This window comes from Myxococcus dinghuensis (genome assembly GCF_024198235.1).
GTDB lineage: Bacteria > Myxococcota > Myxococcia > Myxococcales > Myxococcaceae > Myxococcus > Myxococcus dinghuensis.
Genome location: NZ_JAKCFB010000003.1, coordinates 57,274 through 114,944, shown reverse-complemented (window position 1 = coordinate 114,944; position 57,671 = coordinate 57,274). Strand labels below are relative to the sequence as shown.

Below are 57,671 nucleotides of genomic sequence, written 5' to 3'. Positions count from 1 at the left end.
GCCCGGGCGCCGGGCCTCCTGGGCGATGCCCTCGGCCTTCTTGCGCGCGGCCTCCACCTGCTCCGGCGTGGCCTTCGGGTCCACCTGCACCAGGATGTGGCGGGCGTGGACCTCCGAGTCCTCGCTCTCCACGCGCGCGTACTGGTTGTAGGCGGCCTTCAGGTCCTCCTCGGTGATCTTCACCTTGGGGCCCACCTTCATGCGCAGCAGGCGGTCCCGGAGGATGCGCTTGCGCAGCATGTCCCGGTACGACTTCATCGTCAGGCCCTCGCTGACCAGGACCTGCTCGAACTGCGCGTCGTCGGTGATGTTGTTCTGCCGGCGCACGTCGGCCACCAGCTCGTCCACCTCACCCTCGGTGGCGGTGATGCCCATCTCCGTGATTTCGGACTCCATCAGCTTCTCGCCGATGAGGGTGTCCAGGGCCGTCTTCAGCAGCAGGGTGCGCTGCTCGGCGCGCTTGCGCGGGTCCGGGTCGTTGATGCGCGACAGCTCCGGCGCGGCGCGCTGCTGCACCTCCGACATCGCGATGATGTCGCGGTTCACCACCGCGGCCACCTTGTCCACCAGCTCCGCGTGCGCCGTCGAGGCGCCCGCCAGGAGCGCCGCCGAAGCGACGAATGCCACCAGCTTCTTCATTCCGTGCATCCTTCCGCACCACACCGGGCCCGTCCAACCCGAAGCCGGGCCCTCGATTCCGTCACTGCTTCGCCGCCTGCGCGGGCGCCGCGGGCTGTCCGCGGATGGCCTGCAGGGTGGGCTCGTTCACCTGGACCTGCGCCTTGTCCCGCAGCTCCTTCTCGAAGGCCTCCTGGGCCTCCGTCCGCTTCTGCTCCAGGAGCTTGGCCTCCACCCACTGCCGGGCCTCGCCCAGGTCCCGCTTCCGCGCGGCCTTGCGCTCCAACACCTTGAAGAGGTGGTAGCCGTACTCCGTGGACACCACGTCCGAAACCTGCCCGACCCCGAGCTTGAATACCACCTCGTCGAAGGCCGGCGGCATCTGTCCTCGGGGGAAGAAGCCCAGGTCGCCCCCCACCTTGGCGTCCGCGCTCAGCGAGTACCTGCGCGCCAGGTCCGAGAACTTCTTCCCCGTCTTGAGCTGCGCCTGCAGCCGCCGCGCCTCGTCCAGGCCCTTCACCACGATTTGCGCCGCGTGCACCTGCTCGGGCTCGTTCAGCTCCGCCTCGTGGACGGTGTAGTAGGCGCGCAGCTCCTCCTCCGTCACCGCCACGCGCGAGTAGACGTGGTTGGCGAAGAGCTTCTCGATGATGAGCCGGTTGGTCTCCCGCGCGCGCAGCTCCGCCATGGACAACTGGCCCTGGGCGAGCACCTCGTTGAAGTTGCCGGCCGGGTAGTCGCCCGACAGCCGCAGCACCCCCCGGTCGACCTCCTCCGGGGTGACGGTGATGTTGTTCTTCCGCGCCGCCTGCAGGAGCAGCATCCGGTGGATGGACGTGTCCAGCAGCGTGCGCTTGAAGGGCTCGATCTCCTCCGGCGTGCGCTGCGAGGCCTCCGTGGAGGCCAGCTCGCGGCCCAGCTCCTGCTCGAACTCCGCGCGGGAGAGCGCCTCGCCGTTCACCGAGGCCACCACGTTGGCGTCCACCTGCGTCTTGGGCGGCGTGTTGCAGGCGGAGCCCAGCGCCGCCAGGGCGCAGAGCAGGGACAGGAAGGGGGCGCGGGTGGGAGGAAGGCGCATGCGCGAGGTCCTGGGGGAAGGGTGGGGGCGACTCCCGAAGCTGTGGACGGGGGCCCGGGCAGGCAAGCGGGCCCTCATGGCGCGGGCACCATGCCCGGGAGCGGGCCCGAGGGGGGACGCATGGGCGCCTGGACGTCCACCGGCACCCGGGCCAGCGCGTCCGCGTCCACGGCGAGGGACCCCTGCTTCTCCACGCGCGCCAGGTACTCCGCCCACGCGCGCGAGCGCTTCTCGCCCTCCAGCCGCACGCGCAGCTCCTCGCGCACGTCGGCCAGCGAGAGGTCCAGGGCGGGCCTCCGCGCGCGCAGCTTCAGCACGTGGAAGCCCGCGGCGGTGCGCACCACGCCGCTGAGCGCGCCCTCCCCGGTCAGCGCGCGCGCCGCCGCGGCCACCTCCGGGCCGTGGTCGCGGGCGAGCGCGTCGTCGGACAGGAAGCGCAGGTCGCCATCCAGGGGCGCGGTGCGAGGCTCCTGGCTGTGCTCGCGCGCCAGCTTCCCGAAGCCCTCGAAGTCCATGGGGGGGAGCGCGTGTGCCCGCGCCAGCAGCGTCTCCGCCTGGGAGCGGGCCTCGGCCTCGCGGGCGGCGTCGCCCCGGGGCGCGGCGAGGAAGACGTGCGACAGGCGCACCGTCTCCGGGCGGACGAAGTCGTCGCGGCGCGCGGTGTAGGCCCGGGCGAGCTCGTCCTCGGTGACGCGGACGGGGGCCTGCTCCAGCCGGGCGCGCATCACCCGGGCCACCAGCGCGCGGCGCGTGGCCTCGATGACGTCCGGGTCGTCCTGGTAGCCCTGGGCGAGCGCGTCGCGCACCAGCAGGTCGAAGCGGGCCAGCGACTCCACGTACTCGCGGCGCGGGGCGGCGGCGACGTAGCGCTCGCGCAGCGCGGGGCTCATCTCCAGGAAGCGCCCGCCCAGCTCCTGGGCCGTGAGCGAGTCACCGGCCCAGCGCGCCACCGCCTGCCCGCCCTCGCCGCGCGTGTGGCGCAGGTCCATCACCACCTGGCCGGGGGCGACGTCCGCCGGGGCGCGGCCGCACGCGGCGGGCGCCAGCAGGGCGAGGGTGACGAGGCGGGGACTCAGGCTCATGGGGACAGGGGGCCTCCGGGTAGCACGGCGGGGGAGGTCGGACAACCCGGGCCGCCCGTCCCCTGTACGCCGGCTCACGGCCGGGTCGCGTGCGCGGACAGGAACGCCTCCACCAGGGGGAAGATTTCGTCCGGTGCCCGGCGGCCCAGGACCAGGTCCGCGTGGCCGTAGTCGGCCCCGAAGCCATGCCCCCGCCCGGCGACGAGGAACTTCACCGGGCCGCCCAGGTGCTCCTTCGCCCGCGCCACCGCCATGGGAGGGGCCAGCAGGTCCTTGCTGCCCGCGAGCAGGAGCATGGGCGTCTTCACGCCCGCCAGGGCCTCGCGGTAGTCGATGCCCCCGTCATACGAGGTGAAGCGGTTGGTGGAGATCCACCGCGCGAACTGCCGCGCCACGCCGCCGGAGATGTTGGCGGGGACGTTGGCCAGCGCGCGCCGCACCACGTCCGTCTCCATGTTCTCCGCCAGCATCATGTACCGGCTCAGCGGGCCCGGCGGCGCGCCCAACAGGGCGATGCTGGTGACGCGGCCGGTGGGGATGACCTTGAGCCGCAGGAGCGGCTCCATCTTCTGGATGAACGTGCGCAGCCCCGGCTGCACGGCGAAGGTGAAGGGGCTGCCCAGGATGGCGGCCGCCCGCACGGGGGCCTGGGGGTTCTTCGCCAGGTGGGCGTACAGCATGAGCCCGCCCTTGGAGTGTCCCACCCAGAACACCTCCTTGGCCCCGGTGGACGTCACGGTGCGCAACGCGGTGCGCACGTCGTGCTCCGCCTGTTCGTCGAAGGTGAAGTCCGAGCACTCGCCCGACAGGCCGCGGCCCCGCAGCTCCATCACCCACGTCTCGAAGCCCGCACGGGCCAGGTAGCGGGCCAGGCTGTAGTGCTCGTCGAAGTCCAGGTGGAAGCGGTTGGCCCCCAGGCCGTGGCACAGGATGACCGGCTCGGCGTGCCGCCGCTCGCCCCGGGCGTGGTAGCGGCCCAGGGCGATGGCCGCGCCGTCGTCCGTCGGGACCCGATACAGCTCGTCGGGGCGGAATGTCAGCGTCAGCAGGCCCTCCCGGCCCCGCGCCATCGTCCGCGAGAAGAGGTCCGCCATCCGCCCCAGCCGCGCCACCGGTCTGCGTGTCACCTCCCCATCCTAAGCCGGTCCCATCGGGGTTGCCTCGTTCAATGCTCGCCATGCACCCCTGGCGGCAGGGCGGTTGCAGGGATGTGTGGGCCTATCGGTCAGGAGGACACTGAATGCGGCAGGACAGGGCACTCGAGGAGGCTTGGTCATCCTTCATTGCCACCGTTTTTCCCACAGATACCCTCTTGCGGGCCTTGAGGGTCATGGAGCGACACCAGGTGGGGTTGGTGGGGGTGGTGGGTGAGCAGGGCGGGTTGCTGGGGTTGATCAGCGAGCAGCACATCCTGGCGGCGTGGGGGGTGGATCCGCTGGCGCCGGTGTCGGCGGTGATGGCGCGGGTGGGGCCGGCGGGCGCGAGGCGGCGGCTGGGCTCGCGGCTGTCGCCCCTGTGCCTGCGGGGGCGGGGGCGGCACTCCGCGAGGTGAGGCGCGGCCCGGGGGCGGGCGGTACAGTGCGCGGGCCGTGTCGGATGCCCCTGCCCGTTGGACCGTCTACATGCTGCGCTGTCGTGATGGCTCGCTGTACACCGGAGCCACCAACGACCTGGAGCGCCGGGTCGCCACCCATGGTCGGGGTCGCGGCGCCGCCTACACCCGGGCGCGACTGCCCGTCACCCTCGTCTGGAGCGAGGCGGCGGAGGACCGGAGCGCCGCGCTGCGCCGGGAGGCCGCCATCAAGCGGCTGACCCGCGCCGACAAGCTGCTGCTCGTCGCCGCCCTGGAACCCGGCACCCGACGCCGCGGTCGACGTTGACGTTCCCACGTCATACCGGCGCGCGGGGATGACCGTTGGTGGAAAACCCTTCGCGTCGCGAACTGACTTCCATCGTGGAATCGGACCGTGAATGCAGGGGGCGCCCGATACCTGGACCGAGGACGAGACGTTAGCGTGGAACCATCCTTCGCAGGGGGCAGTCCATGCTTCGGTCGCGTCCGGGAGTCTTCGCCGCACTGGTCATCTCCATCCTGGGTCCGGCGTGCGGCGCGGTGGTCAATCATCCTCCCGAGGTCAAGGCGGGACCTCGGACCAGCTCGCAGACGGTGCAGCCGGGGGACGTCGTCCAGCTCGTGCTGGAGGTCCAGGACCCGGACGGCGACGAGCTGGAGTTCCATTGGAGCCAGCTCCCCGCGGAGCCGGCGGGCCACTTCAGCGATTCGCGCACACGCGCGCCCACCTGGACGGCGCCCCAGGTCGACCGGCCGACGACGTTCCTGCTCCAGGTGAACGTGATGGACAACGAGGGCGGCGGGGTGCTCGGCAGCGCGCCCTCGGTCTACGTCCACGTGCCCTGAGCCGGGCGCGCTCAGGCCGGCGTCTGCGTGGCGCCGGACGGCGGGGCGGGCGGCCGGGCCTGGGCCTTCTTCTTCATGCGCAGGGTGAACACGACGCCCAGCGCCAGGAAGGCGGCGGCCCCGATGCCCGCGCCAATCACCTGCCAGGTGAGCAGCTGCGAGGTGACGTTGCGCACGACCTGCGGCAGGTTGCACATGGTCTGCGTGGCCAGCGGCGTCTCGTTGTACCAGCCGATGGCGTGAGGCCCCACCAGCGAGGCGACGACCGCCCCCAGCAGGGTCCCCACGAGCACGAAGTTCAGCAGCGTCTTGGCGGTGTTCATGCGGGTCTCCTCGGCTGGGGGACGTCGGGCCGTGCTTAATATGCGCACGGGGCCCTGGCCAAGCGTGGATCGTGCTAAGGGGGGGGCGTGCCGCTGCTCCCGCTCGCCATCCTGTCTGGCCTCGTCGCGCTGGTGTGCGCCGCCCTCCTCGTGCTCCATGCCTTCCGCCGGAGCGTGGGCACGGGGGTGATGGTGCTGCTCATCCCCTGCTACGTCTTCTTCTACGCCTTCAGCCAGTTCGAGCACCGTCGCAAGGGCCTCATCGTCGCCGGCTTCATGGCGTGCACCGTGTTGACCGCGGTATTCCTCGGCCTGGGCGCGCATGGGCTGGCGGTGTTGACGGCCCGGCCGCCGCCGGTCTTCTGACGCGAGCCGCGGGGGCTGCCCCGCACGAGCGCGCCACGCGCGCGGGGGGCTTGGGTGACGCGAGCGCTGGAGAGCATGGCGGCCCGTTGCTCCGGACACCCGGACGTCGTCGCGGTGGCGACCTGCGCGCGGTGCGGGGGCTTCCTGTGCGGGGATTGCGTGGAGCTGCTGGAGGAGGCGCCCTACTGCGGCGCGTGCGTGGCCGTCCTGACGCGGGACGAGCCGCCGTCCTGGGGCATCGCGGTGGCGCGCAAGCTGGGGATGCTGGGGATGATGGCCATCCCCTGCTCCCTCCTGGTGCCCGTCGTCCCGCTGGTGCTGGGCGGGACGTGCCTGCTGCTGGCCCGGCGGGAGCTGCGGCGCATCCGGGAGGGGGAGCGCTCGCGCGCGGGGCTCGACCTGGCGAAGGAGGCGTTGTCCATGGGCTGGCTCAACCTGGGCGTCCTGGCCTGCTCGGTCATCCTCTGGGGGGTGTTCGTGGGCCTCGCCCTGGTCTGAGCGGCGGCGCTCACACGCCCCGGGCGTTGGGGTCCCAGAGGTACTTGTGCATCTGGAGCTGGAAGCGCACGGGCAGCCGGTCCTCGACGGTCCACTCCGCCAGCTCGCGGGGGTGGAGCTTGTCGAAGATGGTGGAGAACAGCAGCGCGAAGGGCTTCTCCGCCAGCCGGTGCTCGGTGATGAGCGCGCGCGCCCAGTCGTAGTCCTCGCGCGAGCCGATGACGAACTTCATCTCGTCGCGCGCGTTCATGGACTCGAAGTTGCGGAAGTCGTTGCGGTCGCACTCGCCCGACGAGGGCGTCTTCATGTCCACGATTTTGTGGACGGCCGGCGGCACCAGGCGCACGTCGATGGCGCCGCTGGTCTCCAGCAGCACGGTGAGCCCCTGCGCGAGCAGCGCCTCCATGAGCGGATAGACGCCGGGCTGGAGCAGCGGCTCGCCGCCGGTGATTTCGACGCGGGGCGTGCGCTGGGCCAGCACCTGGGCCACGACGTCCGCGTTCTTCATGCGCGTGCCGCCGTGGAAGGCGAACTCGCTGTCGCAGTACGTGCAGCGCAGGTGGCAGCCGGTGAGGCGCACGAAGCCACACAGCAGGCCCGCGTGCGAGGACTCGCCCTGGAGGGAGAGGTAGATTTCCTTCACCACCACGGAGTCGGCGGCGGGGATTCGGCGGGGCTCGATGTGGGGACGCGCTGCGGGCATGGCTTCTTCGTGCGACAGGGGGACCGCCGCTTCAACCCCAGTCGGACCGGCGAGGTCAAGCAGGGAGCGCGCCTGGGGCACCGGGCGACCCAGTCCCTGGTCGCCCGGCTGGCCTCCGGCTCACGTCCCGGTGGGGGGCGGCGGCGCGGGTCGGGGGGCGTCCTCGGACGTGGACGCGCGGTGATGGTGGACGGGGCAGGTCTTGGGGAAGGTGCCCAGCTTCTCCACGTCGTAGCCCTGGGGGTAGGAGCGGACGTTGGGCAGGTTGCGGCCGTAGAGCGGCGCGTCGCGCGGGGACAGGAAGTAGCGCACGAACTGGCCGCGCAGCTTGAGCGCGGAGCGGAACACGGTCCGGCTGAGGGAGGAGGGGCGCTCGTAGCGGAACGCGTCGAGGAGCGGGTCCTCCATCAGCGTGCGCGCGAACAACCTCACCAGCCGCTTGGGCGCGCGGTTCGTGGGGGTGAAGGTGGTGAGCAGCTCCAGCGTGGCGTCCGCCACCGCCCGCGCGCGTTCGTCATAGGCGAAGTGGCGCGCCTCGTAGTCGTCCATGAACGTGGTGAACGCCTCGTACGTCTCCAGGATGTCGCGGATGCCCATGTGGCGGCCCACGTCCCGGTAGTAGTTCGTCCAGGCCTCCACCTCGTGCGGCGTGAGGGCGCGCCAGCCGTACTGCGCGAGCCACCGCACGGGCGTCACCACGAAGGTGGCGAGCACGTAGCGCATGTCGTCGTTGGAGATGTCGTAGGCGCCGTGCATCTGGTTCATGCGCCGGAAGGCGGCCCGCCCGGGTTGGCTGGTGATGCCGTGCTCGAGGATGGTGTCGAGGATGAGCACGGTGTCGTCGTAGCGCTTCTGGGTGCGCGCGGCGAACTCACCTGTCTCGTGCAGGAGCACGCCGATGCTCGGCACCGCGTAGGTGCGGAACAGGGCGAAGCTGAGCGCTTGATTGATGTCCCAGGGGAACTCCTGGGTGGCGAGGATGCGGACAATCTCCTCGTGCTGCGTCTGTGCGTCGAGGCGGTCGGTACGGTCGCGGAGCGAGAAGCGGTTCATCCGGCACCCTCCTGCTGAACGAGTTCGACGCCCCGCACCATAGCGCAGGTCGCGCCGCGGTGCGGCGAGGGGCTTCGTTCAGCCCCTGTGCGGGCTGCCCTTCACCCGCTCGACGAACGCGTCGATGAGGTGCCGGGCGATGCTCAGCCGGGGTGGGATGGGCGGCAGGGTGTCCGGGTGGAACCAGTTGGCCTCGACGATCTCCTTCCCGTCCACGCGGATGTCGCCGCCCGCGTACTCGGCGGTGAAGCCCACCATGAGCGACCGCCCGAAGGGCCAGGGCTGCGAGCCGAAGTAGCGGATGTTCTTCACGTCGACGGCGACCTCCTCCTTCACCTCGCGGGTGACGCACTCCTCCAGGGACTCCCCGGCGTCGACGAAGCCGGCGAGGGTGCTGAACATGGGCATGGGGAGGGTGGCGTTGCGCGCCAGCAGCATCGTGTCGCCGCGCGTGACGAGGACGATCATCGCCGGGGAGATGCGCGGGTAGAACGGCGTGTGGTCCACGGGGCAGCGGCGGGCGCGCTCGCCGGGGACCCGCTGCGTGGGCTGGCCGCAGCGGCCGCAGAAGCGGTGGGTGACGTCCCACTCGGCGATGGCGAGCGCGCGTCCGGCGATGGCGAAGCGCGTCTCGTCCAGCCGGTTGTAGAGGGTGCGCGCGGCCACCAGCTTCCCGCCCTCGGGTGGGACGAAGCCCTCGGGCGGAAGGGGGGCGACGTAGCAGTCCGTTCCCTCCAGCGCGCCCAGGTAGTGGGCCTGGGCGGCGAGCTCCGGGAAGGCCGCGCCGGTGGGCAGCGTGATGGCGCCGTCACGCTCCAGCACGAGCAGCTCCAGGCCGCGCGCGAGGAAGAGGAGGGCGCCGTCGCGGGGACGGTCGGGGGGCTCGTGGCTGGGGGCGAAGTGGGGGGCGGGGCTCACGCGGCCACCTTAACGGCCCTCGCGTGTGGGCGCAGTCCTCCTTTGGTCAGGGAGGTGGTGACGGGGGGGAGGGGGCCCTCCAGCGCCCAACGGGCGAGCGCGTCCTTTCGCGCGAACCACACGCCCGGCTGCTTCTTCGCGTAGGTGATGAACTCCTCCAGCACCCGCGCGCGGCCGGGGCGTCCGGCGATGCGGTCGTGCACGCTGATGGACATCATGCGCCGTCGCGTGGCGGCCTCCGCGTCGAGGGCGTCGAACTCCAGGCGCAGCTCCCGGGCGAACGGGTCCGCGCCGTCGTGGCGCTCCTCGTACTCGTAGAAGACGATGTCGTCGAGCCCCGGCGTGTAGGGCACCACGACGAAGGACGGGGCTCCTCGGGTGGGGACGGGGACTTCAGCGGGCGCGGCGGCCGGCGAGCAGGCCGTCGACGGTGAACCGCGCGTCGGACGCGCGAGCGAGCAGGGCGGAGTAGGCGAGCGCGTAGATGAGCTGGAGGCCCACGGTGTTCCACTGCTGCCGCAGCGACTCGCCGAAGGTGAGCATCGCGATGAGGACCCCGCCCGCCACCAGCGCCAGCCGCAGCTTCAGGCCGAGCAGGATGAGCAGCCCCACGGCCAGCTCGGCGAAGGGGAGCACGAGGGCGAAGGGGCGCACGCTCCACTCGGGCAGGGGCGTGCTCGCGAAGCCCTGGACGATGCCGTCCGCGAAGGCGCCGGGCGCGCCCACGCGCACCAGGCCGTGCACCAGGATGTTGAGGCCCACCACGAGGCGCAGCACGCCGTGCGCGAGCTGCCGGTCCTCGAGCGGGGCCACGCGGGCGGTCGAGCCCTCCTCGACGGGCTTGGATGGGGTCTGCATGTCTTCCTCCCTGCTCGCCACGGCGAGCGCAGGTCCGGCGCGGGGAGCGCGCCTTCACGGATTCCTGAATGCGCCGGGGAGGGCGCCTTGAACAGGCGCGCTGGATGCACGACATTCGTGCTGGAGGAGCACGAATCATGGCGGGACGGGACCGCTTCGAGTCGCTGAGGACCTTCGTGGAGGTGGCGCGCGCGGGCAGCCTCGCGGCCGCGGCGCGGGTGTTGCGTCGCGCGCCGTCCGTGGTGAGCCGGGAGCTGGGCGCGCTGGAGGCGCGGTTGGGCACGGAGCTGATGCAGCGCACGACGCGGCGGCTCCAGCTCACCGCGGCCGGGGAGCGCTACCTGACGCACGCGCGCGGCATCCTGGAGGCGCTCGACGAGGCGGAGCGGGACCTCGCGGAGCAGGGCGTCCCCCGGGGCGTGCTGCGCGTGTCCGCGCCGCTGCTCTTCGGCCAGCACGTCATGGTGCCCCTGGTGGACGACTTCCTGGGGGCCTACCCGTCGGTGGGCGTGGAGCTGGTGCTGGAGGACGCGCTGGTGGACCTGGTGCAGGGCGGCGTGGACGTGGCGCTGCGCATCGCGCCCCGGCTGGAGTCGAGCGCGCTGGTGATGCGCAGGCTCGGGGTGCAGTCCTATGTGCTGTGCGCCAGCCCCGCATACCTGCGCGAACAGGGCGTGCCCCGCCGCGCCCGGGACCTGGGCGCGCACGAGGTGCTGGTGCCCATGCGAGGGCCGGCGGCGCGGCCCCTGGAGCTGCACCACGCGGGGCGGACGCAGGAGGTGCGGCTGTCGAAGAGCCGCTTCCGCACCAACAGCGTGCCCGCGATTCATGGGGCGGCGCTGCGGGGGCTCGGCGTGGCGGAGCTGCCGGAGTACCTCGTCGCCCCCGACCTGGCGTCCGGCGCGCTGGTGCGGGTGCTGGCGCCCCTGCGGCCGGTGCCGCGCCACGTCTCCGCGGTGTACCTGCGCCGCACCGCCATGCCGGCGCACGTGCGCGCCTTCCTCGACTTCCTGGCGCCCCGGGTCGCGGAGCGCTTCACCGCCGAGGAAGGCGGGTGACGGCGCCGCTCAGAGGGTCGACTGCTCGATGAGCTCGACGCGGTAGCCGTCCGGGTCCTCGACGAAGGCGATGACGGTGGTGCCGTGCTTCATCGGCCCCGGCTCGCGCACGACCTTGCCGCCCGCCTGGCGGATGGCGTCGCACGTCGCGCGGATGTCCTTCACGCCCAGGGCCACGTGGCCGTACGCGGTGCCCAGCTCGTACTTCTCGACCCCCCAGTTGTGGGTCAGCTCCAGCGCGGGGTGCGTGTCCTCGGGGCCGAAGCCCACGAAGGCCAGGGTGAACTTGCCGTCCGGATAGTCGTGGCGGCGCAGGAGCTTCATGCCGATGACCCGGGTGTAGAAGTCGAGCGACTTCTCCAGGTCGCCCACGCGCAGCATGGTGTGAAGGATTCGCATGTCGCGCTTCATAACCTCCACGGCGCCATCCGTCGCGCGTGGCGCGCGTCCGTGGCGCTAGGGTTGCGCGGAGGACTCGTCCACCCGGTCCCTGGGTGGAATGCTGAACGCGCCCACCGGCACGCGACTGTCCGGAATCTCCTGCCCCTCCAGGGTGCGGGCCGTCACGCGGGACTGGTCCCCGCCCTCGTGCCACAGGCCCACCAGCACCTTCCACTCGCCCCGGGTCGCCTGGGGCAGCGCGATGGAGAAGGCGTCCCGCAGCAGCACGCCCCGAGGCGCGTCACCGAAGAACCAAGTCCCGCCCACCACCGAGTGGTCCCCCCCCACGCGGCCCCCGTCGGGCGTCATGACGTGCACGAAGACGCCCACCGAGCGGGGCACGGGGCCCGTCACCCTCCAGTAGAGCACCAGGTGCGCCAGCCCCTCCGCGTCCGGGCCCGGGGGGAGCTGGGTCGCCACCAGCTCCACCGGCACGTCGAAGCGCGCGCTCACGGGGAGGGCGCCCGCGGGGAGCTCGGGCACGGTGAGCGGGGAGCCGTCGGGGTTGCCGAAGCGGGGCGTCGCCACGGGCTCGTGCCACACCTGCGCGACGAGGACTCCGGCGACGAGCGGCACGGCGGCGACCCCCAGCGCGCCGGGGCCCGTCAGGAGCCGCTTGCCGCTCCGCCAGGTGCTCCACGCCACGAAGGCCAGCCCCGCCCACGTCAGCGCCGTCACCAGCGCGCCGCCCAGGCCCGAGCGCGGCACGAAGCGCAGCACCACCTGACGCCTGCCCTCGGGGAGGTGCACGGCGAGCAGCCCGTCGCGCGAGAAGACGTCGCCCTCCGACACCTTCCAGCCGGGGTGCCAGTTCTGGTTGACGAGCAGCACCGCGGGGCGCGTGGTGTCCACGTCCACCGTCACGCGGTTGGGCGTCCACTCCGCGCGGCGCGCGCTGCCCGCGGAGGCGTCCTCCAGGTACTCCTCCTGGGGCAGGTCGCCGCGCAGCTTGTCGGACATGGGCACGGGCCACGCCTCGCCGCAGGCGATGGAGCCGCGGTTGAGGGCGAGGAAGTGGCCCTGCTCCCAGCGGTTGCCGCGCGCCTGGGCGAAGGGCTGGTCGTGCTCGGCGGGCATGGGCACCATCTGCGACCAGCGCGTGAGGTTGTCGAAGGCGCGCCACTCGACGCCCCAGCCCGCGAGCGCCAGGCCACACGCGAGCGCCGCGGCCCACGCCTCCCACGGCCTGCGCCCCGAGCGCGCCAGCAGCACCGCGAGCCCCACCGCCGCCAGCTCCGCGAGGAACAGGCCCGCGGGGACGAGGAAGCGCTCGGGGTAGCGGAACGTCTCGAAGATGGGCAGCGCGCGCAGCCCGGCGAACAGCGACGGGGACGCGGCGTAGCCCGCCGCCATCCACACGCTCAGCCCCGCGACGACGGCGGGGAACAGCGCGCGGCGCTTGCCGAGCACCAGCCCCACGACCACCAACGCGAGCGCGACGGGCGCGAAGAAGAAGTTGCCCCGGTCGCTGTAGCCGCCGCGCGCGGGCAACTGGAGCAGCATCTCCATCAGCGCGGGGAAGGCGTTGCCCGGCGTGCCCGCCATGACGCGCGGAGAGGAGCGCATCGTCTCCACCAGCGGCCACAGCCGGTACGCGCAGGCGCCCAGGGTGAAGAGGGCCGTGGCGCCCAGCGACCACAGCGCCTCCACGCGTCGACGGGTGCCGCGCAGCCCATACAGCGTGCGCCCCGTCTCCAGCGCGACGAACAGCGCGCCCATGGGCACCGGGTAGGTGCCGCCGAAGCCCAGCAGCAGCGCGAACACGGCCGCCACCACCGCCGCGCCGGACACCTTCCCCTCGGCGGAGCGCCGCGCGCCCCACAGGAGCCACGGCATCAGCAGGAAGCCGGCGAAGTTGAGCCAGCCGATGGACCACGCCAGCGCGGTGAAGCTCGTCAGGCCGAACAGCGGCGCGGCGAGGAGGGCGCCCAGGGTGGAGCCCACGCGTCGGCGGGCGTAGCGGAAGAAGCCCTCCATGCCGAGCACGAGGAAGGCCCATAGCACGAGCGGCTCCGCGCGGCGCGCGCCCACCAGGGCGGAGAGCACCATCGTCGGCGCGGAGACGCGCGTCTGGGGGCTGCCCAGCGCGTACTGCCCGCCGCAGGACCAGGGGTTCCACAGCGGGAGCTGGCCGTAGCGCTGGACGGTGCGCGTGCCGGCGTCCTCGTAGGAGTGCAGCAGGTGCGCGTCGCGGAAGTCGTTCATCCCGCCGGCCTGCTCCAGGGGGCGCCAGCACGCGGCGAGCGCGATGAGGCCGAAGAGGGCCAGACGCACGCTGGTGAGGGAGGCGGCGTGGTGGGCGGCGCGGAGCAACCGGGAGGCGGAGGCGGTCATGGAGGGGCGCCGGAGGTCAGTCGTAGAAGGGGCGGGGCTTGCACGGGCTCGCGGTGGCCTTGCGCGGCGGCGACACGGGCGCCGAGTGCAGCTCCGCGTCGACGGCGCCGAACACGTCCGTCACGGGCACGCCCCGCCGGTACGCCTCGCCCAGGACCCACTGCCGCTCGTAGGCGCCGAAGTCGTCGTCCTGGGACCAGTGGTCGCCCGGGAACGAGCGGCGGTTGCGCTCGCGCCAGGCGGGCTCGACGTGCGCGGCGACGCGGCCCAGCTCCACGCGCTCCGCGTCCGACAGGCGCCGCGAGGGCTGGGGGAAGTGCGCGGTGGTGGCGCGGACGACCGCCACCGTGACGCACGCCGCGAACGCGAGCCACCCCGCGAGTGCCACGCGCCGCCAGCGCGCCCGAGTCGTCGTCATCGTCATGGATGGGCCCACCCGCCGCCAGTCGGCGGACTCCTGGGGTGGGCTCTACTCCAACTCCCGGGTGCCGTTCACCCGGATTCCAGGGGCGCTCCGGGTGGGGAGGGGGCCGGCGGAGCGCCCGAGCGGATGTAGGCCTCTCAGGAGCGCTCGCTGTCCTCGGGGTCCGTCTCCAGCTCGTAGGGGTTGGCGAGGAGGCGGTGCGCGCCCTCCATCATCTCCACCACGAGCTGGCCGGCCGGCAGGATGCTCTCGATGCGCGCCATGCTCGCGCCGCTGGCGGGCAGGTCCATCTCGTCCAGGTCGCCCGTGGTGTCGGGTGTGGGGACGAAGGCGCTGAAGCGCGGCATCGCGTACGGCGTGTCGCCGCCTTCGACGCCGGGCACCAGGCGCGTGGCGCCGATGGGCTCCGACGGGGTGGTGGGCGCCCGGTCCTCGCGACCCGCCCACTCGCGCACCACGCGGTTGCGCAGCACGCGTTGGCGCTGACCGGGCCACTCGGGGCCGAAGAGGGTGGTGACGTCGGAGTCGCGCGCGTCGCCCTCCACGAGCCGTTGCTTGTATCCGGGGTGCGCGTACGCCTCCACCGAGGCCACCATGCGCGTGCCCACCCAGACGCCGTCCGCGCCATGGAAGAGGGCGCGCGCGGCGCTGAGTCCGTCCGCGATGCCACCGGCGGCCAGGAGCGGCAGCTCGCCCACGACCTCGCGCAGCTCGCGCACCAGCTTCAGCGTGGGCGTGGTGCTCCGGTTGTGCCCTCCGCCCTGGCGGCCCTGGGCGATGACGCCGTCGATGCCGAGCGCCAGCGCCGCGCGCGCGACCTCCACCGAGGGTACCTGCACCCAGACCTTGGTGCCCGCGGCGCGCAGGTCACGCACCCAGTCCGCGGGCGGGAGGTTCCAGTGGAAAGCCACCACGGGGACGTGGGCCTCGATGCACGCGTCGATGTGCTCTCGCGTGGTGAAGTCGCCCTGGCCCGCGTGGTCGAGGATGAAGTCCACGCCGTAGGGGCGCCGCGTGCCCATTTGGATGTCGCGCAGCCGGGCGCGCAGCGCGGGCGCGGGCTCCGGCGTGGCGCCGAGCATGCCGACGCCACCGGCCTCCGAGACGGCGATGACCAGCGGCGGGAGCGCGACGAACGCCATGCCCGCGCTGACGAACGGGTAGTGCACACCCAGCGCGCGCGTCAGGCGGGTGTGCAGCGTGTTGCCCTCCAGCACGTGGATGGGCGGCCGGCGGGGCGCGTTCGCATCCTCGTCCTCGTGCTCCCCCTCGTTGACGCCGGCCTGGGGGCCGGGAGGCGGAGAGCGTCCGTCGTTCGTTCCGTTCATCGTGGCTCCTCGATGTCGCTGGCTCTCTGGCTTTGCAGAGGTTACCAGCATCCCCGTGAGGATGAGGTCAGGTGCCGTGCGCGTGAGGGTGGGGCAGGGCGCCTGGGAGCCGCTTCCGATGTCGGGTGGTGAGCACCCGGGCAGTCCCTACGTGCCGAGTGACTTCCGCATGTTCCGGTGGGGAATGCCCACTTCGCTGTAGGGCTCGCCGTACACCGCGTATCCCAGCCGCTCGTAGAATGGGATTGCGGGCGCGCGCGCGTGCAGATGCACCTGGCTGAAGCCGCGTCGCCTCAATTCGTCCTCGAGTGCACGCACCAGCCGCGCCCCCAATCCCTGTCCTTGGAGGTGGGTCGCCACCGCCATCTGGAAGAGCCGGCCGCCGTGTGCGTCCTCCGGGTTGAAGAGGACGCAACCCAGCACGGTGTCCGCCTCGTGGGCGACCAGGTGGAGGCTCTGGGCCTCGAAGGGGAAGGCCACCTGCTCGCGGGTGTAGCCCAGCGGCTCGCGCAGGACGCGGAAGCGCAGCTCCAGCTCGCCCGCGTACAGCGGGTGGCCGGGCTGGATGAAGGTGAGCGTCGAGTCCGTCGTCATGGCACGGTGGCTAGAACGAGCCCGTCAACTGGAGCGTGAAGGTGCGGCCGTACTGGGGCACGGGCGCGATGGAGTTCTCCTCGGACACGGGGATGGCGTACTTCGAGTCGAGCAGGTTCTGCACGCCGGCGAAGTAGCGCAGCGGGCCGTAGTCGCCGGAGAGGCCGAAGCCGATGATGAGCGCCTCGCCGCTGTCCGAGCCGCCATCACCGGTGGGGCGCGCGCTCTGGTAGACGGCCTGCGTGGCCAGGCGCATGTCACCGGTGCCGAGCGGCATCAGCAGGCGACCGGAGACCAGGTGCGCGGGAGACGCGGCGGACACGTCCTCCGAGGCGTTGCGCAGCGACACGTACGAGTAGCTCATGTCCACCAGGAGGTAGCGCCCCGGCTGCCAGTGCACACCGGCCTCCGCGCCCCAGGCCAGCGTGGTGCCCGAGTCGTTGACGAAGCGCAGACACTGCGTGTCCTGGCAGTCACTGGAGGGCTCGGCGTCGGCCTGGAGCTGTACCAGCTTGGAGATGCGGTTGTGGTAGCCGGCGATGGTCAGACGCAGCTCGTCCGTCAGGTCGTGTGAGTGCTCCAACTCGAAGGTGGTGATGGTCTCCGGGTCCAAGCTCGTGGGGGGCGCCTGGGTGGTGAAGTCCTCGTAGTAGAGTTCGTAGATATTGGGCGCGCGGAACGCGTTGCCGACCACCAGCTTGGTGAGGCCCGCCTCGTAGGGTCGGGCGATGACGGCGACGCGCGGAGTGAGCGACGTCGTGTCGAGATCGGTGTACCGGTCGAAGCGCAGGCCGACGGACAGGCTCAGCCGGGGATGCAGTCGCCACTCGTCGAGTAGGTAGGCGGACAGCAACGTGCGCGACTGTGTTGTCAGGTCCCAGTCCTTCGCTCTTTGTCGCACGCTGATCTGTCGCTGCAGCTCCATGCCCAGGGTGAGGCGATTGCCCTCGAAGAGGCCGATGCGTGCGCGGAGTTCTCCGCTGGCCCAGTCCGCGTCGCCGACCTCGGAGTTCGAGCCGCCCAGCTCTTCGTTGTAGATGTAGATGCCCTCGTAGCGGCTGATGTCGAAAGAGCCACGCGCGGACAGGCTGAAGCGCTCGTTGAACTCGTGCTCGTAGCGTGCTTCGACGAAGGCGCGCAGGTCCTCCACGCTGTTGCCGTCCGCGCCGATGATGGTGTTGTAGGGCGCGGTGGGCAGCTCCTTGGAGCGCACGTTGAGCTGGGCCTGGAGGGACAGGTCTCCCATGCGCGCGCGCAGCGAGGCGTTGGCGGAGCGCTCCGCGTCGAGTCCGGAGATGAGATAGGTCTCGGTGGGGTTGCGAACCAACCGCGTGGTGTCCGCGCCGGAGGCGGTCAGCGCGGAGGCGCTCACCAGGATGGACCGGTTGCCGTTCTCCCACGCGGCGGTGGCATGGCCCCGGGTGGTGCCCAGCGCGCCGACGGCGGCGGTCACCTCCAGGTGCTTGTCCTCGCCGAGCGACTCGCGCGGCACCACGTTGATGACGGCGAAGAAGGCGCCGGTGCCGTACAGGGCGCTGCCCGGGCCGCGCACCACCTCGATGCGCTCGACCTCCTCCAGGTCCACGCTGAGGTCGTGGGCGGCGTAGCCCTGGCCGGCCCACACGTCGTTGATGGCGTGACCGTCCCAGAGGATGAGGACGCGGGTGTTGAGGTCGCCCGGCGGCGAGAAGCCGCGCACGCCGAGATAGGTATAGGTCCGGTCGTCGGTGACGTAGAAGCCGCGCACGCCGGAGAGGGCCTCGGCGAGCGTGCGCCAGCCGAAGGCGCGCAGCTCCTCTTGCGTGAGGACGGTGGTGGAGGCGGGCGCGTCGTCGACGGCGACCAGGCTCTTGGACGCGGCGCGCACGGGCGGCGGGGCGTAGCGCAGCTCCGCGTGGAGCTTCGCCTCCTGGTCCGCGACGATGGTGACCTTCTGGCGCAGCGGGCGCACCTCGCGGCTCTCCACCTCCAGCGTGTGCTCACCCTCCGGCAGGGTGACGACGGTGGGCGTGAAGCCCGCGGGCTGGCCGTCCACGCGCACGGTGGCGCCGTCGCGGTTGGCGGTCACGATGAGCCGCCCGGTGGGCTTGTCCTGCACGCGCAGGGACACGGCGAGCGGGACGGTGCCGTCGGCGGGCACGTCGACGACGTACTGGCCGGGGGCGTAGCCGGGGGCGCGCACGTAGAGGATGCGCTGGCCGGGAGGCAGGCGGATGCGGCCGGGCAGGCGGGAGATGACGGAGCCGTTGGGCGAGTCACGCACCTCGGCGCCCTCGGGGCTGCCGGTCAGGTCCACGCCGCCGGTGATGAGGAACAGGTCGAAGTTCTGCTCCGTCTCCTTGCCGCGCGCCACGGTGACGGTGGCCTCGGTGGGGCGGAAGCCGTCCTTCTTCACCATGATCTTGTGCCGGCCGGGCGACAGCGCGAGCGTCTGCGGCGAGCGGCCCCGGCTGCCCAGGTCCATGCGGTCCACGTAGACGTCCGCGCCCTTGGGCACGGTGGTGACGCGCACCAGGGCCACCTTGGGGCGCAGCCGGTCCAGCGACCGCGACACCTCCGCCGCGTCGTCGACGGGCAGGTCCTCGGTGAGCAGGTCGTTGTAGTACCGGTACGCCTCGTTGAACTTCCCCAGCGCCTCGAAGCAGCGGGCGATGTTGAAGAGCACGTTGCGGTTGGGCACCAGGCGGTAGCTGGTGAAGTACGAGCGCAGGGCCTCGGTGTACTGACCCTTGGCGTAGGCGTCGTTCCCCAACTCGAAGGCGATGTCCGCCTCGTCGGCGTTGTTGTCCGCGAACGCGGGCGCGGACAGGAGCAGGAGCGATAGGACGAGCAGGCCAGAGCGGTTGGGAAGCATGGGGCGGTGACATTCTTCCCTCTCTGGAATGGCAGGTCCATGGGGGCCTTTGGGTGGGCCGTCAAGTGTCAGACCCCCTGAGTAGGAAGAAGTGGACACGCGGTGTGGGGTGGGGTTCCACTTCGGGAGGCGGCGGACGTGACGGATGGGTGGCAAGACGGAGTCGGAAGGAGTGAGGGAATGGGTGAGGGACCGAAGCGCCCCGCGACGTACGAGGACCTGGTCGCACTGCCGGAGAACATGGTCGGGCAGATTGTCGACGGGGAGCTCATCGCGCTGCCCAGGCCGGCGAGTGCGCACGGCAGGGCCAGTTCCCGCCTGGGCGGCGAGCTGTACGGCGCCTTCGAGCGGGGGCGAGCGGGGCCTGGAGGCTGGGTTTTCATCGACGAGCCGGAGCTGCACTTCGGACGGGATGTCCTGGTGCCGGACCTCGCGGGCTGGCGGTGGGAGCGGATGCCGGAGACGCCGAACGCGCCGTTCTTCACGTTGGCGCCGGACTGGGTCTGCGAGGTGCTCTCGCCGTCCACGACGACGTTGGACCGGGTGCGCAAGAAGCGCATCTATGCCCGGGAAGGCGTGAAGTACGTCTGGTTGATCGACCCAGAAGCGCGGACCCTGGAGGCGTACCTGGGGGACGGGCGCCAGTGGGTGGAGCTGGGGACGTACTCGGGCAACGAGCGCGTGCGGGTGGCGCCCTTCGAGGCGCTGGAGTTGGAGCTGGGGGTGCTGTGGCTGTCGGAGCGGAAGGCGCCCTGAAGCGCGCCTCCCGCTCGACGTGAGCCGTCAGTGCACCACGCGCTGCCCGGAGGACGCGGTGGCGGCTTGCTGCGTGGACGGCTCGCGCATCAGCAGGTCACCCGAGGCCTGGAGCACGCGTGTCGTCGCGCCCTCCGGGTCTCGGAAGAAGTGCGGTGTCCACAGGCGCACGAGCTTCCAGCCCTGGCCCTCGAGGACCGCGGTGCGGAACAGGTCCCACTCCACGCGGTCGGCGGCCTTGGTGTAGCGGGTGCCGTCGCACAGGAGGCCCACGGTGACGTCACCGGGGCGCGTGGGGTGGTGCAGCGCGATGTCCACGCAGAAGCCGTCGTTGCCCCAGTGCACGTCGGAGGACACGTGGTGCTGCCGGGCGAGCCGCGTGGCGAGGGCCTGCGCGAAGGAGGAGCCCATGGTCGTCTCGCGTGCGCGGACCACGGCCTCCCGACGCGGCTGGGTGTCCGAGGTGCTGGCGGTGTTCGAGGCCTCGAGCGCGTCCTGGGCATAGCTCTGGCCGAGCCCCTCCGCGAACTGGAGATAGGCGAAGAGCAGCCAACCGCCGTTGGGCTGGCGGCCGGGCTCGACGGGGGGCAGGGAGGTATAGGCCTCGCGGGGGATGGACGTGACGAGGTGGACCTGCTGGCGGGCGCGGGTGACGAGCACGTTGAGGCGGCGGCCTCCGCCCGCGCTGCCGAGCGGCCCGAAGCGCCGGTAGAAGCGACCCTGCGCGTCGGGTCCGTAGGTGGTGCTGATGATGAGGTGGTCGCGCTCGTCGCCCTGGACGTTCTCCAGGTTCTTGACGAACAGGCCCTCGAAGGAGCCCGAGCCGCGGCGGGTGCGCGCGGTGGCGAGCCGCTGGGCGAAGGTGGCGTCCTCGGCGGCGAGGGTGTCGAGCACGTCGAGGATGGCGTCGCGCTGCGAGAGGTTGAAGCACGCGATGCCGATGGAGGGCGGCTCGGGTTGGGCGAGCAGCTCCTTGACGAGCTGGCCCACGGCGCGCGCCTCGATGAGGTTCACGCGCTTCTCGTAGGTGCCGCCCACGGGGAGCAGGCGCAGCGGCGTGTGGGGCGCCAGGTGCGACGGGTGGGCGGGGATGGCCTGGAGGCGCTTGTCGTAGAAGTGGTCGTTGCTGAAGGCGATGAGGTCCGCGTTCTGCGAGCGGTAGTGCACGTCCAGGTAGCACTGGTCGATGTCGAGGTTGAGCGCGGCGGACAGGAGGTCCTCGACCTCGGCCTGCTGCTCCTCGAAGAGGCCCTGCTCCGTCTCCGCTTCCACCTCCTGGCTCTGCACCACGGCGGACTCGAAGAAGCGCGTGGGTGGCAGCTGCTTCGGGTCACCGGCGATGACCACGCGCTTCGCGCGCGTGAGCACGGGGAGGGCCTCTTCCAGTCGGCACTGGGAGGACTCGTCGAAGATGACGACGTCGAAGATGGGGCGGCGGGGGAAGATCTGCGCCACCGTCTGGGGGCTGGCCATCCAGACGGGCCGCGCGTCGAAGAGCGGGTCTCCGCCCTCGGTGTCCAGGCCGGTGGCGATGACCTGTCGCACGCGCATGGCGCGCTCGCCGCGGAGCATCAGCCGACGGCGCAGCTCGGCGCCCTGGCTGTTGAGCCGGCCACCGGTGCCCGCGAGCAGCCGCTCGCGTTGGCGCTGCGTCCACCGGTGGAGGATGGCGTCGCGCACGAGGCCGCGCTTCTTGTCCTCCAGCACGCGGTAGCGCGCGTGCGCGGCCTGGGCGCGGTCCGCGTCGACGTGCTGGAGCGCGGGGTCTTCGCGCAGGCGCGAGGTCACCTCCGCCGCCAGCGTCGCCTTGAGCGTGGCGACCCAGCCGGTCTCCACGTCCACGCCCTGTCGGGCCAGGGCCTCCACCGCGGTCTCCAACGCGGGCGGCATGCCGGACAGGAGCGAGCGCAGGCGCAGCAGGCCCTCCACGGTGGACAGGCGGGACTGGAGGCCCGTGGCCACGGCGTGGAGTGTCGCGCCCGCGCGCAGCTCGCGGGAGCGGGACGCGAGCCATGCGCTGGAGAACAGGCGCGTCTCGGCGAGGCGCTGCTCCAGCCGGACCACCGCGGCGCCGCGCGGGGCGGACTGGCGCAGGCCCGTGAGCAGCGTCGAGAGGGACTCCTGCGGCCTGGCGAGGGCGGCGCGCACGGCCTCTCGGCACGAGGCGAGCAGGGGCGTCGAGTCCAGCTCGCCGAGCAGCGCGAAGAGGTCGGCGTGCGTGCGCAGCTCCCGTGCGAGGCCCTCATCGGAGAGGGGCGGGGTGTTCGCGGCGCCTGGGGCGAGGGTGGCGCGGTGGTACTCGCCGAGCAGCAGGCGGGCGCGTGCGCCAGTGAGGAATCGGCTGACGCGCTCGGCGGCGAGCGCGCCGAGGGTGAGGCCGAACTGCTGGAGCACCTTGCGAGCGCCAGCCCTGCGGGCGAAGCAGAAGAAGGCGTACCACTTGCTCGCGATGCCGAGGTAGGCGCCCAGCGTGGCGAGCGCGGTGGACAGCGCGCCCAGGGCCTGGGGCTGCTCGCGGTGGATGAGGGCGAGCTCCGTGTCGAGCGGGCCCTCGGAGAGGACCTTCACCTGGGGCGCGAGGCCGTCGAGCTGCGTCCTGGCGGTCTTGACCGACTCGGCGGACGCGGTGGCCCAGCGGGTGAGGACCTCGGGGCTGGCGGCCGCGGTGACGGTGGCGAGCTTCTGGGCGAACGCGGCGCGAGCGGTGCCCTCGGCCTCGGGGTCGGCGCCGAAGGTCGGGATGTCGGAGGCGGCGACGGCGTCCGCGTCGCGGGCGGCCTCGACGGTGGCGCCCACGCGCTCGCGCCAGGTGGCGAGCGGCGTGGCGAGGTAGGTGGCCAGGTCCACGCCCAGCGCGTCGCGCCAGGGGTTGTCGGGGTAGCCCTCCTTGATGCCGCGCTCCAGGACCTCGCGCACCTCGCGCTCGCGCGGCGTGACGTCGGAGAGGCGCGCGGAGGCGAGGGACGCGGTGGTGGGCGTGAGCGCGGCGGGCGTGTCGAGGACGAGCCACTGGCCGACGAGTTCGTGGAAGGACGGCGCGGTGCCGCCCTCGGGGCGCTCGGCGAGGGCGCGCTCGGAGGTGGTCAGCTCGTCGTGGAGGGATTGGAGCTCGGTGTCCACGCGGGCCAGCTCGGAGGTCACCGCCGCGTCGGTGCGGGACTCGGGCAGCGCGTCGAGCTGCTCGCGGATGCCCATGTACAGGTCGCGCTGGTCGCGCTGGGCGTCGTGGACGACGGCGCACAGGTCGCCGAGGCCCAGGTGGTCCAGGCGGTGCTTCACCACGTCGAGCGCGGTGCGCTTGTCGCAGACGAAGAGCACGCGCTCTCCGCGCGCGAGGTGGTCGCCGATGGCGTTGGCGATGGTCTGCGACTTGCCGGTGCCCGGGGGGCCGTGGACGACGAGGCCCCGGCTCTGGCGGGCCAGCCGCACCGCGCGGGCCTGGCACGGGTCGGCGATGGTGACGAGGCGCTCCTCGGCGGCGTGCTTGAGGCCCTCGAGGTTCCGCTCGCCACCGGTGTGCGTGGACTGGCCGAGCGAGACGTCCACTCGGAGGAAGCTCTCCAGCGGGCCGGAGATGGCTTCACCGTCCACGAGGGCGCGCATGTCGTCCACGAGGCTCTGGTTGGACAGGGGGTACAGGCCGAGCACGGCGCACGGGAGGATGGCGGGCTTCGCGGCGTCGTCATCGTTGCGCGGCACGGCGACGAGCGGGGTCTCCGGGGTGAAGGGGGCGGGGGCGGTGAGGTCGAGCGCCCTGGCGACGGCGGCGACCAGCTCGTTCAGCTCGCGCCACGGCTCGGCGCCCGTCTCGTCCGCGAACAGCTCGCCGAAGCGCTGGCCGGTCTGTTGTTCGAGCCACGCGAGCAGGGCGGTGTTGGGGGCGACGCGGTCGACGCCGTCCTCGGAGCCCTCCAGCTCGATGCTCGGGGCGCGGCCCTTCTTGACGGTGATGCGGACGGGGACGAAGGCGATGGGGGCGAGGACGCGGCGCGTGTTGAAGCCGCGCTTGTCCTTGGCGCCGGGCGGCAGGTGCAGCAGCGGGAAGCCGACGTGGAGCACGTGGGCGCCGGTGTCCTGCTCGAAGGTGCGCGCGTCGTCGACGATGGTGGCGAGCTTGCGGAGCAGCGCCTGCTGCTCCTCCTCGGCGCGACTCTTGGGCGAGCGCGGCGCGTCCTCGTCGTCCTCTTCGTCCGTGACGGTGGGGGCCTGGGTGTCGACCGAGGGCGGCTTCACGGCGAGGCGGACCTCGGCCTTCTCGCCGAGCAGGCCGGCCAGCACTGTATGGGGAGGGGTGCCGTCCAGACGGCTCAGCGTGGCCAGGTCCAGGCGCTGACGGCTGTGATGGGGGCGGCAGTTGAGGCTCGGCCCGGAGGCGAGCGCGGCATAGAGCCGCTCGAGCATCTTCTCGAGGACGCGGTTGCGGGGCTCGGACGACACGGCGTGACCTCACGACGGGAGGGAGGCCGTTCCTCTATCACGGGCCCGGGGGGGTGGGGCTCAGGTGGACAAGGCCTGGGCGAGGGCGCGCGCGGCGGTTTCCAGCTCCTCGGCCGGCCGGTGGTCGGCGGGGGGCGCGTCGAACGCGGCGCGACCCCACAGGCGGGTCGGCGTGTCACGGAAGCGCGGCATGAGGTGCAGGTGGAAGTGGCGGAGCACGTCGCCAATGGCAAACGCGTACGCATGCTCCGCGCCCAGCGCGTCGCGTTGAGCGCGCATGACCCGGGCGGCGAACGGGCCCAGCTCGCGCGCGGCGGCTTCGTCCATGTCGTACCAGCCGCGCACATGGCGCTCACTGGAGATGACCACCCAGCCGGGGACCGGGCTCGGCCCCGCCACGCCGTGCAGGACGAGGCCCGGGGCCCGCGCCAGGACGCCGCCGACCGGGCGATGCGCGCCGCTCACGATGGCGCAGCCGAGACATGGGTCATTCACATCCATCATCCGGTCACCGTATCAGCCACGAGAGTGGAGGGATGTGTCTCATGACACCCTTCCGTGAAGATCTGGGTCGGAGTCGACCCGCTGCTGCCCTGGAATGAGAGAGTGGGAGTGCGGGGTGTGATCGACAGAGGGGGAGCTGAGTCTCCGGGTGGATCAAGTGTCCACGGCTTGACGTCGGGGCGCGGGGTCGGAGAGTGTCGTCGGCGCGCTCGTTCATGGGTTGGGGGCGTGCGAGTTCAAGCAATCCTTACAAGGTGGGGAAGATGAAGAAGCATCTGGTCATGGCTCTGGTGCCGTTCCTGGCGCTGGGTTGCGGGGATGATCTCAAGGACGAGAACGGCGACGGCATCGCGGACGGCGTGAGGGAGCCGGACACGGTGACGGCTGTGACGCCGTCGACACCGAAGGGCACGGTGTCGGGCCAGGTGCTGAGCACGGATTTGAAGGCGCTCTCCGAGGCCTCCGTGGAGCTGACCATCGGCAGTTCGAAGGAGTCGCTGGCGACGACGACGGACGCCAAGGGCAACTTCACCTTCCCGAACGTCCCCGCGGGCTCCCAAGTGCTGCTGACGTTCACCAAGGCGGGCTTCGCCACGCTGCGCGCCACCGCGACGATTCCTTCGTCGGCGGGCAACGTCCCCATCAACAACGCGAACGTGAGCTTCGGTCCGGTCACGCTGACGCGGCTGGATGGCACGCTGCGCTTCGTGCTGGTCTCGCCCACGGGCCGTCCGGCGGCCGGCGTGAAGGCGACGCTCGAGGCATCTCCCGCGGGCACGGTCGTCCTGACGAACAGCGACCAGACCACGCGCGTGGTGAGCACGGTGGTGGTCGAGGGGACCTCGGATGAGCAGGGCGTCGTGACGTTCCAGGGCGTACCGACGGCCATGGAGCTTGCGCGCTTCACTGGCGCCCAGTACCGGCTGTGGGTGAGCGCGGTGGACGCGAACAACGACGGCATCCCGGAGAGCTTCGGGGCGTCGCCGACCTACGCGGCTACGACCATCCTCAGCCAGGGGACGACGCAAATCATCAAGTTGCCGTTCTCGCAGGGGAACTCGGACCCGCTGGCGATCGAGTCGTCCAACGTCAGCAGCATCCGGCTGGTGCCAAGCACGGATCCTCAGCGGAACCTCGTGAAGCCTGGCGAGCCCATTTATGTGTACTTCAACAAGCCGGTGCAGCCTGGGTCGTTGCTGGCACGCCTGACGGATGAGTACGGTAAGGAATCCCTGGCGGTCACGGCTACCCTCTCCAATGGCGGCTACAGTGCTACCATTGCACCAGCTGCTGGGGTGGTGCAGGAAGGCAAAGAATACAATCTGCAGATCAGCGCCGTTGCCGCCGAGAACGGGGCGGTCCTGACGAAGAGGGGGTTCTTCTTTGGTGGAGAGCAAAGTGCTCCCAAGCAGGTTTCCATCTCTGATGTTCGATTCCAGGATACTCAGCGCTCGGGGGTGGGCGTCAACGCACTCAATGCCAACGAGAAGGTGTATGTATCGTTCAGCAGCCCGCTGAAGGCTCCGTTGACGAATGCTTACGTTTTCTTGAACATCGACCTCAATAGTTCTGGAGGGAATCCGGGCGATTTCCCTGGGGAGGAAGGCAACGCGGTCGGCCTTCCATTGTTCGCAGAGGAGCCGACTGCTCCAATCCAGACGCGAACCCCAGCGGAGGTGGCGGTATTCCCAATTGACAGGTCGGGATACACCACGCGTTACTACTTCATCTACCCAGGCCCTGAGTTTGGCAATTTGTTTAACTTCCAGATGCGCGTTTCCTTCTCATCGCTTACTCCGCGCACCGATGAGCACTATCTGGGGATCTGGGGGCAGCCTGTTACGACTGATATGTCGTCGACGACCCTCGGTGTGATTCCGATGCCGGCGCTGTAGGTTGACTCAATTGGTCGGCTGAGCCGAAGTTGAAGTCGCGCCCCCGTGGAGTTTGTTCTCCATGGGGGCGTTTTCGTTGACATGTCATCCAGTGGATGATGGGCCGCCATGGCAACGACGAGGTTTTCCTGGTTCCACCCTGGTACTGTCGGTCAGCGAACAGTGGAGATAGGGGGAGGGGGGCTAGGTGGGGTGGGCGAGCAGGCGGGAACGTGCATAGATTCCTTGCCGCCGTTTCCCTACAGATGAGGCATCTGTTCCATGAAGCGCACGGCCACTTCGATTGTGGATGATTCAGAGCCGATGTCCGCGCCGATGGAGGCCGGTGGTGGGCGGAAGCGCGTCCTCGTCGTCGACGACTTCGATGATGCTCGGGAGATGTACGCGGAGTACTTGGAATTCGTTGGGTTCGAAGTGGACACTGCCCGAGATGGTGCAGAGGCTGTTGCCAAGGCCCAAGAAGGAGACCCGGATATCATCCTGATGGATTTGTCACTACCCATCATGGATGGATGGGAAGCGACTCGCCGCCTCAAGGAAGATACTCGCACGAGGAATATTCCGGTGATGGCTCTGACAGGACATGTGCTCGCTGGTAATGCGGAACATGCCAGAGAAGCGGGGGCAGATGATTTTGTTGCGAAGCCCTGCTTGCCCCAGGACTTGGAGAACCGGATCCGCAACATGCTCAAGCCAAGCAAGGGTTCCTCGAAGAAGTAGACCACCTCGCGGGATTCAATGGTTCTGCCGCAAGATGTAGAGCCAGGAGTCACGGTGGTTGGGGTCGAAGTCCAAGCAAGCGAGGACTGGGGACCCTTGGGAATCCAACACGAAGTTGTATTCACCGGTTTGGGAAACCCCAGTCTCGTGGGTATCACCCATGGCAGTCCAGTGGATACCATCCCACCGTCGAACATACGTGAATGTGGATTGAGGCATCATGCCTTGCTCACTCCATCCGACGACGGGTCTGCCTGTTGGGTCAATATGAATGATTGGATTATAAGGAAAGGCGGGTGACAGTTCGTCCTCATTCACTTTCAGAGGAGTGCCAAGGAGCTTCCAGTCAACGCCGTCCCACTCCTGGATGTACACCGCAGCGGTCCTCGTACTGCTCTCCCCGCCAAGCCAAGCAATGACGGGACTTCCGTCAGATCGAAGGACGATAGACGGCTGCTTGGCGATAACTGGAGTTGAAATGCGGGTGTTGGGGCTATCCCCCAATGTCTCCCAGCTCTCGTTGTTCCAGCGACGAACGTGTATTGAGTTGTCTTGCGTCCATGCGACGACGTGTTTTCCGGAGTCGTCGAGTCGCAGAACAGGAGTGAGAGCGTTGGTGCCAGGATGTGTGGTCAGTGGGGAGCCAAGGGCGACCCAATCGCTGGTTCCTCGTATGCGCACCTCGACAACGGCAGGAAAGCCTGCAGCCCATGCAATGCCAAGCTTTTTCTGCGAGGTCAGGCTGAGCGACAAATGAAAGTCGTGGGTTGCTGGACCCAAGGCGGGTTCAAGTGTGAGCCATCCAGAGGCGCTCCAGCGCTGGACGAGGATGTGTTGGGGGTATTGTCGTGTCCGCCCTGCGGCGAAAATGCTGCCATCCCCATGGCGCTGAATCGCCAACTTTTCAAGGGGCAGCCTTTCGCCGACGGGAGACCAACCTGTTCCCGTCCAGTGATTTACGGCACTCGTAATTCCATCGTCTTGAGCTGAAACGAGTGGATTGTCGGATTCATCGAGAGCCAGTCCGATTTGAAAGGGGGGACTGACCGACGAGGGGAATTGGTACTGTGAGACGAACAGCATTGACGGGTGTTTCCAGTTCCATGCTGCACTTGGAATCACCAAAGGGTTGCCGGCGAGGTCGGTGATGCTCGAGGCCAGTTCGACTGAAGGACTGCTAGGCACTTCCAGTCGTGGGGTCGGCACGATTGTCAGGATGCTCCCATCGGACGAGAGGGTCCGGCTGGTCTCTCTGGGCTGAGAGTCCACGAGCAGTCGAACGGATTCAGAGGTCAGTGTCTCCGCGGCGATGGGCTCGGAGAACGTCATCTCGATGCGCTGCGAGATGGCAACGTTCTTCGCCCCGGGTTCGGGGCTCCTCGTGACGACGACTGGCGGAGTCCTGTCCACGTTGACCACCCGTGATTCGGAGAGCACGACCTCGTCGCCACGGGTAGCCCGGGCCTGGACTGTATGAGGCCCTTCCGGAAGCTGGGTCGTATCCCATGTGTACTCATAGGGAGTGGGGAGTCCTTCTTCCTGCGCGACGCCATCGAGGACCAAGGTGACGTGGTCCACGGGGCCTTGGACGCGCGCGACGATCAACACCGGGCCTCGTGCATGGGCTGAGTCGAGTGGAGACTCGAGCCGGACCTTCAAGGGCTCTACGGGCCCTCCTGAATCGGGAACTCCTGCATCCGAGTTCGATTCTCCGTTGGGAGAGCCCGAATCACTACCGCCGGCAATGGGTCCACTCGCGTCTGGGGCGCCAGGGTCGACCTGCTCGATGTCCGGAATCGAAAGGCACCCCGATACGAGCGCGACCAGGATCAGGGGAGAGAGACGAAGGTTCATGGTTGGTGCGGGCGATTGCAGAGAGTGTTCCTGGGCCGTGCCAGCGCCCGCCTGAGGGCATTGGCCGGGGCAGGGGGCACTGTGATGCATCAACGGCGGGAACGGAAATGCTTGAAATCGCAGGGTGAATCCGCACTGGCATCGTGATGCACTGATGCTTCTCTGGAGGAGCACTTCGTCCTGATTGGAATCCAGCCTCCAGGACACCCATCCAGTTCGTGGGCAGGGCAGAGTAGGTCCACCCCCACCATCTGCCCGGCACCCGACACTTCCGCCACTGTCTCGCGGCATGACGGTCGATTCCGTCGCGGGGGTGGGTTGCCGACCCTGGGCACCGTGCATACGCCCTGGGAGTGGGAACCCCAGCCACCTCCCGGCCGTCGGGCGCGTGGACTCCGCCACCGGAGTTCGACGAGTACCGCATCGTGCGGCCCATCGGTCGTGGGCGGACGGGGCACGTCTATCTGGCGCACGACACGCTGCTGGAGCGGCCCGTCGCGGTGAAGTTCATCCCCGCGCTGGGGCCCAACGCCCTGGCGCGCTTCCTCGTGGAGGCCCGCGCCGCGGCGCGCATCCAGCACCCCAACGTCGTCACCCTCTACCGGGTGGGACAGCTCGAGGAGCAGCCCTACCTCATCTCCGAGTTCATCCGGGGCGTGAGCCTGGACAGGCTCCCTCGCCCGCAGCCGTGGGAGCGGGTGCACACGCTCGGGCGGGACCTGGCGCGAGGACTGAGCGCCGCCCATCGCCGGGGCGTCCTCCACCGCGACATCAAACCCGGCAACGCCGTGCTCACCGAGTCCGGCGCCGTGAAGCTGCTCGACTTCGGCCTCGCCAAGCTGCTCGACCACGCCGTCAGCGCCGACGACGCACCCGCCGTCCACCCTGCCACTCCGCCTCCACTCCTCGCGGACGTGGACGCGGAGTCCAACCCGCACTTCTCCGCGCGCTCGCTGGACGGCGTCTTCCTTCCCTCCCTCCCGCACGGCGCCCTCGTGGGCACGCCCTATTACATGTCGCCGGAGGCCTGGGCCGGCGAGGAGCTGACGGCGCGCAGCGACATCTACTCGCTCGGCGTCGTGCTCTATGAACTGTGCGTGGGGCGCGGGCCCTTCCGCGACGTCGTCTGGCGCGAGCTGCCGCAGGTCGTGCGCACGCAGGACGCGCTGCCGGTGTCCCACCTGTCGCCCCACGTGGACGCGGCCTTCGCCGGCATCATCGACCGGTGCCTGCGTCGCGACCCCGCCGAGCGCTTCGCCTCCGCCGCGCAGTTGCTCGACGCCCTCGACGCCCTCGCGTCGCGCGACGACTCCCCGGCGCACGTGCCGGAGGGCAATCCCTACCGCGGCCTGCGCGCCTTCGAGGCCGAGCACCGGGCCCTCTTCTTCGGCCGAGGGCGGGAGCGGCGCGCGGTGCTGGAGCGGCTGCGCGCCGAGTCCTTCCTGCTCATCACCGGGGACTCGGGCGTGGGCAAGTCCTCGCTGTGCCTCGCCGGCATCCTGCCCGCGGTCTCCGAGGGCGCGCTCGAGGACGCGCGGCGCTGGCACACCGTGCGCTGGGTGCCCGGACGCAGGCCCGTCACCGCGCTCGCCGCCGCGTTGGCCTCGCACCTGTCCACCGAGGAGGAGGCCCTCGCCGCCGACTTGCGCGCGGAGCCCGGCGCGCTCTCTCGCCGCCTGCGCTCCCGTCTGGGCGCACGCGAGGGCCTGCTCGTCTACGTCGACCAGCTCGAGGAGCTCGCGACCCTCTCCGAGCCCGCCGAGGCGGCCGTGGTGGGCCACGCGCTGGGAGGGCTCGCGGAGGGCGTCAGCGGAGTCCGCCTGCTCGCCTCCAGCCGCAGCGACTTCCTGACACGCCTCACCACCCTCCAGGGGCTGGGGGCGGAGGTCCCTCGCGCGCTGTACCTGCTGCGCGCGCTCTCCGCGGACGAGACGCGCGAGGCCATCGTCGGTCCGGCCCGGGTGAAGGGCGTGGGCTTCGAGTCGGACGCGCTCGTGGACGCGCTCGTCGAGTCCACCGCCACGGCGGAGGGGGGCCTCCCGCTGCTCCAGTTCGCGCTCGCGGAGCTGTGGGACGCGCGGGACGGCGACGCGCGGGTCATCACCCAGGCGTCGCTCGACTCACTGGGCGGCGTGGCGGGCGCGCTGGCGAAGCACGCGGACGCGGCGGTGGCGCGTCTCCTGCCCGACCAGCGCGTGGCGGCGCGCGGCGTGTTGCTGCGCCTGGTCACCGCCGATGGCACGCGCGCGCGCAAGACGGACCGCGAGCTGGCGGGGGATGACCCGAGGTACCGCGCGGCGCTGGAGGCGCTCGTCCGGGCGCGGCTGCTGGTGGCGCGCGAGGCGCGCGAGGGCACGTCCTACGAACTGGCGCACGAAGCGCTCCTCACCGGCTGGGGTTCGCTCGCGCGCTGGTTGACGGAGGCCGCGGAGCGCCGCGAGGTCCAGGCCCTGTTGGAGTCCGCCGCCGCGCACTGGGAGAAGCTCGGCCACTCGCGGGAGCTCCTGTGGGGGCCCCGGCAGCTCGCCGAGGCGGCGGTGCTGGACACGGGAGAGCTGACGCGCCGTGAGCAGGACTTCCTGAGGGCCTCGCGTCGAACGCTGGTCCGCAGTCGGGGCATGCGCCACGCGCTGTGGGGTGGCTTCGTGCTCTCCCTCGCGTTGGTGTACGGGCTCCTCGAGCTGCGCGAGCGCTGGAGCCTGGAGCGACAGGTGCGGGCCGAACTGGACGAGGCGCGCGACGAGCTGGGCGGAGTGCTGGAGACGCGGGACCTGCTGCGCTCCGAGCGCGCGGAGGCCTTCCGTCTCTACGGCAGCGGCCAGAAGCCCGACGCCGACAAGCTGTGGCTCAAGAGCACCGCCCGGGCCGCGCACGTGCGCCACCGCTTCGACGGGGTCTCGGGGCGGCTGGAGCGGGTGCTCGCCCTCGCGCCGGAGCGCCAGGACGTGCGTGACGCGCTGGCGGACTTCCTCTACGAGCGCGCGCTCTGGGCCGAGCAGGACGGAGAGAGCGCGGCGCTCCCCGCGCTGCTCCAACGCCTGCGCCTGTACGACACGGCCGGCGTGCGCTGGCAGCGCTGGAGCGCGCCCACGCGCCTGACGCTCGATGTCCCTGGCCAGGACGTCGAGGTGGAGCTGCGTCCGGTGACGCGCGACGCACAAGGCGACGAGCAGCTGGGCGAGCCGCTGCCCCTGGGCCCCGAGCCGTGGGCGGACGTCCCCGTGCCGCCGGGCCCCTACCGCCTCACCCTCCGCGCGCCGCGACACGAGGTCGTCACGCAGCCGCTCCTGCTGCGGCGGGGAGAGTCGCGGAGGATTGGCGTGCGCCTGCCCCAGGAGGGCGCGGTGCCCACGGGGTACGTGTTCGTGCCGCCGGGAGAGGTGCGCTTCGGCAGCGCGGCGGACGCCAGCGTGCGCGAGTTCTTCAACGCGGTGCCGCAGCACGCGGTGCAGGTGTCGGCCTTCCTCATCGCCCGCCACGAGGTGACGTACGCGGACTGGCTGGCCTTCCTGGAGGACCTGCCGCCCGAGCGTCGTGCTCGCCGCCAGCCGCGCGTGGGCACGGGGGGCTATGCGGGGGTGCTCGCGCTGGAGCAGGTGGACGGCGCCTGGCGGCTGCGCTTCCAACCCGGCAACGTGCTGTACGAGGCGCGCGCGGGGCAACCGCTGCGCTATGCGGGCCGCGCGCGCCGGGCGACGCAGGACTGGCTGCGCTTCCCCGTCAGCGGCATCTCCTTCACGGACGCGGAGGCGTACGTGGCGTGGCTGTCCGCGACGGAGCGCGTGCCGGGAGCGAGGCTGTGCTCGGAGCTGGAGTGGGAGCGCGCCGCGCGTGGCGTCGACGGCCGTGAGTTCCCACACGGGGACCGCCTGGCGCCGGATGACGCGAACATCGACGCCACGTATGGGAAGCAGCCCGCGGGCTTCGGCCCGGACGAGGTGGGCAGCCACCCCGCGTCGCGCAGTCCCTTCGGCGTGGACGACATGGCGGGCAACGTCTGGGAATGGACGCGCTCCTGGTTGGAGCCGGGTCGGGCCGTGGCGCGAGGGGGGAGCTTCGCGTTCGCGGCGACCTCGGCGCGGGCCACCAACCGCGAGTTGCCGGAGTCCTCGCTGCGGGACGTGACGATGGGTCTGCGTGTGTGCGCGGACCCGCCGTCGGCGGGGCACTGACGCCGCGCACGCACCCGCGAGCGGAGTGTGCTCCACGCGATATCGGACGATGGAAGCCCCCGTCTCATGGACCTCGCCTGCCTGCCACCCCCTCACGGGCGATGCGGGTGTCGGGTGTCGGTCACTTCGTCTTGCGGGTGCGCGCTTCGCTGCCAACCCTCCAGTCACGGGATGGGCGTGGGACGGGAGGACGGAGGCAATGGTGGCGAGGCGGATGGTGGGCGCGTGGGTGCTGGTCCTCGGGTTGACGGGGTGCTCGGTGTCGGCGGTGGACACGGAGGCGTCCGAGCTGGGGCAGCGGCTGTCGGAGCTGTCGGCGCCGAACGGGCGCAACCTGAATGGCCGCAACCTCAACGGGCGCAACCTCAACGGCGGCGAGCTGGGGCAGATGCTCGTCTCGGTGCGCTTCGCGGGGGCACGCCGGTCCGCGGCGGAGTCCAGCGCGCTGACGCGCACGTGGCTGGAGGGCAGCGTCCTCCAGGGTGAGACCCCCGACGGGCGGGTGTCGGGGACGGACTTCGTCGGCGCACGCTTCACCGGGAACCTGGGCAGCGGTGACACCGTCGAGCTGCGCGTGGACGACGTCCAGCCGGGCACCGACGCGAGCGCGGGGGTCTGGGTCTACCGCGTCTCGTACTTCTCCCCGGAGGACGATCAATGGAAGCCCGCGTGCCCGGCGGAGGATGGCTCCGGGCTGGGGGCCATCCCCGTTGCGGGGGCCTGGGATTACCGACAGGGTGTGCCGGGCGGTGGGGGCAGGATTCGGGACGCGAGCGTCTTCACGTTCGCATGCGAGGGCGCGGCCATCGCCAAGTGCATCCGCTTCGGGTACCAGCCCTGGGCTCGGACTCCGCTGGGACTCCCGATGGAGGACCTGCACCAGGCCTGCACGCGCATGGTGCGCGCGGACTTCTGCGGGGACGGCACCTCGTACACGCAGGACGGCAACTGGGTGAACCTCTACGACGTGGCCGGCGTGCAGGAGGACACGGAGACGTGGAGTGTCGAAGCCGAGTGGGACGCCGACGGTGCCCGCTGCTTCGCTCCCGAGACGCGCGCGGGGAGTACGCCGGTGGCGTGTGGCTCGCGCCTGCCGCTGCTGGGCTGTGGCCTGCGCACGAACTTCCTGCTCGGCACGCTGCTGATGAGCGAGGTTCCGCCCGAACCGCCCGGCGCGCCGTGAGCATCCGGACGGGCGGGCGGACCCGTGCCCGCCCGGGTCGGACGGCCTGGAGCCGAGCGTGCGGACGGTCGCCGTCCTCCGGCGGACCGAGCGCGACCGGATGGCTTCCGGAGGCAAGAGACCGACACCACGTTTGGCCCGCCCGCCAGGGCCAGGGGAGGGACTGGCGGAGGACGGAGGGCGCGGTGAGTCGAGCCCAGGGAACGAGGAGGCCGGTCGTCAGCGCGGCGTGGGGGATGTTGCTGGCCGCGGCGTGTGTCGCCGGGGTGGGCTGCAAGAAGGACGCGCCGCCAGCGCCCACCGAGGAGCCCGTCACGACGCTGGGCGCGGAGAACGTGGCCCGGGTGCGACCGCATGAGCTGCGCTCGGGGCCGGGCATCTCCGGAACGCTTCAGGCGCGCACGGCGGGCGCGGTGCGGGCGCAGGTGGGGGGCACCGTGCTCGCCATCCAGGCCCAACAGGGACAGGTGGTGCGGCAGGGCGAGGAGCTGGCGCGCATCGACGACGCCACGCTCGAGGACCAGCTCATCGCTGCGCGCACGGCCGTGGGGACGGCGCGCAATGCCTTGCAGGTGGCCGTGGCCGAGGAGGAGCGCAGCGCGAAGTTGTCGCGCGCGGGGGTCATCACGCCTCGCGACCACGAGCGCGCGCAGCTCGGGGTGACGCAGGCGAAGGGGCAGTTGGCGGAGGCCCGCTCGCGGCTGGCGCTGGCGCAGGAGCAGCTCGGACGCACGCGGGTCGTCGCGCCCTTCGCGGGCGTGGTGAGCGAGCGCCAGGCGAGCGCGGGCGACGTGGTGCAGCCCGGCTCGCCCATGTTCACGGTGGTGGACCCGCGCACGCTGCGCCTGGAGGCCTCGGTGCCGGCCGCGCGGCTGGAGCAGGTGAAGGTGGACACGCCGGTGGAGTTCCAGGTCACCGGCTACGGGGCCCGCTCCTTCGTCGGCAAGGTCGAGCGCATCAACCCCGTGGTGGACCCGAACACCGGGCAGGTGCGCATCTACGTCGCCATCCCGAACACGGACCTCCAGTTGCTCGCGGGCCTCTTCGCGGAGGGGCGCGTGGCCTCGCGGACGCAACGCGCGCTCGCGGTGCCCCAGGACGCCGTCGACGACACGGGCGAGAACCCCTCCGTGCTGCGCGTGAAGGACGAGAAGGTCCAGCGCGTCCCCGTCACGCTCGGCATGCGCGACGAGGTGGAGCGCCTCGTGGAGGTCCGCTCGGGACTGGGGGCGGGGGACCTCGTGTTGCTCGGCGCCGCGCGGGACGAGGTGAGCGAGGGCACGCGCGTGCGGATCGACACCTCGCGCCGGGGGGAGCCCGCGCGCGAGGACGAAGGTCCCGGCGTCGGAGGCTCCGAGGCCCCCACGCGTCCACGAGACGCCCCGTCGCCGTCGCGAGCGCCGACCCGGTCCGAGGTGCCCGTGGGCTCGGAGGGGGCGTCCGGTCGGCAGGGGGCGCGACCCGTGGAGTCCGCTCCCACGCAGTCCCCGCAAGGCACGACGCGGGAGGGCTCCGCGCCCGCGCCCTGAGTCGGTCCTGGTTCCCTCGCCTTCCTCGTCGGGAGTCGCCCCGTGTTCATCTCCGACTTCGCCATCAAGCGTCCCATCGTCACCATCACCGCGATGGTGGCGCTGGTCACCTTCGGCATCGTCGCGTTGTGGCAGTTGGAGACGGACGAGTTCCCGGACGTCCAGCCGCCGGTCATCAACGTGACCATCGCGTATCCCGGGGCCTCGCCCGACACGGTGGAGCGCGAGCTGCTGGAGCCCATCGAGGACGCCATCTTCGCCATCAGCGGCGTGGACCCGAAGGAGACGACCTCCACCGCGACGGATGGCCTGGCCACCTTCACGGTGTTCTTCGACTTCGAGAAGGACATCCAGGAGGCGTCGCAGGACATCCGGGACGCCATCTCCAGCAAGCGCGCGGACCTGCCGCAGGAGATGGAGGAGCCGGTCCTCACCCGCTTCGACCCGGCGGACGAGCCCATCGTCTCGTTGACGCTGACCTCGGACCAGCTCGACGTGGCGGGGCTGTCACGCGTGGCGGACCCGATGGTGGTGGGCGAGCTGCGCTCGGTGCCCGGCGTGGCGCAGGCGGAGGTCGTGGGCGACGTGGCGCGCGAGATGACGGTCCGCATCAAGCCGGAGGCGCTCCAGGCCGCGCGCATCTCCCTGGCGGAGGTGGTGGCGGCGCTCCAGGCGCAGAACCTGGCCGCGCCGGTGGGACGCATCAACGCCCCGCTGGAGGAGGAGTCCATCCGTCTGCGCGGGCGCCTGGAGTCGCCCGAGCAGTTCCGGGACATGGCCGTCACCACGCGGGATGGGCAGGTGGTGCGGTTGGGGCAGCTCGCGGACGTGTTCGTGGGTTCGGAGGAGCCGCGCACGTTGGCGCTCTATGACGGCGCGCAGGCGGTGGGCATCGACGTGCTCAAGTCCAAGGGCTACAGCACCACCGAGGTGGCGGGCGCGGTGCGCGAGCGGGTGGAGGCGCTCCAGCAGAAGCTCCCGGCGGGGGTGAAGCTGGCCATCGTCCGCGACGCGGGCGTCCGCGTGGAGAGCGCGGTGGAGAACGTGCAGTCGGCGCTGGTGGAGGGCGCGCTGCTCACGGTGCTGGTGGTGTTCATCTTCCTCAACTCGTGGCGCTCGACGGTCATCACGGGCCTGGCGCTGCCGGTGAGCGTGCTGGCGGCGTTCATCAGCGTCTGGGCGTTCGGCTTCACGCTCAACACCATGTCGCTGCTGGGCCTGACGCTGGCCATCGGCATCCTCATCGACGACGCCATCGTGGTGCGCGAGAACATCGTCCGCCACGTCGAGATGGGGAAGGACCACTACACCGCGTCCAAGGAGGGCACGTCGGAGATTGGCCTCGCGGTGTCGGCGACGACGTTCTCCATCGTCGCGGTGTTCGTGCCCGTGGCCTTCATGTACGGCGTGGCGGGACAGTGGTTCAAGCCCTTCGCCCTGACGATTGCGTGCGCGGTGCTGGTGTCGCTGTTCGTCTCCTTCTCGCTGGACCCGATGCTGAGCGCCTACTGGGCGGACCCGCAGGTGGAGCAGGGGGCGCGCAAGGGCTTCATCTCGCGGGTGCTGTCGCGCTTCAACGCGTGGTTCGACCGGCAGGCGGACCGCTACAAGCGCGTCATCGCCTGGGCGCTGGACCACCGGTTGGCGATGGTGCTCGTCGCGGCGGGCTCGCTCGTGGGGGCCCTCGTGCTCCAGGGCACGGTGGGGGGCGCGGGCTTCGTGCCGGTGAGCGACCGCTCGGAGGTGGAGCTGCTGGTGGAGACGCCGCCGGGCTCGAACCTGGAGTACACGCGGCGCAAGGTGGACGAGGTGACGCGCATCACCCAGGCGCACCCGGAGGTGGCGTACACCTATGCCACCATCGGCGTGCCGTTGCCGCTCAGCGCGCCGGGCGTGGACCAGGCCCTGGTGTACGTGCGCCTGAAGCCGAAGTCGGAGCGCGAGGTGAGCCAGGACGCGCTGGGCAGCGTCCTGCGGGGGGAGCTGTCGAAGGTCGGCGGCGTGAAGGTGTCCGTCTTCACGTCGGGCTTCGGTGGCGCGGTCAAGCAGATCCAACTCGAGCTGCGGGGGCCGGACCAGAAGAAGCTCACCCAGCTCGCGGAGCAGGTGCGCAAGGAGGTGGCGCAGGTGCCCGGGGCGGTGGACGTGGGGCTCTCCACGCGGGGGCAGCGGCCGGAGCTGGAGGTGGACCTGAACCGCGGGCTCGCGGGACAGCTCGGGGTGACGGTGGGGAAGGTGGCGCAGGTGCTGCGCCCGGCGTTCGCGGGGCTCGACGTGGGTGACTGGGTGGACCCGATTGGGGAGACGCGGGACGTCATGGTGCGGCTGGCGCCCGAGGCGCGGGACAACCCGGACGACCTGGCGCGCATCCCCATCGGCGTGGGGGTGACGCCGTCGGGCGCGCCGTCGCTCATCCCGCTGGGGCAGGTGGCGGACATCCGTCAGACGCTCGGGCCGGCGCAAATCACCCACCTCGACCGCGAGCGTGTCATCAACGTGCAGGCGAACGTGCAGGGGCGCTCGCTGACGGAGGTGATGCGGGACATCCAGAAGCAGGTGGAGGGCGTGCGGTTGCCGGCGGGCTACACGCTGACGACGGGCGGCGAGTCCGCGGACCAGCAGGAGGTGTTCTCCCGCGTGTTCATCGCGCTGGGGGTGGCGGTGATGTTGATGTACCTCATCCTCGTCATCCAGTTCGGTTCGTTCATCGACCCGCTGGCCATCCTCATCTCGCTGCCGCTGTCGCTCATCGGCGTGGTGCTCGCGCTGCTCCTCACCGGCGACACGCTCAACATCATGAGCCTCATCGGCGTCATCCTGCTGATGGGCATCGTCGCGAAGAACGCCATCCTGCTCATCGACTTCGCGAAGTGGTCCCACGAGAAGGGCCTGCCCTTGCGAGAGGCGCTCATCGAGGCGGGGCGCATCCGTCTGCGGCCCATCATCATGACGACGTTCGCGCTGGTGGCGGGCATGGTGCCGGTGGCGATTGGCGCGGGGGAGGGCGGAGACTTCCGGGCGCCGCTCGGTCGCGCGGTGATTGGCGGCACGGTGACGTCCACGCTGCTGACGCTGCTGGTGATTCCGACGGTGTACGAAATCCTGGTGGACTTCCGGACGTGGATGGGACGCAAGTTGCGCAAGGTGTTCCCCGCCAGGGGACCGGACTCGCATCCGCGGCCTCCCCACGGTGGCGGCGAGCCGCGCCCGGTGCCCCAGGCGCCGCGCGAGTGACGCGCGCGCCCCGACGCGTGCAGGTCCACCCGCTCGGTTCGTGAACGCTCGCCCGGGCGACGGGTGCGACCTGGGAACCGATGGTGAACGTCCGCCCGAGAGGAGGGTTGGCGTGTCGCGCGGACGCACCTAGGGTCGTGCACACCCATCATGTCCAGCGCCGCGTTGCCCGAAAACCACCGTCGACTCGTCACCCAGGCCCTGGCCGCGCTCGATGTCCGAAACCTGGTGTTGAGCATCCACGACCCGTCCTTCCCCAACCTCCCCCGCGAGGACCTGGGCCGCGGCTCGCCGTACTCGGAGGGCGCGGCGTGCTTCCTGGAGGTCGCCCACGCCCTGGGGTTCACGGGCATCCAACTGGGACCCCAGGGGCAGACGACCGAGGCGAACGCGTCGCCATATGACGGCACGCTCTTCTCCCGGAACATCCTCAACGTGGCGCTCGCGCCGCTGGAGACGGACCCGGCCTGGGGTGGGCTGCTGCCCCCCGGTCGCGTGGCCGTGCTCGCAAAGACGCGCTCGCGCTCCTCGAGTCCGGGCGAGCGCTACCGGCAGGCCTTCCGTACGCAGCTCGCGGCGCTCGACGAAGCCTGGGAGGCCTTCCAGTGGCGCCGCGCCAGCGCGGAGGCTTCCCCCGCGATACGCACGCTCGCCTCTCGCTTCGCCACCTTCCGCCAGCGCCACCGCGCGTGGCTCCTGCGCGATGCCCTCTTCGATGTCTTGTGCGAGGAGAAGCAGGTCCCGGACTGGCGCCCCTGGGCGGACTCGTTGGACGGGCGGCTGTGGAGCCCTCGGCCCGGCGAGGAGTCCGCCGCGGCGGCGCGCGTGGCGGAGCTGGAGTCCCGCTCCGCCTTCGCCATCGAGCGCTATGCCTTCTTCCAGTTCCTGGTCCACGCGCAGCACGAGGTCCTGCGCGAGCGCACCGCGTCGCTGAAGCTCAAGCTCTACGGCGACCTCCAGATTGGCTTCTCCCCACGCGATGCGTGGGCGTGGCAGGGGCTGTTCCTCCGCACGTACCTGATGGGCGCGCCGCCCAGCCGCACGAACCCGGAGGGCCAGCCGTGGAACTACCCGGTGCTGGACCCCGAGCAGTTCTTCGAGGAGGACGGCGCGGGTCCCTCGATGGGCTTCCGCGCCGGGCCCGTGCTGCGCTTCATGGACGCGCGCATGGACAAGATGCTGGCGGAGTACGACGGGCTCCGGCTGGACCATCCCCACGGGCTGGTGTGTCCGTGGGTGTATCGCGCGAACCAGCTCGACCCGCTCCGCGCCGTGCAGCACGGGGCCCGGCTCTTCTCGTCACCGGACCTGTCGGACCACCCGGAGCTGGCGCGCCATGCCCTGGTGTCTCCGGCGCAGCTCGACCGCGCGGTGCCCCGGTACGCGGATGGCGAGGTGACGTCCCTCACCGACGAGCAGGTGCGCCGCTACAGCGTCCTCTTCGACACGGTGGTGGCGGCGTCCCGTCGCAATGGCCGCGACCTGGGGGACCTGCTGTGCGAGGTGTTGAGCACGCTGCCCTATCCGCTGTCCCGGGTGATGGCGCGCTACGGGCTGGGGCGCTTCCGCGTGACGCAGAAGGCGGACCTGCGCAACCCGGCGGACGTGTACCGCAGCGAGAACGTGGCCGCCGAGGACTGGATGATGGTGGGCAACCACGACACCCAATCGCTGTGGCGCCTCGTCGGCGACTGGCAGTGGCGGGGCACGCTGCGGGCCCAGGCGGACTACCTCGCGACGCGCCTGTGTCCCGAGGTCGAGCAGCGCGAGGCCTTCGCCCGGACGCTCGCGTCGGACCCGGGGCGACTGGCCCAGGCGAAGCTCGCGGACCTGTTCGCCAGCCGCGCTCGCAACGTCATGGTGTTCTTCCCGGACCTCCTGGGGATGACGGAGACGTACAACGAGCCCGGCACCGTGGACGAGCGCAACTGGTCGCTGCGGGTGCCCTCGGCCTGGATGACGGAGTACCGGGAGCGGCTGCGCGTCGACGCGGCGATGAACCTGCCCGGCGTGCTCGCGCTGGCGCTGCGCGCGGGCGGCGCGCCGGCGCGGGAGAAGCACCGCGAGCTGCTCGCGGGACTCGACCGGCTCGCGGACACGTTGCGCGGAGGCTGAGGCTCCGCGCGAGGCGGCTCGCGCAGGGGCAGCGCCGTCGCGTGGGCACGGCCTCGCCCCCTCTACGGGCGAGCGCGACCGCGCCCAGGCCTCAGCGTTGGACGTCCACCACGAGCCGGCTGGGCTCGCGCAGCTCCATCACGCGGTACTTGTGGGGCGCCGTGGTCCCGAGCACCCACGTCACCTCGCCCTCGAAGTCGCACGTGCGCTCCAGCTCCTGGAGCACGGGCAGCGCGGGCTTCAGCTCCCGCGTGGCGACGGTGGGCTGGCCCGCGTCGGTGTGGGCCTTCGCCGGGGTGAAGGACACCTGGAGCTGGGCCTTGCCTGCCACCGCCACCGGGTTGCCCGAACCACACTGGGTGGCCTCCTTCACGTACTCCAACTGGTAGCCCGGGAGCTGCGTCCCCTCGAACTCGAACACCACGCGGTCGAACTCCGCGTGCTCACCCGCGCGCACCGAGCGCAGCGTGGCCTGGGCCGCGCCCATGCGCTTCAACCGCACCTTGCCGGACGTCCACTCCCGGTTGCGCGGGTCCTCCGCGACGGTGCCTCCCCCGGCGGCGGGAGGTGTCGGAGGAGCGGGGGCCTCCAGCGTGTCCTCGACCGACGGCGGTGTCTCCTCCTCGTCCACGGGCTTCGCGGCGGCGACGGGGACGGTGGAGCCCGGAGGCACCACGACGTGGACGGGCGGCTTCGCGGCGGCCTCGCCCTCGCGGGGCAGGGCGCCCTCGGGCGGGTGGGACGGCAGGTCGGGCAGGTCGTCGGACTGCGGCAGGTCCGCCGCGGGCTGCGCGGGGGGCTCCTCCTTCTTCGAGCAGCCCGTGCCTCCCAGCAGGCATCCGGCGAGCCACAGCGACGACACCCAACGTCCGGCGCGCTCCATCGTCCCTCCCTCGCGAGGCGCATCGAATCGGCGCCGTGGGGGACTCCCTCTCATGCCCGCGCCTGGCGTGCCAGCCTCCCCGAGGGAAAACGAGGCGGGAAGCACGACGACCCTCCGTGTCGAGGACACGGAGGGCCACCGTCACCACATTTTTCGAGCCACGAATCACTGCGCCGGAGGCGTCGCGGGCGCGAGGGCCGCCAGGTCCGCTTCGCGGATGAAGCGCAGCAGCACGCCGTCGACCTTGCGCTTGCCGTCCACCACCACGGTGGGCTTGAGGAAGAAGAGGTTGTTCCAGTTGAAGTCGTACAAAGCCTGCTCGGCGGCGTCGCTCCACGCGCCATTCATGGGGCCGCGGTAGTAGCCGAGCCTGTGCAGCGCGTGCTTCAGCACCTTGATGGACTCGGCGTCCAGCGGCGCGAGGTCGCCGGGGAAGGGCTCCGCGATGACGGCCTGATAGCGGTTGAGCTGCACCCCCAGCGTCTCCAGCGCGTTCATGCTGCCGTGCACCACGGACTCCGCGAGCACGTGCGTGTAGAAGGCCGTCTCGCTCGTGGTGTTCCAGACGCGGATGACACCCGAGCGCTCGCCGTTGCGGTCCCCGCCCACGAGCGCTCCCGCCTTGAGCGAGGCGTACAGCCGCTGGGGCAGGCTGCCCTTCGCCTGCCTGAAGCCGAACGCCATGGCGCGACACATGTCCGGGCTGCTCATGTTGTTGGCCTGCACCACGAACGTGTCTCCCTTGACGGAGCACGTGTGGGCGCTGGTGTCCGAGCCTGAGCGCTGGCCCAACGTGATGCTGCCGTCCGGGTGCAGCTTCACCGCCGCCAACTGCCGGATGGACGCATACGGGTCGACGGTGGCCACCCAGTCGATGGCGGCCTGGGGTGCCTCCCCCGCGTCGACGCGCGCGATGATGGCCTGGGCGGCGTCCACCGAGGGCAGCGCCATGGTGGCCACCGCGATGTCCGAGCGGCCATACGGCACGAGGCTGCTGACCCCGCTGGGGAAGGAGATGACGGCCATGCCGCACGACTTCTCCACGGGGTCGCACGCGACGACGGCGCGTGTCCCCAGGATGCCGGGGTTGGTGCCGGAGCGCTCCGCGGCGAGGACCGGAGCGGAGGACAGCCACAAGGCGGAGGCGAGCAACAGCTGACGCGCGGACGGCTTCATGGGGGACCTCGGGACGAGGCCCTCCCGTCGTCGCGTGGACCTCCACGTGGCGCGGATGGACCTCGAGGGTTGGGAGGGAGCGATGCGGTGTTGCTGTCATCGAAAACGCGGAGACCCCGCGCGCATATCGGAAAGGCACGCGAACCCGAGCCGCGAGGAATGCCGGGAATGGAGCGGGCACCCACCGTGCCGGGAGGGGCTCGCCGGTCCGGGTGCCCGCGTCGTTCCGCTTTCGGACAGGCCGGAATCGTGGCAGTGCCGCACGAGACAACAAGACACGTCCCACAAGTTCCCGCGTCGCGGGTATCGTGCGCGCCCGGCTACGGCCGCGCATTCCCCCCGTCCGCGCACGCAACCGGAGATTCGTCCCCCATGGCTCTCGACCTCACCTCCCTCCCACGTCCCGGCCGGGACGACGTCACCGTCGGAACGATGGCCCGTGGCCTCGTCGGCAGCGAGATTCTCCGCATCGCCGCGGAGGTCCGTGAGCTCGTGGCCAAGGGCCGCAAGGTGTGCAACCTCACCGTGGGCGACTTCAGCCCGCGCGAGTTCCCCATCCCGGACGGCCTGCGTCAGCACATCGCCAGCGCGCTCCAGGCCGGCGAGACGAACTATCCCCCCTCCGACGGCGTGCTGGACCTACGCCAGGCCGTGCAGCGCTTCTACGAGCGGGCCCTCGGCCTGAAGTATCCGATGGAGGGCATCGTCATCGCGGGCGGCGCACGGCCCATCATCTACGGCACCTACCGCGCGGTGCTCGACGAGGGCGAGACGGTCGTCTACCCGGTGCCCTCGTGGAACAACAACCACTACGTCCACATGATGGGCGCCAAGGGCGTGGTCGTCGCCACCGACCCCGAGCACGGCTTCATGCCCTCCGTGGAGCAGCTCGCGCCGCACCTGGGCACCGCGCGCCTCTTGTGCCTGTGCAGCCCGCTCAACCCCACCGGCACCATGATCGCGCCGGACGTGCTGGGCGCCATCTGCGAGCGCGTGGTCGCGGAGAACCGCGAGCGCGAGAAGCAGGGCCGCAAGCCGCTCGTCCTGATGTACGACCAGATTTATTGGGTGCTGAGCTTCGGCTCGGTGAAGCACGTCACCCCCGTGGAGCTGGTGCCCGAGGTCGCGCCCTACACGGTGTTCGTGGACGGCATCTCCAAGGCCTTCGCCGCCACCGGCGTGCGCGTGGGCTGGGGCATCGGGCCGCCGTCCATCATCGCGCGCATGCGCGACGTGCTGGGCCACGTGGGCGCGTGGGCACCCAAGGCGGAGCAGGTCGCGGTGGCGCGGTACCTGGATGACACCGCCGCCACCCAGTCCTTCCTGGAGGTCATGCGCAAGCGCGTGGACGAGCGGCTGGCGGCCCTCCACGTCGGCCTGACGCGCATGCGCGAGGCGGGGCTGCCGGTGCGCCACATCGCGCCGCAGGGCGCCATCTACCTGTCCGTCCAGTTCGACCTGGTGGGCAAGGGCGGCCTGAAGACCAACGACGACATCCGCAAGCTCCTCCTGGAGAAGGCGGGCCTGGCGGTGGTGCCCTTCCAGGCGTTCGGCCTGAACGAGGACAGCGGCTGGTTCCGCCTGTCCGTGGGCGCCACCTCCGTGGCCGAAATCCAGGACGTGCTGCCCCGCGTGGAGGCCACCCTCCGCGAGGCGCTCGGCGCGAAGTAGCCCGCCGCTTCCGGTGGTGCCCGGTCCCTCTTTCCCAGATGCCGAGGGACCGGGAATACTCCGGAAGGACCGCCGTTGAGGGCCCACCGCGCCCGGTCGGCCCTTCCCCCACCCCGACGGACGTACCCGTGCCGAGCGCGGCCGACACCTCATGCTCAAGCGCTTCGTGGATGTCCGTGACGAGGAGGTCGGGGCCGTCCTCGGCTCGTTCGTCTACTTCTTCACGCTGATGTGCGGCTACGCCATCCTCCGTCCCATCCGCAACGAGATGGGGACGGCGGGCAGCGTGAAGGGCCTGCCGTGGCTGTTCACGGCGACGTTCGTCGTGATGTTGCTGGCGGTGCCGGCCTTCTCCGCGCTGGTGGCGCGCTGGCCCCGGCGCATCGTGCTGCCGCGCGTCTACCGCTTCTTCATCGCCAGCCTGGTGGCCTTCTTCGTCCTGTTGAAGCTGGGCGTGGCGAAGGAGCCGGTGGCGCGCGTCTTCTACATCTGGCTGAGCGTCTACAACCTGTTCGTGGTCTCCATCTTCTGGAGCTTCATGGCGGACGTGTTCGCCAGCGAGCAGGGCAAGCGCCTGTTCGGCTTCATCGCCGCCGGTGGCACCACGGGCATGCTGGTGGGGCCGTTCCTGGTGGGGCGGCTGGCGGAGCCGGTGGGCCCGGTGAACCTCATCCTCGGGTCCGCGCTGCTGCTGGAGGTGAGCGCGCAGTGCGTGAAGTGGCTGAGCCGCTGGGCGCGGGACGTCCAGCACCAGCCGCCCGCGGCGGAGGGGCCCGTGGGCGGCGGCATGCTCGCGGGGCTGAAGCTCCTGGTGTCCTCGCCCATCCTGCTCGCGCTGGGGCTCCAGGTGCTCCTGTACGCGGCGACGTCCACGTTCCTGTACTTCCAGGAGGTGCGGCTCGTCTCGGAGCTGGGCAAGGACGCCGCGTCGCGCACCGCGCTGTTCGGTGACATCGACTTCTACGTGCAGCTGCTCACGCTGGGGCTGCAGACGCTCGTCACCGGGCGCGTCATCTCCCGGCTGGGGCTGGGGGCGGCGCTGGCGGTGGCGCCGGTGCTCACGGGGCTGGGCTTCCTGGGGCTGGCGGCGGTGCCGGTGCTGGGCGTGCTCGTCGTCGTCAAGGCGCTGCGCGGGGCCAGCCACTACGCGCTGGAGCGCCCCTCGCGCGAAATCCTCTTCACCACCGTGGACCGCGAGGCCCGCTACAAGTCGAAGAGCTTCATCGACACGGTGGTGTACCGCGGCAGCGACACGGTGAGCGCGTGGCTCCAGGGCGGCCTCACCGCGCTGGGGCTGGGCATGGCGGGCCTGTCGCTCCTGGCGGTGCCGCTGGCGGGCCTGTGGCTCGCCGTCTCCCTGTACCTGGCGCGACAGCAGCGGCGGCACGCGACGGAGGGCGCGGGCGTCCTGCCCGTGCCCGTCGTCGACGAGGTCGCCGCCCGTTGAGCCGTCGCGCCGTCGTGAGTCTTCCCCCGCCGTAGGAGGCAAACACCCCATGAAGCTGACGCGGAGAGACGTGATGCAGGGCGCGGTGATGCTGGGTTCGATGTGGGCCATGGGCTGCGCCACCACGGGCGCGGGCGGTGAGGCGGCGCCGGAGGGGCAGGGCGCGAAGGCGACCCGGGCGAGCCAGCCCTTGAGCATCCTCATCCTCGGCGGCACGAAGTTCCTGGGGCCCGCGCTGGTGGAGTCGGCGCGCGCGCGGGGCCACACCGTCACGCTGTTCAACCGCGGCAAGACGAACCCCGGCCTGTTCCCGGACGTGGAGAAGCTCCAGGGCGACCGCGACCCGACCAAGGCCGAGGGCCTGAAGGCGCTGGAGGGCCGCAAGTGGGACGCGGTGGTGGACACGTCCGGCTACGTGCCCCGCATCGTCAAGGCGTCCGCGGAGCTGCTCGCGCCCAACGTGGGGCACTACGCGTTCGTCTCCACCATCTCCGTCTACAAGGACCTGTCCAGGCCCGGCGTGAACGAGTCCTCGCCGGTGGCCACGGTGGACGACCCGGCGACGGAGGACGTGGGCAAGCACTACGGTGCGTTGAAGGCGCTGTGCGAGCAGGCCGCGGAGGCCGCCATGCCCGGGCGCGTGCTCAACGTGCGGCCGGGCCTCATCGTCGGACCGGATGACCCGACGGACCGCTTCACCTACTGGCCGGTGCGCGTGGCGCGCGGCGGCGACGTGCTCGCGCCCGGGGACGGGCAGGACGCGGTGCAGTTCATCGACGCGCGCGACCTGGCCGCGTTCATCATCCACGGCGTGGAGAAGCGCCTGGCGGGCATCTACAACGCCACCGGCCCCGCGCGCCCGCTGACGATTCGCGAGTTCCTGGAGACGACGAAGGCGGCGCTGGGCAGCGACGCGCGCTTCGTCTGGGCGGACACGGAGTTCCTGTCGAAGCAGAAGGTGGAGCCGTGGAGCGACATGCCGGTCTGGATTCCGAGCACGAACGAGGAGGGCGGGCTGGGTCAGACGAGCATCGCCAAGGCCCTGGCCGCGGGCATCACCTTCCGCCCCACCGCGGACACCGTGCGGGACACGGTGGCGTGGTTCAAGACCGAGCCCGCGGAGCACCAGGCGAAGCTGCGCGCGGGCCTCTCCCCGGAGCGGGAGAAGGAGGTGCTCGCGGCGTTCGCACAGCAGGGTGGCAAGGGTCCTTCGGTTGCCGGATGACGCCCCGGACCGTGCGTGATTGACTGGAATCCTTCTTTTCGAGGATTCCATCATGACGCCGTACGTGAAGACCTGGGGGCTCCGCGCGCGCGGGGCCTCCGCCCTGCTGTTGTCCCTCTCGCTGTCCTCCTGTGGCGGCAAGGACGTCCGTCCGGAGGGGCCGAGCGGGGCGAGTGACTGCTCGCCCGTGGTCATCGACCGCGACGTGGACCTGGACGGCTTCCAGACGGACCGCGTCACCTGGCGCGACGCGTCCTGCACGCCGCGCTCCGCCTCGCTGGTGCACAACGACGCGGAGGACCCCGCCGGCTGGCACGGTGGCTACATCCGCCGCTACACGTACCAGGTGGCCGGCGCGGACCGCACGTGCGACGGCGCCGCGGACGGCGTCCCTGGCTGGGGCATGGTGACGTGCCACACGCGCGTCGGCGACACCTGGGGCAACTGGACGGAGAAGGTGACGGGCTCCTCGCGCACCGTCTTCGCCGGGCGCCACCACGCGCTGCACGAGTTCAAGTGGCCGCTGCCGCTGGGCGGCTTCACCGTGCAGGTGACGGTCCACTACCTGTTCGCCACCGGCAAGAGCCACCCGCTCTACGCCATCACCCACGACGCCTCCTCCATCCCGCCCAACGCGCTGGAGGCGGACGTGCGCTCGCCCTACGGAGACCTGCTCTTCGACGGCAACGCCAACGCCGAAATCGCGGGCCTGGGCTGGGGCGACCGGCGGCGCTTCGTGACGCTGTCCTCGCCCGTGACGACGCAGACCGGGTGGGACTACCGCGAGCCCAACGTGGTGCCCTACACCCGCATGTGGACCAGCGCCCCGGACGCGGAGATGGGCGTGGTGCAGACGCAGCCCTGGCTGCAGAAGCCCGCGGGCGGCTACTGGTTCTACCAGTCCGGCTGGGACCAGCGGGACGAGGACGGCCCCATGCCCGTGGACTGGAACTGGACCTACCAGCTCAACCAGTACCAGCTCCCCGGGACGACGCGCTCGCACCGCATGGCCTGGGGCAGCAACTACGGCGGCCTGGGCTGGAGCGAGTACTCGCGCTACGGCGACGACGGCAGGGTCTCCGGCCACCCCTACCAGAGCTACTCCGTCTTCATGGTGCTGGGCACCCACCGCGAGGACCCCGTGCTCGCCCGGGTCGCGGAGGTGGAGGCCTGGCAGGCCGTGCGCCTCACCGCCACCGAGGGCGCCGTGCGCACCCAGGGCCCCGGCGGCGTCGGCCGCGCGGACGCCGTCGCCTTCGACACGCCCGGCTACAACCCCGTCTACGCCACCTGGGAGGCCTCGGCCGCGAACAACCGCGCCGAGCTGCGCTTCGAGGCGGGCACGCACGAGCTGAAGCAGCCGGTGGTGGTGCTGCGCGACTACACCGCCGCCAAGGCCCCGGCGAAGGTGACGCTCGACGGCAAGACGCTCACCGCCGACAAGGACTACTTCGCCTCCGTGGACGAGACGGGCGACGCCCTCTGGCTCACGCTGGACCGCACCCTCACCGGGACGGCGACGCTGCGCGTGGAGTGAGGCGCCCGCTGGAAAAAGCAACGGGGGATGCCCCGATGGACTCGGAGCACCCCCCGGAATGACCCCTGCTAGGAGCCCGCTCTCCCCCTCTGACGAGCGTGGCTCCTGGGTCCCCTGCCGCCGGTGGCGCCGCCCCCGCGACGCCACCTTCCTTCCCGCCCGGGTTGTCTCTGGAGGGCCTTGGACCCCTCCGTCGAAACCAGTACCGCGAGACCTCGAGCGCTCCCCCCGGCGCGCCCGCCTACGGCTTCGCCCCCTGGGCCTCCGGTGCCCCAAGCACCGAGACCCTCGCGAGCCGTGGCTCATGCTTCCGCAGGCCCGGTACGGGCACCGCGGGCCGGGAGACGCCGCGCAACCGCGCCAGCGTCTGGGCCCAGCCGAACTTCTGCGGGCGCATGGACGCCACCCGCGTGACTTCCTCCAACTCCCCCCGTAGCGGTCCGAGCGCGCTCGACGTCGCAAGAGCCCGGAGCTGCTCACGCTTCGCCCCCGCGAAGGCGTGGAGCTCCGGAACCGCGATGTCCCCCTCTCGTGCCTCGAGCGCCCCTGACTGCTCCCCCCGGATGCGCGCCCTCGCCTTGCTGGCCGGAGCAACCGTCCCCCTGCTCCCACGCTTCACACCGCCGGGCCTGTTGGCTCCCCCCGAAACCCGCTGGCCCGACTCATGCGCGACGTGAGACATCCGAACCTCCTGCGCACCCATGAAGACTGCGACCCCCCAGGACGGACGCCGTGGCGCCTGTCGACGAAGGCATACTGGCCCAGGTGCTCCGAGGAGTTTTCCGCACTAGCGCCAAACGCTTGCGCGAACGCGCCAGCGTGCGCGCGCGTGTTCACGACGGCGTGACGTCGCGGGTCGTCGCCTCCGCGGGCCCGACGCGACAGGTTGGATGGCGGCGTGGACGGGGGCGTGGGGAGGTCGGGCCGGGTGGCACTCGGCCGGAGGCGGGGCGGACAGGCGTGATGGGTAGGGACAGGGTGGGGTGGGCCATGTCAGCCTGTCGCGGTAGGGGAGTAGGTCGCGCGGTGTGCCCGGGGCCGTCCTCCCGGGTGGGCGTGGGCGGGTCGGGAGGGGCACGGGTCTCATGAGGTGGGAAGCGATGGGCGAGTCGCCCGGCGAGGACAGGCGAGGGAGCGGGAAGGGGCGTGCCTCCGGGCAGGGCTCCCTGCTGGCGGTGTTGGCGGAGAAGCCCGCGGTGGCGCGCGACATCGCCCGTGTGCTGGGCGCGCAGGAGCGCGGCGACGGGTTCCTGCGTGGCAACGGTTACGTGGTGACGTGGGCCATCGGTCACCTGGTGGGGCTGGCCCAGCCGCACGAGATACGGCCGGATTGGAAGAAGTGGAGCCGGGCGCTTCTGCCCATGCTGCCGGTGGACTGGCCGCTGGTCGTCTCGCAGGAGACGCGCTCGCAGTTCGACGTGGTGCGCCGCGTGCTCAACGCGCCGGAGGTGGGCTCGGTGGTGTGCGCCACCGACGCGGGGCGCGAGGGCGAGCTCATCTTCCGCTACATCTACGAGGCGTCCGGGTGCCGCAAGCCGGTGCGGCGGCTGTGGGTGTCGTCGCTGACGGAGCGCGCCATCCGGGAGGGCTTCCAGAAGCTGCGCGACGGGCGGGAGTACGACCCGCTGGCCTCGGCGGCCATGGGGCGCAGCCGCGCGGACTGGTTGGTGGGGATGAACCTGTCGCGCCTGTACACGCTGGCGCACGGGGGCCAGGGGGAGATGTTGAGCGTGGGGCGGGTGCAGACGCCCACGCTGGCCATGGTGGTGGAGCGCGAGCTGGCCATCCGCGACTTCGTGCCCCGCGACTACCTGGAAGTCGTGGCGACGTTCGCGCCGCAGGGGCAGGGCGTGGCGCCGGACGCGCGGTACGACGGCACGTGGTTCCGCTCGGGGCCGGATGGGCGGCCGGTGGTGCCGCCGGGGATGGAGGGCACGCGCGAGGCGCGGCGGCTCGACGCGGACGGCGTGGAGGCGCAGGCCATCATCGACCGCGTGCGGCGGGGGCGGGCGACGCTCGAGTCGCTGGAGGCGGAGGAGAAGCGGATGGCGCCGCCGCTGCTCTACGACCTCACGGAGCTGCAGCGCCACGCGAACCGGCTGTATGGCTTCAGCGCGCAGCGCACGCTGGAGGTCGCGCAGGCGCTGTACGAGCGGCACAAGCTCCTGAGCTACCCGCGTACGTCCAGCCGGCACCTGTCGAAGACGGTGGCGGACACGCTCCCGGAGGTGGTGGGGGCGGTGCGCGCGCGCTACGAGGAGGACCTCGCGCCCGGGACGGGGGAGCGCCCCCTGGGGCGGCGCTACGTGGACGACGCGAAGGTGACGGACCACCACGCCATCATCCCCACGCCGTCGTCGCCGGACGGGCTGCGGCTGTCCCCGGACGAGCAGCGCATCTACGACCTGGTGTGCCGGCGCCTGCTCCAGGCGTGGCACGAGGACCACGTGTGGCGCGTCACCACGGTGGTGACGGCGGTGGTGTCGCCGGGCTCGCGGAGCGCGGTGCCGGTGGTGGACCGCTTCCAGAGCATGGGCACGCAGGTGGAGCGCGTGGGCTGGAAGGTGCTGGACGTCGGCGGTGGGAAGAAGGCGCCCAGGCCCAGGGCGGAGGCGCGCAAGGGGGAGGAGGAGTCGACGGAGCCGGAGGACGAGTCCCAGTCGCTGCCCTCGGGGCTGGCGCGGGGGCAGGCGCAGACGGTGGAGGACGCGAAGGCGGTGAAGAAGCGCACCCGTCCGCCGCCGCGCTTGACGGACGCGTCGCTGCTGACGGCGATGGAGACGGCCGGCCGGGCGCTGGACGAGAAGGAGCTGGCGGACGCGATGCGGGAGACGGGGCTGGGCACGCCCGCCACGCGCGCGTCCATCATCGAGGTGTTGCTGGACCGCGAGTACCTGGTCCGTCGCGGCAAGGCGCTGGAGGCGACGGAGAAGGGCATCCGCCTCATCGAGGTGGTGCACCCGGACGTGAAGACGCCGGCGATGACGGGGCAGTGGGAGGCGTGGCTCCAGCGCATCGAGCGGGGCGAGGGGCAGCTCGACGAGTTCCTGCTGGGCATCGAGAAGTACGTCATCGAGGTGGTGGGGCACGTGCCCACCGGGCCCTCGTCCCGCGCGACGTACGTGGCGCCGAGCGAGGCGACCCAACGGCCCCTGGCTTCGCGGGAGCCGTGGCGCGGCGGTGAGTCGCTCGATGCCGGCGCGGGCCGGACGAGCGGGTCGCTGCCGTTGTTCGACCCGCGCGGGGGAGGCGCCCGGCGGACCGACATGGCGTCGCCCGCGACGGACGCGGGGACGCGGCGTGGCGCGGGAGGCCCGGTGTCGGGCGAGGGCGTGGGCCCCCTGTTCGAGGGCGGACGTTCCCGGCGCGGGGCTCGGGGCGTCGACGCGGAGCAGTCATTCTCGGATGCGAGCGGCGCGGGCCGGGGGACCTCCTCGGAGGGTGGTTTCCGAGGAGGGGCTCGGGGCTCCGACGCGGAGACGTCCTTCCCGGATGCGCGCTTCCGGGGCGCGGGTCCTGGCGCGGAGGCTTCGTTCTCCGACGCCGACGGGCGAGGCCCCGCTCGTCGCGGGGAGGCCTCTTCGTTCCCGGGCGCGAACCCCCAGGGCAGGGGCCGTGGCGCGGAGCCGACGTCCCTGGATACGGGCTCCCGAGGTGGCGCGTCGAGCGCGGAGTCGTTCCCCGCTCTGGCGACGGGGAGTTCTCGTCGCGCGGGTGCCGCCGCGTTCTCGGACTCGACGGTGATGGGGACGCCGGGGCGCGCGGCGTCGCGGAACACGCTCGACCCGTCGAGCGCGGCCGTCCCGTGGGGCCGAGGCAAGGTCGCGGCGCCCCCGGGGCAGCGGCCGGAGCGCGTCATGCGCGCGCCCACGCCACCGGACCAACTGCGCGGGCTGCTCAAGGAGGCCTTCGGCTTCTCCGAGTTCCGTCCGTACCAGGAGGCCGTCTGCCGCGCGGCCACCTCGGGGGAGGACCTGTTGCTGGTGATGCCCACCGGCGCCGGCAAGTCCCTCTGCTACCAGCTCCCGGGCCTCGCGCGCGCGGGCACCACCATCGTCGTCAGCCCGCTCATCGCGCTGATGGAGGACCAGGTGCTGCGGCTCCAGTCGCTCGGGTTCGCGGCGGACCGCATCCACTCCGGGCGCGACCGGGCCACCTCGCGACAGGTGTGCTTCGACTACCTGGATGGCCGGCTCGACTTCCTGTTCATCGCGCCGGAGCGGCTCGGCGTACCGGGCTTCGTGGAGCTGCTGGCGCGGCGCCCCCCCACGCTCATCGCCATCGACGAGGCGCACTGCATCTCCCAGTGGGGCCATGACTTCCGCCCGGACTACCGGCTGCTCGGCTCCCGCCTGCCGCTCTTGCGCCCCGCGCCCGTGGTCGCCCTCACCGCCACCGCGACGCCCGACGTGCAGCGCGACATCGTGCAGCAGCTCGGCCTGCTGGGCGCGGGCGGCAAGGCGCGCACGTTCATCCACGGCTTCCGCCGCACCAACATCGCCATCGAGGTGCGCGAGCTGAACCCCGGCGCGCGCGGCGACGCCATCCAGAGCCTGCTCCAGGACGAGGAGAACCGGCCGGCCATCGTCTACGCGGCCACGCGCAAGCACGCCGAGCAACTGGCGGACCAGCTCGCGGGGGACTTCCCCTCGGCGGCGTATCACGCGGGGCTCCAGCCCTCCGAGCGCGACCGCGTGCAGGCCGAGTTCCTCCGGGGCTCGCTGGAGGTCATCGTCGCCACCACCGCGTTCGGCATGGGCATCGACAAGCCGGACGTGCGCACCGTCATGCACGCCGCGCTGCCCGCGAGCCTGGAGGGCTACTACCAGGAGCTGGGCCGCGCCGGGCGCGACGGCAAGCCCTCCCGCGCGGTGCTGCTGCACTCGTACATCGACCGGCGCACGCACGAGTTCTTCCACAAGCGCGACTATCCCGAGCCCTACGTGCTCGAGCGCCTGTACCAGTCCACCGGCGCGGAGCTGGAGCCCAAGGCGTCGCTCCAGGGGCGCGTGCGCACGGACCCGGAGGTCTTCGACAAGGCGCTGGAGCAGCTCTGGATCCACGGCGGCGTGGTGATGACGCCGGACGAGACCGTGCGTCGCGGGCGGCCGCAGTGGTCCGCCGGCTACGCGGCCCAACGCGAGCGCAAGCTGCTGCACCTGGAGCAGATGGCGCGCTACGCGGAGGCGCCGGGCTGCCGCATGAAGCAACTGGTCGGCCACTTCGGCGACACCCAGGACTCCGGCGAGCCGTGTGGCCTGTGCGACGTCTGCGCGCCCGAGTCCTGCGCCACGCTGCGCTTCTCGGAGCCCACCGCGGCGGAGCGCCACTGGCTGGAGCGCATCCTGGAGTCCCTCCAGGAGCGGGACGGACAGGCCACCGGACGACTCCACCGGGAGCTGTTCGGCGACGCGCTCCCGCGCCGCGACTTCGAGCGGCTCGTGGGCGGGCTGGTGCGGGCGGGGCTCGCGCACCTGACGGTGGACTCGTTCGACAAGGACGGGCAGGTCATCAACTTCCAGCGCCTGTCCCTCACGGAGGAGGGGCGCCGCACGCGCGCGGTGGACCCCCGCCAGGTGTTCCTGCCCCTGCCCCTGGAGAAGGCCACGAAGCGCAAGCGCGGCAAGGCCAAGGCGGCCGGCCAGACGGGCCGCGCCTCGCGCAAGCGGGCGGGCACCCAGGCCACCTCCCGGCGGAAGGGCGCCTCCGCGTCCACCGCCCGGGGCCGGCGCGTCGAGGCCGAGGACGACGGTTGGGCCTCCGACGACGCGGCGGACGCTCCCACCGCGCGGGCGGGGAAGCGGGCTGGCGCGAAGGCGGAGGCGTCCCCCGCACTCGTCGAGGCGTTGAAGGCGTGGCGGCTGGCGGAGGCGCGTCGACGCAAGGTGCCCGCGTTCCGCATCCTGACGGACAAGGTGCTCGGGGCCATCGCGGCGGCGCGGCCGGAGCATGGCGCCGCGCTCCTGGCCGTGCACGGCGTGGGGCCCGCGCTCACCGAACGCTACGGCGCGCAGCTCCTCTCCCTCATCGCACGCAAAGGTTGAGGCCCCACGCATCCGTCCGCGCCACGCGGGCGGCCGAGCCGCGTGGGGGCGCTCCCCGTGTCGCCCGGGGCCCCTCACGTGGGCACGGGCCGTCTCCTTCGTGCCCCGCGGTTGGCCCATGACGGAAGACTTCTGCCCGGGCGAGCGGGTGCGAGGCGGCCTGCGGCATGCGAACGCTTTTCCCATCCCGCCGGTGCGATGGTCCTTTGTCGGCCGTCTCCCCACTTTTCGGCCCATCCACCGCGGCGTTGGGTGAACGCGAGCACGAGGGGGAAGCGGAAGATGGAACTCGGATTCGAGACAATCGGGAACGCCACACTCATCTGCCACGACAACGGACCGGTCCTGGTGACGGACCCCTGGACACACGGCGCCGCGTACTTCGGCAGTTGGACGTTGTCCCACGAGATTCCCGAAGAGCAGCGCGACACCATCCGGCGCTGCCAGTACGTGTGGCTCTCCCACGGCCACCCGGACCACCTGAGCATGGAGTCGCTGGAGCCGCTGCGCGAGGCGACCATCCTGGTGCCCAACCACTTCGGCGGCCGCGTCCGGGACGACCTGCGCGCGCAGGGCTTCAGCGTGCACGTGCTGGTGGACCGCGTGTGGACGCAGCTGTCGCCGCGCGTGCGCGTGCTGTGCATCCCCGACATGAACCAGGACGCGGTGCTCCTGGTGGACATGGACGGGCGGCTGCTCGTCAACCTCAACGACGCGGGGGACCGGGGCTGGGGCCGCTTCGTGCGCGGCCTGGTGCGCCGCTACGACGAGTCGTACCTGATGGCCCTGTCCGGCTACGGCGACGCGGACATGATCAACTACTTCACCGAGGACGGGCAGCGCATCGAGCCCTACGCCGCGGCGAAGACGCCCGTGGGGCGCACCATCGCCCGCCAGGCGGAGTTCTACGGCGTGCGCCACTTCGTGCCCTTCAGCTCCATGCACAAGTACCAGCGCGCCGACAGCCAATGGGCCTCGCGCTACACCACGTCCCTGGAGGACTACCCCCGGGGCTTCGAGTCCACCACCTGCACGCTCCTGCCCGCCTTCGTCCGGCATGACTTCGCCCGGGACGACACCCAGCTCATCCACCCGCCCGAGCGGGTCCTGGCGCCCGTGGACCCCCGGGAGTTCGGGGACGACTGGAGCGAGATGCTGGAGCGCGAGGAGTCCCAGCAACTGCGTGGGTACTTCGGCGCCATCGAGCACCTGGGCACGGTGCTCGACTTCCTGCGCTTCCGCGTGGGCGGACAGGACCACGTCATCGAGTTCAACCGCCGCCGCTTCCGCCGGGGCATCACCTTCGAGGCCCCGCGCAACTCGCTGATGACCGCCGTGCGCTACCAGGTCTTCGACGACCTGCTCATCGGCAACTTCATGAAGACGACGCTGCACGGCGACTTCGGCGAGGGGCGGCTGTATCCGGACTTCAGCCCCTACGTGGCCAAGTACGCGGACAACGGCAAGGCGCGCAGCCGCAACGAGCTGAAGACGTACTTCAGCGAGTACCGCCGCCGCGACCCGGTGGGCTTCCTGCGCGGCAAGGTGGAGGCGCACTGCGTGCGGCCGCTCCAGACGCAGTCCGCGGAGCTGCTGCGCTCGCTGCTGCCGTCGGACTCGGCGGCCTTCCGCGCCGCGAAGGAGACCTTCTGGAAGGTGCGCCGCGCCCTCTTGTGACGGCTCGCTAGAGGTAGGGCGACAGCAGCCGGGCCAGCCCATCCCTGAGGCGGATGGGCAACGGCCGGGCGTCCACCTGGGCGCGGGTGATGGGGCGCGAGCGCAACAGCCGCTCCTCCACCACCGCGTCCAGCCGGCCCGCCAGCTCCGCGTCGTAGCACTCCACGTTCAGCTCGAAGTTGAGCCGCAGCGAGCGCGGGTCCCAGTTGGCGGACCCGATGAGGCCCCACTCGCCGTCCACCACCATCAGCTTGGTGTGGTCGAACGGCGGCGCGGTGAGGAACACCCGGCAGCCGGGCCCCAGCACCTGCCAGAGCTGCGCGGTGCTCGCCCACTGCACCACCGGCAGGTTGCCCTTCTCCGGCAGCACCACGTCCACCCGCACCCCGCGCAGCGCCGCCACGTTGAGCGCGGTGATGAGCGCCGCGTCCGGCAGGAAGTACGGGGTGATGATGCGCACCGACTCGCGCGCGGTGGCCAGCGCTCCCAGCAGCACCGTGCGCAGCGTCTCGAAGTCCTCGTCCGGCCCGTCCGGAATCCCCCGCGCCAGCACCGTCCCCGCGGGGCGGATCTCCGGGAACCACGTCTGGCCCGTCAGCCGCTCGCGCGTGGTGAAGACCCAGTCCTCCGCGAACGTCTCCTGCAGCTGCCCCACCACGGGGC

Annotated in this window: 43 protein-coding genes (2 of these 43 only partly in view); 20 read left to right on the top strand and 23 right to left on the bottom strand. The window is 71.5% G+C overall.

Annotation, left to right across the window (positions count from 1 at the left end):
- The 4 genes from LZ198_RS05410 to LZ198_RS05395 form a co-directional block, all read right to left on the bottom strand.
- Positions 1-639 carry the 5' portion of a peptidylprolyl isomerase gene (locus tag LZ198_RS05410; RefSeq protein WP_253970801.1) on the bottom strand. 330 nt of this gene lie to the left of the window's left edge, so the window shows 639 of its 969 coding nt (coding positions 1-639); the start codon lies at positions 637-639; its stop codon lies beyond the left edge, outside the window.
- Between the two features lie 61 nt (positions 640-700).
- On the bottom strand, positions 701-1,696 hold the full coding sequence (locus LZ198_RS05405; protein WP_253970800.1) for a peptidylprolyl isomerase: 996 nt from the start codon (positions 1,694-1,696) through the stop codon (positions 701-703).
- Positions 1,697-1,770: 74 nt separating this feature from the next.
- Positions 1,771-2,778, bottom strand: coding sequence for a peptidylprolyl isomerase (locus LZ198_RS05400; RefSeq protein WP_253970799.1), 1,008 nt, complete (start codon positions 2,776-2,778; stop codon positions 1,771-1,773).
- A gap of 74 nt (positions 2,779-2,852) precedes the next feature.
- A complete protein-coding gene (locus tag LZ198_RS05395; protein ID WP_253971098.1) occupies positions 2,853-3,872 on the bottom strand; it encodes an alpha/beta fold hydrolase in 1,020 nt (339 codons plus the stop codon).
- A 146-nt stretch (positions 3,873-4,018) separates the two neighbouring features.
- Here LZ198_RS05395 and LZ198_RS05390 point away from each other — a divergent pair, with 146 nt between their 5' ends.
- From LZ198_RS05390 to LZ198_RS05380, 3 genes are all read left to right on the top strand, one after another.
- Positions 4,019-4,330 (top strand): CBS domain-containing protein, encoded by a 312-nt coding sequence (locus tag LZ198_RS05390; RefSeq protein ID WP_256559284.1) that lies wholly within the window; start codon positions 4,019-4,021, stop codon positions 4,328-4,330.
- 70 nt (positions 4,331-4,400) lie between these two features.
- Positions 4,401-4,658: a GIY-YIG nuclease family protein gene (locus tag LZ198_RS05385; protein ID WP_253970797.1), complete on the top strand. Its 258-nt coding sequence runs from the start codon at positions 4,401-4,403 to the stop codon at positions 4,656-4,658.
- A 164-nt stretch (positions 4,659-4,822) separates the two neighbouring features.
- Positions 4,823-5,197 (top strand): hypothetical protein, encoded by a 375-nt coding sequence (locus LZ198_RS05380; RefSeq protein WP_253970796.1) that lies wholly within the window; start codon positions 4,823-4,825, stop codon positions 5,195-5,197.
- 11 nt (positions 5,198-5,208) lie between these two features.
- Here LZ198_RS05380 and LZ198_RS05375 read toward each other — a convergent pair whose 3' ends face one another.
- On the bottom strand, positions 5,209-5,520 hold the full coding sequence (locus tag LZ198_RS05375) for a hypothetical protein (protein ID WP_253970795.1): 312 nt from the start codon (positions 5,518-5,520) through the stop codon (positions 5,209-5,211).
- Positions 5,521-5,607: 87 nt separating this feature from the next.
- On the opposite strand from LZ198_RS05375, the gene LZ198_RS05370 reads away from it, so the two are divergent.
- Positions 5,608-5,886 (top strand): hypothetical protein, encoded by a 279-nt coding sequence (locus LZ198_RS05370; protein ID WP_253970794.1) that lies wholly within the window; start codon positions 5,608-5,610, stop codon positions 5,884-5,886.
- A gap of 75 nt (positions 5,887-5,961) precedes the next feature.
- Positions 5,962-6,384: a hypothetical protein gene (locus tag LZ198_RS05365; protein WP_253970793.1), complete on the top strand. Its 423-nt coding sequence runs from the start codon at positions 5,962-5,964 to the stop codon at positions 6,382-6,384.
- A 10-nt stretch (positions 6,385-6,394) separates the two neighbouring features.
- On the opposite strand, the gene LZ198_RS05360 is transcribed toward LZ198_RS05365, so the two are convergent.
- The 5 genes from LZ198_RS05360 to LZ198_RS05340 all read right to left on the bottom strand — a co-directional run bounded on the left by LZ198_RS05360 (position 6,395) and on the right by LZ198_RS05340 (position 9,916).
- On the bottom strand, positions 6,395-7,087 hold the full coding sequence (locus LZ198_RS05360) for a radical SAM protein (RefSeq protein WP_253970792.1): 693 nt from the start codon (positions 7,085-7,087) through the stop codon (positions 6,395-6,397).
- 120 nt (positions 7,088-7,207) lie between these two features.
- The gene (locus LZ198_RS05355) at positions 7,208-8,140 is read right to left on the bottom strand and encodes an oxygenase MpaB family protein (RefSeq protein WP_253970791.1); all 933 of its coding nucleotides are present in this window, start codon (positions 8,138-8,140) and stop codon (positions 7,208-7,210) included.
- 78 nt (positions 8,141-8,218) lie between these two features.
- Complete coding sequence (gene nudC / locus LZ198_RS05350) at positions 8,219-9,058, bottom strand: NAD(+) diphosphatase (protein ID WP_253970790.1); 840 nt, start codon at positions 9,056-9,058, stop codon at positions 8,219-8,221.
- Positions 9,055-9,414 (bottom strand): polysaccharide deacetylase family protein, encoded by a 360-nt coding sequence (locus LZ198_RS05345; RefSeq protein ID WP_253970789.1) that lies wholly within the window; start codon positions 9,412-9,414, stop codon positions 9,055-9,057. Before LZ198_RS05345 ends, nudC begins: the two co-directional genes overlap by 4 nt.
- A gap of 37 nt (positions 9,415-9,451) precedes the next feature.
- Positions 9,452-9,916: a MauE/DoxX family redox-associated membrane protein gene (locus LZ198_RS05340; protein ID WP_253970788.1), complete on the bottom strand. Its 465-nt coding sequence runs from the start codon at positions 9,914-9,916 to the stop codon at positions 9,452-9,454.
- A gap of 137 nt (positions 9,917-10,053) precedes the next feature.
- On the opposite strand from LZ198_RS05340, the gene LZ198_RS05335 reads away from it, so the two are divergent.
- Complete coding sequence (locus LZ198_RS05335) at positions 10,054-10,974, top strand: LysR family transcriptional regulator (RefSeq protein WP_253970787.1); 921 nt, start codon at positions 10,054-10,056, stop codon at positions 10,972-10,974.
- Positions 10,975-10,983: 9 nt separating this feature from the next.
- Here the strand turns inward: LZ198_RS05335 and gloA are convergent, their stop codons facing one another.
- From gloA to LZ198_RS05305, 6 genes are all read right to left on the bottom strand, one after another.
- Entirely contained in the window at positions 10,984-11,373 is a 390-nt protein-coding gene (gene gloA / locus LZ198_RS05330) for a lactoylglutathione lyase (RefSeq protein ID WP_253970786.1), read from the bottom strand.
- Between the two features lie 57 nt (positions 11,374-11,430).
- Positions 11,431-13,749 carry a hypothetical protein gene (locus tag LZ198_RS05325; protein ID WP_253970785.1) on the bottom strand — a complete coding sequence of 773 codons (2,319 nt, stop codon included), beginning with the start codon at positions 13,747-13,749 and terminating at the stop codon, positions 11,431-11,433.
- A gap of 16 nt (positions 13,750-13,765) precedes the next feature.
- Complete coding sequence (locus tag LZ198_RS05320; RefSeq protein ID WP_253970784.1) at positions 13,766-14,173, bottom strand: hypothetical protein; 408 nt, start codon at positions 14,171-14,173, stop codon at positions 13,766-13,768.
- A gap of 137 nt (positions 14,174-14,310) precedes the next feature.
- Complete coding sequence (locus LZ198_RS05315; protein ID WP_253970783.1) at positions 14,311-15,501, bottom strand: NAD(P)H-dependent flavin oxidoreductase; 1,191 nt, start codon at positions 15,499-15,501, stop codon at positions 14,311-14,313.
- Between the two features lie 147 nt (positions 15,502-15,648).
- Entirely contained in the window at positions 15,649-16,095 is a 447-nt protein-coding gene (locus LZ198_RS05310; RefSeq protein ID WP_253970782.1) for a GNAT family N-acetyltransferase, read from the bottom strand.
- A gap of 10 nt (positions 16,096-16,105) precedes the next feature.
- Entirely contained in the window at positions 16,106-18,949 is a 2,844-nt protein-coding gene (locus LZ198_RS05305; RefSeq protein WP_253970781.1) for a TonB-dependent receptor domain-containing protein, read from the bottom strand.
- 180 nt (positions 18,950-19,129) lie between these two features.
- On the opposite strand from LZ198_RS05305, the gene LZ198_RS05300 reads away from it, so the two are divergent.
- Positions 19,130-19,705 (top strand): Uma2 family endonuclease, encoded by a 576-nt coding sequence (locus LZ198_RS05300; protein WP_253970780.1) that lies wholly within the window; start codon positions 19,130-19,132, stop codon positions 19,703-19,705.
- A gap of 27 nt (positions 19,706-19,732) precedes the next feature.
- Here the strand turns inward: LZ198_RS05300 and LZ198_RS05295 are convergent, their stop codons facing one another.
- Positions 19,733-24,142 (bottom strand): AAA domain-containing protein, encoded by a 4,410-nt coding sequence (locus tag LZ198_RS05295; protein ID WP_253970779.1) that lies wholly within the window; start codon positions 24,140-24,142, stop codon positions 19,733-19,735.
- A gap of 60 nt (positions 24,143-24,202) precedes the next feature.
- Positions 24,203-24,646 (bottom strand): HIT family protein, encoded by a 444-nt coding sequence (locus LZ198_RS05290; protein WP_253970778.1) that lies wholly within the window; start codon positions 24,644-24,646, stop codon positions 24,203-24,205.
- A gap of 263 nt (positions 24,647-24,909) precedes the next feature.
- Here LZ198_RS05290 and LZ198_RS05285 point away from each other — a divergent pair, with 263 nt between their 5' ends.
- Complete coding sequence (locus LZ198_RS05285) at positions 24,910-26,541, top strand: carboxypeptidase-like regulatory domain-containing protein (RefSeq protein ID WP_253970777.1); 1,632 nt, start codon at positions 24,910-24,912, stop codon at positions 26,539-26,541.
- Between the two features lie 261 nt (positions 26,542-26,802).
- Positions 26,803-27,261, top strand: a complete 459-nt coding sequence (locus LZ198_RS05280) for a response regulator (RefSeq protein WP_253970776.1) — start codon at positions 26,803-26,805, stop codon at positions 27,259-27,261.
- A gap of 15 nt (positions 27,262-27,276) precedes the next feature.
- Here the strand turns inward: LZ198_RS05280 and LZ198_RS05275 are convergent, their stop codons facing one another.
- Complete coding sequence (locus LZ198_RS05275; RefSeq protein ID WP_256559283.1) at positions 27,277-29,115, bottom strand: Ig-like domain-containing protein; 1,839 nt, start codon at positions 29,113-29,115, stop codon at positions 27,277-27,279.
- Between the two features lie 353 nt (positions 29,116-29,468).
- Between LZ198_RS05275 and LZ198_RS05270 the strand changes: the two genes are divergently transcribed.
- The 5 genes from LZ198_RS05270 to LZ198_RS05250 all read left to right on the top strand — a co-directional run bounded on the left by LZ198_RS05270 (position 29,469) and on the right by LZ198_RS05250 (position 41,348).
- Complete coding sequence (locus tag LZ198_RS05270) at positions 29,469-33,287, top strand: nSTAND1 domain-containing NTPase (protein ID WP_253970774.1); 3,819 nt, start codon at positions 29,469-29,471, stop codon at positions 33,285-33,287.
- A 199-nt stretch (positions 33,288-33,486) separates the two neighbouring features.
- Positions 33,487-34,470, top strand: coding sequence for an ADYC domain-containing protein (locus tag LZ198_RS05265; RefSeq protein WP_253970773.1), 984 nt, complete (start codon positions 33,487-33,489; stop codon positions 34,468-34,470).
- Between the two features lie 185 nt (positions 34,471-34,655).
- A complete protein-coding gene (locus tag LZ198_RS05260; RefSeq protein ID WP_253970772.1) occupies positions 34,656-35,999 on the top strand; it encodes an efflux RND transporter periplasmic adaptor subunit in 1,344 nt (447 codons plus the stop codon).
- A 42-nt stretch (positions 36,000-36,041) separates the two neighbouring features.
- Positions 36,042-39,233, top strand: a complete 3,192-nt coding sequence (locus LZ198_RS05255) for an efflux RND transporter permease subunit (RefSeq protein ID WP_253970771.1) — start codon at positions 36,042-36,044, stop codon at positions 39,231-39,233.
- Positions 39,234-39,383: 150 nt separating this feature from the next.
- The gene (locus LZ198_RS05250) at positions 39,384-41,348 is read left to right on the top strand and encodes a 4-alpha-glucanotransferase (protein WP_253970770.1); all 1,965 of its coding nucleotides are present in this window, start codon (positions 39,384-39,386) and stop codon (positions 41,346-41,348) included.
- 91 nt (positions 41,349-41,439) lie between these two features.
- Here LZ198_RS05250 and LZ198_RS05245 read toward each other — a convergent pair whose 3' ends face one another.
- A complete protein-coding gene (locus tag LZ198_RS05245) occupies positions 41,440-42,231 on the bottom strand; it encodes an AMIN-like domain-containing (lipo)protein (RefSeq protein ID WP_253970769.1) in 792 nt (263 codons plus the stop codon).
- 165 nt (positions 42,232-42,396) lie between these two features.
- The gene (locus LZ198_RS05240; RefSeq protein WP_253970768.1) at positions 42,397-43,407 is read right to left on the bottom strand and encodes a DUF1028 domain-containing protein; all 1,011 of its coding nucleotides are present in this window, start codon (positions 43,405-43,407) and stop codon (positions 42,397-42,399) included.
- A gap of 372 nt (positions 43,408-43,779) precedes the next feature.
- Between LZ198_RS05240 and LZ198_RS05235 the strand changes: the two genes are divergently transcribed.
- The 4 genes from LZ198_RS05235 (at position 43,780) to LZ198_RS05220 (ending at position 49,287) form a co-directional block, all read left to right on the top strand.
- Complete coding sequence (locus LZ198_RS05235; protein ID WP_253970767.1) at positions 43,780-45,078, top strand: pyridoxal phosphate-dependent aminotransferase; 1,299 nt, start codon at positions 43,780-43,782, stop codon at positions 45,076-45,078.
- 151 nt (positions 45,079-45,229) lie between these two features.
- Complete coding sequence (locus LZ198_RS05230; protein WP_253970766.1) at positions 45,230-46,525, top strand: NTP/NDP exchange transporter; 1,296 nt, start codon at positions 45,230-45,232, stop codon at positions 46,523-46,525.
- A gap of 49 nt (positions 46,526-46,574) precedes the next feature.
- Positions 46,575-47,750 (top strand): SDR family oxidoreductase, encoded by a 1,176-nt coding sequence (locus tag LZ198_RS05225; protein ID WP_253970765.1) that lies wholly within the window; start codon positions 46,575-46,577, stop codon positions 47,748-47,750.
- 52 nt (positions 47,751-47,802) lie between these two features.
- Complete coding sequence (locus tag LZ198_RS05220) at positions 47,803-49,287, top strand: hypothetical protein (RefSeq protein ID WP_253970764.1); 1,485 nt, start codon at positions 47,803-47,805, stop codon at positions 49,285-49,287.
- A 241-nt stretch (positions 49,288-49,528) separates the two neighbouring features.
- On the opposite strand, the gene LZ198_RS05215 is transcribed toward LZ198_RS05220, so the two are convergent.
- Positions 49,529-49,684: a hypothetical protein gene (locus tag LZ198_RS05215; RefSeq protein WP_253970763.1), complete on the bottom strand. Its 156-nt coding sequence runs from the start codon at positions 49,682-49,684 to the stop codon at positions 49,529-49,531.
- Between the two features lie 688 nt (positions 49,685-50,372).
- Here LZ198_RS05215 and LZ198_RS05210 point away from each other — a divergent pair.
- A complete protein-coding gene (locus tag LZ198_RS05210) occupies positions 50,373-55,331 on the top strand; it encodes a DNA topoisomerase 3 (protein ID WP_253970762.1) in 4,959 nt (1,652 codons plus the stop codon).
- Positions 55,332-55,613: 282 nt separating this feature from the next.
- A complete protein-coding gene (locus LZ198_RS05205) occupies positions 55,614-57,008 on the top strand; it encodes an MBL fold metallo-hydrolase (protein WP_253970761.1) in 1,395 nt (464 codons plus the stop codon).
- 7 nt (positions 57,009-57,015) lie between these two features.
- On the opposite strand, the gene cls is transcribed toward LZ198_RS05205, so the two are convergent.
- Positions 57,016-57,671 carry the 3' portion of a cardiolipin synthase gene (cls, locus tag LZ198_RS05200; RefSeq protein WP_253971097.1) on the bottom strand. 799 nt of this gene lie beyond the right edge of the window, so only the last 656 of its 1,455 coding nucleotides appear in the window; its start codon lies beyond the right edge, outside the window; its stop codon occupies positions 57,016-57,018.

Bases quoted from the DNA above. Each gene is read 5' to 3' on its own strand.
- LZ198_RS05390 (WP_256559284.1), top strand. From the start codon at position 4,019: ATGCGGCAGGACAGGGCACTCGAGGAGGCTTGGTCATCCTTCATTGCC.
- LZ198_RS05305 (WP_253970781.1), bottom strand. From the start codon at position 18,949: ATGCTTCCCAACCGCTCTGGCCTGCTCGTCCTATCGCTCCTGCTCCTG.
- LZ198_RS05285 (WP_253970777.1), top strand. From the start codon at position 24,910: ATGAAGAAGCATCTGGTCATGGCTCTGGTGCCGTTCCTGGCGCTGGGT.
- LZ198_RS05385 (WP_253970797.1), top strand. From the start codon at position 4,401: ATGCTGCGCTGTCGTGATGGCTCGCTGTACACCGGAGCCACCAACGAC.
- LZ198_RS05365 (WP_253970793.1), top strand. From the start codon at position 5,962: ATGGCGGCCCGTTGCTCCGGACACCCGGACGTCGTCGCGGTGGCGACC.
- LZ198_RS05360 (WP_253970792.1), bottom strand. From the start codon at position 7,087: ATGCCCGCAGCGCGTCCCCACATCGAGCCCCGCCGAATCCCCGCCGCC.
- LZ198_RS05215 (WP_253970763.1), bottom strand. From the start codon at position 49,684: ATGCGCCCGCAGAAGTTCGGCTGGGCCCAGACGCTGGCGCGGTTGCGC.
- LZ198_RS05335 (WP_253970787.1), top strand. From the start codon at position 10,054: ATGGCGGGACGGGACCGCTTCGAGTCGCTGAGGACCTTCGTGGAGGTG.
- LZ198_RS05220 (WP_253970764.1), top strand. From the start codon at position 47,803: ATGACGCCGTACGTGAAGACCTGGGGGCTCCGCGCGCGCGGGGCCTCC.
- LZ198_RS05340 (WP_253970788.1), bottom strand. From the start codon at position 9,916: ATGCAGACCCCATCCAAGCCCGTCGAGGAGGGCTCGACCGCCCGCGTG.
- LZ198_RS05210 (WP_253970762.1), top strand. From the start codon at position 50,373: ATGAGGTGGGAAGCGATGGGCGAGTCGCCCGGCGAGGACAGGCGAGGG.
- LZ198_RS05315 (WP_253970783.1), bottom strand. From the start codon at position 15,501: ATGAACGGAACGAACGACGGACGCTCTCCGCCTCCCGGCCCCCAGGCC.
- LZ198_RS05280 (WP_253970776.1), top strand. From the start codon at position 26,803: ATGAAGCGCACGGCCACTTCGATTGTGGATGATTCAGAGCCGATGTCC.
- LZ198_RS05205 (WP_253970761.1), top strand. From the start codon at position 55,614: ATGGAACTCGGATTCGAGACAATCGGGAACGCCACACTCATCTGCCAC.
- gloA (WP_253970786.1), bottom strand. From the start codon at position 11,373: ATGCGAATCCTTCACACCATGCTGCGCGTGGGCGACCTGGAGAAGTCG.
- LZ198_RS05250 (WP_253970770.1), top strand. From the start codon at position 39,384: ATGTCCAGCGCCGCGTTGCCCGAAAACCACCGTCGACTCGTCACCCAG.
- LZ198_RS05395 (WP_253971098.1), bottom strand. From the start codon at position 3,872: ATGGCGGACCTCTTCTCGCGGACGATGGCGCGGGGCCGGGAGGGCCTG.
- LZ198_RS05265 (WP_253970773.1), top strand. From the start codon at position 33,487: ATGGTGGCGAGGCGGATGGTGGGCGCGTGGGTGCTGGTCCTCGGGTTG.
- LZ198_RS05300 (WP_253970780.1), top strand. From the start codon at position 19,130: ATGGGTGAGGGACCGAAGCGCCCCGCGACGTACGAGGACCTGGTCGCA.
- LZ198_RS05320 (WP_253970784.1), bottom strand. From the start codon at position 14,173: ATGACGATGACGACGACTCGGGCGCGCTGGCGGCGCGTGGCACTCGCG.
- LZ198_RS05405 (WP_253970800.1), bottom strand. From the start codon at position 1,696: ATGCGCCTTCCTCCCACCCGCGCCCCCTTCCTGTCCCTGCTCTGCGCC.
- LZ198_RS05275 (WP_256559283.1), bottom strand. From the start codon at position 29,115: ATGAACCTTCGTCTCTCTCCCCTGATCCTGGTCGCGCTCGTATCGGGG.
- LZ198_RS05325 (WP_253970785.1), bottom strand. From the start codon at position 13,749: ATGACCGCCTCCGCCTCCCGGTTGCTCCGCGCCGCCCACCACGCCGCC.
- LZ198_RS05240 (WP_253970768.1), bottom strand. From the start codon at position 43,407: ATGAAGCCGTCCGCGCGTCAGCTGTTGCTCGCCTCCGCCTTGTGGCTG.
- LZ198_RS05310 (WP_253970782.1), bottom strand. From the start codon at position 16,095: ATGACGACGGACTCGACGCTCACCTTCATCCAGCCCGGCCACCCGCTG.
- LZ198_RS05245 (WP_253970769.1), bottom strand. From the start codon at position 42,231: ATGGAGCGCGCCGGACGTTGGGTGTCGTCGCTGTGGCTCGCCGGATGC.
- LZ198_RS05400 (WP_253970799.1), bottom strand. From the start codon at position 2,778: ATGAGCCTGAGTCCCCGCCTCGTCACCCTCGCCCTGCTGGCGCCCGCC.
- LZ198_RS05380 (WP_253970796.1), top strand. From the start codon at position 4,823: ATGCTTCGGTCGCGTCCGGGAGTCTTCGCCGCACTGGTCATCTCCATC.
- LZ198_RS05230 (WP_253970766.1), top strand. From the start codon at position 45,230: ATGCTCAAGCGCTTCGTGGATGTCCGTGACGAGGAGGTCGGGGCCGTC.
- LZ198_RS05235 (WP_253970767.1), top strand. From the start codon at position 43,780: ATGGCTCTCGACCTCACCTCCCTCCCACGTCCCGGCCGGGACGACGTC.
- LZ198_RS05225 (WP_253970765.1), top strand. From the start codon at position 46,575: ATGAAGCTGACGCGGAGAGACGTGATGCAGGGCGCGGTGATGCTGGGT.
- LZ198_RS05290 (WP_253970778.1), bottom strand. From the start codon at position 24,646: ATGATGGATGTGAATGACCCATGTCTCGGCTGCGCCATCGTGAGCGGC.
- LZ198_RS05375 (WP_253970795.1), bottom strand. From the start codon at position 5,520: ATGAACACCGCCAAGACGCTGCTGAACTTCGTGCTCGTGGGGACCCTG.
- LZ198_RS05355 (WP_253970791.1), bottom strand. From the start codon at position 8,140: ATGAACCGCTTCTCGCTCCGCGACCGTACCGACCGCCTCGACGCACAG.